The 57,671-nt window shown below is 67.1% G+C and carries 55 protein-coding genes (2 of these 55 cut by a window edge); 26 read left to right on the top strand and 29 right to left on the bottom strand.

The window, feature by feature from the left end; translation table 11 throughout:
• The 4 genes from B9C99_RS17340 to B9C99_RS17325 all read right to left on the bottom strand — a co-directional run.
• A protein-coding gene (locus B9C99_RS17340) for a serine hydrolase domain-containing protein (protein WP_085470147.1) crosses the window boundary here: on the bottom strand, positions 1-869 show its 5' portion. 391 nt of this gene lie to the left of the window's left edge; the window shows 869 of its 1,260 coding nt (coding positions 1-869); it begins with the start codon at positions 867-869; its stop codon lies off the left edge, out of view.
• 86 nt (positions 870-955) lie between these two features.
• Positions 956-1,507 (bottom strand): DUF6764 family protein, encoded by a 552-nt coding sequence (locus B9C99_RS17335; RefSeq protein WP_088898710.1) that lies wholly within the window; start codon positions 1,505-1,507, stop codon positions 956-958.
• 117 nt (positions 1,508-1,624) lie between these two features.
• A complete protein-coding gene (locus B9C99_RS17330) occupies positions 1,625-2,677 on the bottom strand; it encodes a DNA polymerase domain-containing protein (protein ID WP_088898703.1) in 1,053 nt (350 codons plus the stop codon).
• A 1-nt stretch (position 2,678) separates the two neighbouring features.
• Complete coding sequence (locus tag B9C99_RS17325) at positions 2,679-3,743, bottom strand: ATP-dependent DNA ligase (RefSeq protein WP_088898702.1); 1,065 nt, start codon at positions 3,741-3,743, stop codon at positions 2,679-2,681.
• A gap of 58 nt (positions 3,744-3,801) precedes the next feature.
• Between B9C99_RS17325 and B9C99_RS17320 the strand changes: the two genes are divergently transcribed.
• Together B9C99_RS17320 and B9C99_RS17315 are read left to right on the top strand one after the other, a co-directional pair.
• A complete protein-coding gene (locus B9C99_RS17320) occupies positions 3,802-4,386 on the top strand; it encodes a hypothetical protein (RefSeq protein WP_088898701.1) in 585 nt (194 codons plus the stop codon).
• Positions 4,387-4,490: 104 nt separating this feature from the next.
• Positions 4,491-5,270, top strand: a complete 780-nt coding sequence (locus B9C99_RS17315; RefSeq protein ID WP_024102137.1) for a 3'-5' exonuclease — start codon at positions 4,491-4,493, stop codon at positions 5,268-5,270.
• Positions 5,271-5,286: 16 nt separating this feature from the next.
• Here B9C99_RS17315 and B9C99_RS17310 read toward each other — a convergent pair whose 3' ends face one another.
• Positions 5,287-6,147, bottom strand: coding sequence for a response regulator transcription factor (locus tag B9C99_RS17310; protein ID WP_088898700.1), 861 nt, complete (start codon positions 6,145-6,147; stop codon positions 5,287-5,289).
• Positions 6,148-6,289: 142 nt separating this feature from the next.
• Here B9C99_RS17310 and B9C99_RS17305 point away from each other — a divergent pair, with 142 nt between their 5' ends.
• From B9C99_RS17305 to B9C99_RS17270, 9 genes are all read left to right on the top strand, one after another.
• Positions 6,290-7,924, top strand: coding sequence for an acyl--CoA ligase family protein (locus tag B9C99_RS17305; RefSeq protein WP_088898699.1), 1,635 nt, complete (start codon positions 6,290-6,292; stop codon positions 7,922-7,924).
• Positions 7,925-7,960: 36 nt separating this feature from the next.
• Positions 7,961-8,707, top strand: coding sequence for a TetR family transcriptional regulator (locus B9C99_RS17300; RefSeq protein WP_088898698.1), 747 nt, complete (start codon positions 7,961-7,963; stop codon positions 8,705-8,707).
• Positions 8,708-8,830: 123 nt separating this feature from the next.
• Positions 8,831-9,988: an acyl-CoA dehydrogenase gene (locus tag B9C99_RS17295; RefSeq protein ID WP_006553691.1), complete on the top strand. Its 1,158-nt coding sequence runs from the start codon at positions 8,831-8,833 to the stop codon at positions 9,986-9,988.
• Positions 9,989-10,047: 59 nt separating this feature from the next.
• Complete coding sequence (locus tag B9C99_RS17290; RefSeq protein ID WP_088898697.1) at positions 10,048-10,896, top strand: 3-hydroxybutyryl-CoA dehydrogenase; 849 nt, start codon at positions 10,048-10,050, stop codon at positions 10,894-10,896.
• Positions 10,897-11,164: 268 nt separating this feature from the next.
• Positions 11,165-11,464, top strand: a complete 300-nt coding sequence (locus B9C99_RS17285; protein ID WP_253250109.1) for a hypothetical protein — start codon at positions 11,165-11,167, stop codon at positions 11,462-11,464.
• Positions 11,461-12,450: a hypothetical protein gene (locus B9C99_RS17280; RefSeq protein WP_088898695.1), complete on the top strand. Its 990-nt coding sequence runs from the start codon at positions 11,461-11,463 to the stop codon at positions 12,448-12,450. Before B9C99_RS17285 ends, B9C99_RS17280 begins: the two co-directional genes overlap by 4 nt.
• A 3-nt stretch (positions 12,451-12,453) precedes the next feature.
• Positions 12,454-13,425, top strand: coding sequence for a hypothetical protein (locus B9C99_RS25620; RefSeq protein ID WP_138844669.1), 972 nt, complete (start codon positions 12,454-12,456; stop codon positions 13,423-13,425).
• The gene (locus B9C99_RS17275; protein ID WP_088898694.1) at positions 13,422-13,949 is read left to right on the top strand and encodes an LpqN/LpqT family lipoprotein; all 528 of its coding nucleotides are present in this window, start codon (positions 13,422-13,424) and stop codon (positions 13,947-13,949) included. Before B9C99_RS25620 ends, B9C99_RS17275 begins: the two co-directional genes overlap by 4 nt.
• The gene (locus tag B9C99_RS17270) at positions 13,946-14,875 is read left to right on the top strand and encodes a hypothetical protein (protein ID WP_253250108.1); all 930 of its coding nucleotides are present in this window, start codon (positions 13,946-13,948) and stop codon (positions 14,873-14,875) included. The genes B9C99_RS17275 and B9C99_RS17270 overlap by 4 nt, the downstream gene beginning before the upstream one ends.
• An 85-nt stretch (positions 14,876-14,960) precedes the next feature.
• On the opposite strand, the gene B9C99_RS17265 is transcribed toward B9C99_RS17270, so the two are convergent.
• From B9C99_RS17265 to B9C99_RS17250, 4 genes are all read right to left on the bottom strand, one after another.
• The gene (locus B9C99_RS17265; RefSeq protein WP_085470138.1) at positions 14,961-15,653 is read right to left on the bottom strand and encodes a GTP pyrophosphokinase family protein; all 693 of its coding nucleotides are present in this window, start codon (positions 15,651-15,653) and stop codon (positions 14,961-14,963) included.
• Positions 15,654-15,763: 110 nt separating this feature from the next.
• The gene (locus tag B9C99_RS17260; RefSeq protein ID WP_088898692.1) at positions 15,764-16,606 is read right to left on the bottom strand and encodes an enoyl-CoA hydratase-related protein; all 843 of its coding nucleotides are present in this window, start codon (positions 16,604-16,606) and stop codon (positions 15,764-15,766) included.
• A 79-nt stretch (positions 16,607-16,685) separates the two neighbouring features.
• Positions 16,686-17,969 (bottom strand): nitrate/nitrite transporter, encoded by a 1,284-nt coding sequence (locus B9C99_RS17255; protein WP_088898691.1) that lies wholly within the window; start codon positions 17,967-17,969, stop codon positions 16,686-16,688.
• Positions 17,970-18,009: 40 nt separating this feature from the next.
• Positions 18,010-19,014, bottom strand: a complete 1,005-nt coding sequence (locus B9C99_RS17250) for an aldo/keto reductase (protein WP_172414990.1) — start codon at positions 19,012-19,014, stop codon at positions 18,010-18,012.
• Positions 19,015-19,128: 114 nt separating this feature from the next.
• On the opposite strand from B9C99_RS17250, the gene B9C99_RS17245 reads away from it, so the two are divergent.
• Both B9C99_RS17245 and ilvD read left to right on the top strand, forming a co-directional pair.
• Positions 19,129-19,695, top strand: coding sequence for a TIGR03086 family metal-binding protein (locus B9C99_RS17245; protein WP_059382852.1), 567 nt, complete (start codon positions 19,129-19,131; stop codon positions 19,693-19,695).
• The gene (gene ilvD / locus B9C99_RS17240; protein ID WP_016692427.1) at positions 19,692-21,389 is read left to right on the top strand and encodes a dihydroxy-acid dehydratase; all 1,698 of its coding nucleotides are present in this window, start codon (positions 19,692-19,694) and stop codon (positions 21,387-21,389) included. The genes B9C99_RS17245 and ilvD overlap by 4 nt, the downstream gene beginning before the upstream one ends.
• Before the next feature lie 34 nt (positions 21,390-21,423).
• Here the strand turns inward: ilvD and B9C99_RS17235 are convergent, their stop codons facing one another.
• Positions 21,424-22,086 (bottom strand): serine protease, encoded by a 663-nt coding sequence (locus tag B9C99_RS17235; protein ID WP_172414987.1) that lies wholly within the window; start codon positions 22,084-22,086, stop codon positions 21,424-21,426.
• Between the two features lie 48 nt (positions 22,087-22,134).
• The gene (locus B9C99_RS17230; RefSeq protein ID WP_172414986.1) at positions 22,135-22,971 is read right to left on the bottom strand and encodes a DUF6319 family protein; all 837 of its coding nucleotides are present in this window, start codon (positions 22,969-22,971) and stop codon (positions 22,135-22,137) included.
• 140 nt (positions 22,972-23,111) lie between these two features.
• Here B9C99_RS17230 and B9C99_RS17225 point away from each other — a divergent pair, with 140 nt between their 5' ends.
• Positions 23,112-24,209 carry an adenylate/guanylate cyclase domain-containing protein gene (locus B9C99_RS17225; protein WP_026061565.1) on the top strand — a complete coding sequence of 366 codons (1,098 nt, stop codon included), beginning with the start codon at positions 23,112-23,114 and terminating at the stop codon, positions 24,207-24,209.
• 10 nt (positions 24,210-24,219) lie between these two features.
• On the opposite strand, the gene B9C99_RS17220 is transcribed toward B9C99_RS17225, so the two are convergent.
• Positions 24,220-24,813, bottom strand: coding sequence for a TetR/AcrR family transcriptional regulator (locus B9C99_RS17220; protein WP_051033062.1), 594 nt, complete (start codon positions 24,811-24,813; stop codon positions 24,220-24,222).
• Positions 24,814-25,005: 192 nt separating this feature from the next.
• Between B9C99_RS17220 and B9C99_RS17215 the strand changes: the two genes are divergently transcribed.
• Positions 25,006-26,523, top strand: a complete 1,518-nt coding sequence (locus B9C99_RS17215) for an MFS transporter (protein WP_253250107.1) — start codon at positions 25,006-25,008, stop codon at positions 26,521-26,523.
• A 117-nt stretch (positions 26,524-26,640) separates the two neighbouring features.
• Positions 26,641-27,573: a diiron oxygenase gene (locus tag B9C99_RS17210; RefSeq protein WP_088898687.1), complete on the top strand. Its 933-nt coding sequence runs from the start codon at positions 26,641-26,643 to the stop codon at positions 27,571-27,573.
• Between the two features lie 105 nt (positions 27,574-27,678).
• On the opposite strand, the gene B9C99_RS17205 is transcribed toward B9C99_RS17210, so the two are convergent.
• Positions 27,679-28,428 (bottom strand): IclR family transcriptional regulator, encoded by a 750-nt coding sequence (locus tag B9C99_RS17205; RefSeq protein WP_253250106.1) that lies wholly within the window; start codon positions 28,426-28,428, stop codon positions 27,679-27,681.
• A 468-nt stretch (positions 28,429-28,896) separates the two neighbouring features.
• Here B9C99_RS17205 and B9C99_RS17200 point away from each other — a divergent pair, with 468 nt between their 5' ends.
• Entirely contained in the window at positions 28,897-30,210 is a 1,314-nt protein-coding gene (locus B9C99_RS17200) for a bifunctional o-acetylhomoserine/o-acetylserine sulfhydrylase (RefSeq protein ID WP_059382847.1), read from the top strand.
• A gap of 75 nt (positions 30,211-30,285) precedes the next feature.
• Here the strand turns inward: B9C99_RS17200 and B9C99_RS17195 are convergent, their stop codons facing one another.
• From B9C99_RS17195 to B9C99_RS17175, 5 genes are all read right to left on the bottom strand, one after another.
• Positions 30,286-30,651, bottom strand: coding sequence for a hypothetical protein (locus tag B9C99_RS17195; RefSeq protein WP_088898686.1), 366 nt, complete (start codon positions 30,649-30,651; stop codon positions 30,286-30,288).
• The gene (locus tag B9C99_RS17190; protein ID WP_088898685.1) at positions 30,648-31,352 is read right to left on the bottom strand and encodes an ABC transporter ATP-binding protein; all 705 of its coding nucleotides are present in this window, start codon (positions 31,350-31,352) and stop codon (positions 30,648-30,650) included. Before B9C99_RS17190 ends, B9C99_RS17195 begins: the two co-directional genes overlap by 4 nt.
• On the bottom strand, positions 31,349-32,092 hold the full coding sequence (locus B9C99_RS17185) for an ABC transporter ATP-binding protein (RefSeq protein ID WP_088898684.1): 744 nt from the start codon (positions 32,090-32,092) through the stop codon (positions 31,349-31,351). Before B9C99_RS17185 ends, B9C99_RS17190 begins: the two co-directional genes overlap by 4 nt.
• Complete coding sequence (locus B9C99_RS17180) at positions 32,085-34,355, bottom strand: ABC transporter permease (protein ID WP_085470126.1); 2,271 nt, start codon at positions 34,353-34,355, stop codon at positions 32,085-32,087. The genes B9C99_RS17185 and B9C99_RS17180 overlap by 8 nt, the downstream gene beginning before the upstream one ends.
• 65 nt (positions 34,356-34,420) lie before the next feature.
• Positions 34,421-35,818: an ABC transporter substrate-binding protein gene (locus B9C99_RS17175; protein ID WP_172414989.1), complete on the bottom strand. Its 1,398-nt coding sequence runs from the start codon at positions 35,816-35,818 to the stop codon at positions 34,421-34,423.
• A gap of 275 nt (positions 35,819-36,093) precedes the next feature.
• On the opposite strand from B9C99_RS17175, the gene B9C99_RS17170 reads away from it, so the two are divergent.
• A complete protein-coding gene (locus B9C99_RS17170) occupies positions 36,094-37,758 on the top strand; it encodes a class I adenylate-forming enzyme family protein (RefSeq protein WP_088898708.1) in 1,665 nt (554 codons plus the stop codon).
• 16 nt (positions 37,759-37,774) lie between these two features.
• On the opposite strand, the gene B9C99_RS17165 is transcribed toward B9C99_RS17170, so the two are convergent.
• Complete coding sequence (locus tag B9C99_RS17165) at positions 37,775-38,653, bottom strand: amidohydrolase family protein (protein WP_088898683.1); 879 nt, start codon at positions 38,651-38,653, stop codon at positions 37,775-37,777.
• 173 nt (positions 38,654-38,826) lie between these two features.
• On the opposite strand from B9C99_RS17165, the gene B9C99_RS17160 reads away from it, so the two are divergent.
• The 4 genes from B9C99_RS17160 to B9C99_RS17145 all read left to right on the top strand — a co-directional run bounded on the left by B9C99_RS17160 (position 38,827) and on the right by B9C99_RS17145 (position 42,764).
• The gene (locus tag B9C99_RS17160; protein ID WP_024102165.1) at positions 38,827-39,831 is read left to right on the top strand and encodes a siderophore ABC transporter substrate-binding protein; all 1,005 of its coding nucleotides are present in this window, start codon (positions 38,827-38,829) and stop codon (positions 39,829-39,831) included.
• 107 nt (positions 39,832-39,938) lie between these two features.
• Positions 39,939-40,919: an ABC transporter permease gene (locus tag B9C99_RS17155; RefSeq protein ID WP_085470122.1), complete on the top strand. Its 981-nt coding sequence runs from the start codon at positions 39,939-39,941 to the stop codon at positions 40,917-40,919.
• Positions 40,912-42,012: an iron chelate uptake ABC transporter family permease subunit gene (locus tag B9C99_RS17150; protein ID WP_085470121.1), complete on the top strand. Its 1,101-nt coding sequence runs from the start codon at positions 40,912-40,914 to the stop codon at positions 42,010-42,012. The genes B9C99_RS17155 and B9C99_RS17150 overlap by 8 nt, the downstream gene beginning before the upstream one ends.
• A complete protein-coding gene (locus B9C99_RS17145; RefSeq protein ID WP_024102168.1) occupies positions 42,009-42,764 on the top strand; it encodes an ABC transporter ATP-binding protein in 756 nt (251 codons plus the stop codon). Before B9C99_RS17150 ends, B9C99_RS17145 begins: the two co-directional genes overlap by 4 nt.
• 1 nt (position 42,765) lies before the next feature.
• On the opposite strand, the gene B9C99_RS17140 is transcribed toward B9C99_RS17145, so the two are convergent.
• Positions 42,766-43,284, bottom strand: a complete 519-nt coding sequence (locus B9C99_RS17140) for a ribonuclease H (protein WP_026061190.1) — start codon at positions 43,282-43,284, stop codon at positions 42,766-42,768.
• A 99-nt stretch (positions 43,285-43,383) separates the two neighbouring features.
• On the opposite strand from B9C99_RS17140, the gene B9C99_RS17135 reads away from it, so the two are divergent.
• From B9C99_RS17135 to B9C99_RS17125, 3 genes are all read left to right on the top strand, one after another.
• On the top strand, positions 43,384-44,316 hold the full coding sequence (locus B9C99_RS17135; RefSeq protein ID WP_226950092.1) for a DNA-3-methyladenine glycosylase: 933 nt from the start codon (positions 43,384-43,386) through the stop codon (positions 44,314-44,316).
• 43 nt (positions 44,317-44,359) lie between these two features.
• Positions 44,360-44,839, top strand: a complete 480-nt coding sequence (locus tag B9C99_RS17130; protein WP_060650103.1) for a MarR family transcriptional regulator — start codon at positions 44,360-44,362, stop codon at positions 44,837-44,839.
• Positions 44,840-44,950: 111 nt separating this feature from the next.
• A complete protein-coding gene (locus tag B9C99_RS17125) occupies positions 44,951-45,412 on the top strand; it encodes an acyl-CoA thioesterase (protein ID WP_216359308.1) in 462 nt (153 codons plus the stop codon).
• A 71-nt stretch (positions 45,413-45,483) separates the two neighbouring features.
• Here the strand turns inward: B9C99_RS17125 and B9C99_RS17120 are convergent, their stop codons facing one another.
• Positions 45,484-46,002, bottom strand: a complete 519-nt coding sequence (locus tag B9C99_RS17120; RefSeq protein ID WP_202399566.1) for a hypothetical protein — start codon at positions 46,000-46,002, stop codon at positions 45,484-45,486.
• Between the two features lie 198 nt (positions 46,003-46,200).
• Between B9C99_RS17120 and B9C99_RS17115 the strand changes: the two genes are divergently transcribed.
• The gene (locus B9C99_RS17115) at positions 46,201-47,040 is read left to right on the top strand and encodes an alpha/beta hydrolase (RefSeq protein ID WP_088898679.1); all 840 of its coding nucleotides are present in this window, start codon (positions 46,201-46,203) and stop codon (positions 47,038-47,040) included.
• Between the two features lie 26 nt (positions 47,041-47,066).
• Here B9C99_RS17115 and B9C99_RS17110 read toward each other — a convergent pair whose 3' ends face one another.
• The 8 genes from B9C99_RS17110 to cutA form a co-directional block, all read right to left on the bottom strand.
• Positions 47,067-48,218, bottom strand: a complete 1,152-nt coding sequence (locus tag B9C99_RS17110) for an acyl-CoA dehydrogenase family protein (protein WP_088898678.1) — start codon at positions 48,216-48,218, stop codon at positions 47,067-47,069.
• 40 nt (positions 48,219-48,258) lie between these two features.
• Entirely contained in the window at positions 48,259-49,776 is a 1,518-nt protein-coding gene (locus B9C99_RS17105; RefSeq protein WP_088898677.1) for an acyl-CoA synthetase, read from the bottom strand.
• A gap of 57 nt (positions 49,777-49,833) precedes the next feature.
• Positions 49,834-50,649 (bottom strand): enoyl-CoA hydratase, encoded by an 816-nt coding sequence (locus B9C99_RS17100; RefSeq protein WP_016692488.1) that lies wholly within the window; start codon positions 50,647-50,649, stop codon positions 49,834-49,836.
• Positions 50,650-50,675: 26 nt separating this feature from the next.
• Positions 50,676-51,524, bottom strand: a complete 849-nt coding sequence (locus B9C99_RS17095) for an SDR family oxidoreductase (RefSeq protein ID WP_088898676.1) — start codon at positions 51,522-51,524, stop codon at positions 50,676-50,678.
• The gene (locus tag B9C99_RS17090) at positions 51,524-53,476 is read right to left on the bottom strand and encodes a hydantoinase B/oxoprolinase family protein (RefSeq protein WP_016692490.1); all 1,953 of its coding nucleotides are present in this window, start codon (positions 53,474-53,476) and stop codon (positions 51,524-51,526) included. The genes B9C99_RS17095 and B9C99_RS17090 overlap by 1 nt, the downstream gene beginning before the upstream one ends.
• Positions 53,473-55,575, bottom strand: a complete 2,103-nt coding sequence (locus B9C99_RS17085; RefSeq protein ID WP_088898675.1) for a hydantoinase/oxoprolinase family protein — start codon at positions 55,573-55,575, stop codon at positions 53,473-53,475. Before B9C99_RS17085 ends, B9C99_RS17090 begins: the two co-directional genes overlap by 4 nt.
• A gap of 195 nt (positions 55,576-55,770) precedes the next feature.
• A complete protein-coding gene (locus B9C99_RS17080) occupies positions 55,771-56,430 on the bottom strand; it encodes a carbon monoxide dehydrogenase subunit G (protein ID WP_088898674.1) in 660 nt (219 codons plus the stop codon).
• Positions 56,427-57,671 carry the 3' end of an aerobic carbon-monoxide dehydrogenase large subunit gene (gene cutA / locus B9C99_RS17075; protein ID WP_088898673.1) on the bottom strand. The gene runs 1,284 nt beyond the window's last position, so the window shows 1,245 of its 2,529 coding nt (coding positions 1,285-2,529); its start codon lies off the right edge, out of view; it ends in the stop codon at positions 56,427-56,429. The genes B9C99_RS17080 and cutA overlap by 4 nt, the downstream gene beginning before the upstream one ends.

Genomic DNA, 57,671 nt, shown 5'->3' with positions numbered 1-57,671 from the left:
ATCACCGAGTCGTGCACGGCCGGGTCGCCGACGAGCCGGTCGAAGCCGTCGGGCATCGCGGCCTCGGCGAGACCGCGGGTCGGTTCGAGTCGCGCCAGCACCGCGGCGCTCGCACCCCAGTGCAGTCCGACCGGGGCGAGTCGCGGGAACAGCTTCGCGATGCGGCCCCGCTCGTCGTGCGGCACGCGGTACCAGAAATCGGGATCGCCGAGCGGCCGGGCGATCTCCCGCTCCACGACCTCCACGAAGGGCAGACCGGTCACCCGCTGCACGAGTTCGGCGACGAGCCATCCGTAGGTGACGGCGTGATAGCCCGATCCGCGCCGACGCCGACGATCCGGCGCCGCCTGCTCGAGAGCCGCGACGGTCGCCTCGTAGTCGAGGATCCCGCGCGTCCCGGGAACCAGGCCGCGCACCCGGTGCAGGCCGGATCGGTGGGTCATGACGTCCGCGACGGTGATGCCGTCCTTGCCGTTCGCGGCGAATTCCGGCCAGTACTGCGCGACGGGCGCGAAGTAGTCGATCGCTCCGCGCTCGGCCAGACGGTGCACGACGGTCGACGCCACGCCCTTGCCGGTCGAGAACGACAACGCCATGGTGTCGCGGCTCCACCGCTTGTCGGGGGCCGACCAGCCGGACCAGATGTCGAGGACCTTCTCGCCGTGGAGATAGGCGGTGAGTGCGCCGCCGCCGTCCCGGGGGCGCTTGTACAGCGAGAAGAAGGCGTCGGCCAAGCGCAGGAATCGAGGATCGACGACCATCTCGGTGGGCGCCGCCGGACCCGGCCGGGCGTCGATCTGCCCGGGGACGTGCACCGGCGCGAACGACGCTGTCGCTCCGGCAGGTTCGAAGACTGCTCCGGTCGTCATGTGCGACAGGCTACGACGACACGGAACGTAAAGGAAGGGTTTACGTACAGCCTGTTTGTCGACGCTCCCACCGAGACGCGCCGAATCTACGGCAGGGGCGACGGCAGTGTTTGCGCGCCAGGAGTGAAGTACCGGAAGTCGCCCAGCACGACGCACCCGCGTGCGGCCTCGAGTTCGAACGCGGCCGCCGCGGTGCCCTCGCACAACACCGGATCGTCGGCGTCGCCCACATATGCCTGCGACTGCGGACCTGCGGCGACGACCGCCGTGCCGGGACTTTCGAGTACACCGAGCGCCAGGGCCTGCGCCCCCACACCGATCGCGAACAACCGTCCCGACGTGCTCTCCCCGGCGCCGACACCGCCGTCGAATCCGGCGGCCACCACCTGTGCGGCGCTGCGGGCATCTGCGAATCCCACGCCCCGCTCACCGTAACTCCACGCCTCGGCGGTGCCGTCGGTGGACGCGCCGCACGCTTCGTCGCCGTCGATCTGCACGATCTCGGCCGGGGCGCCCGGCGGTGCCGTGCACGTCGTGGCCGCGGACGCGGTCTGAGGAAGCAGGAAACCGACCCCGATGGCGGCAGCGAATGCTGCCCCGACGCCGAGAACCCGACCGGACGTCCACGAGCGAATCACGACATCGACCTTTCCGAACCTCACGCGACTGTTTTCTCGGACAGTTTATGGACTCCCGCTTCGGGAGGTCTCATAGTCGAGGTCACGACAGGGACGCGATTCCCCGAACGTTCCGGTTCACGTGTCCTTCGCCCGGTCGGTGTCGCGGGACGGTTGGACGCGTTTCGGCTCCCCCGGCATCTTCGGGTGATTCGGCGGATACGGCAGGTCGCCGAGACCGTTCGCCGCGTCCCGCTCCGCCATCTCGAGCAGGACGTCCAGCGAGTGCGCGTGCGCGTCGAGATCCGCCATCGGATCGCCGCGCTTCGCCAGCAGATCCGGCACCGTGGCGATCGTGAAGTCGTCGGGTTCGGCGTCGACCAGTTCGTCCCAGGTCAGCGGAGTCGAGACGGTCGCGATCGGGGTGCGACGGACCGAGTAGGCCGAGGCGATCGTCTTGTCGCGCGCGTTCTGGTTGTAGTCGAGGAAGAGCCGCTCTCCCCGCTCCTCCTTCCACCACGCCGTCGTCGCCCGCTCGTCGCTGCGCCGCTCGATCTCACGCATGAGCGCGATCCCGGCGCGACGGACTCCGACGAAATCCCATTCGGGCACGATCCGCAGATAGATGTGGAGCCCCCGCCCACCGGACGTCTTGGGGTATCCGGTGAGCCCCAGTTCGTCGAGGAGCGGGCGCACGACCTCCAGCGCCACGGCCCGCGCGTCGCCGAAGTCGGTTCCCGGTTGCGGGTCGAGGTCGATGCGCAGTTCGTCGGGGCGGTCGGTGTCGCCGCAGCGCACCGGCCACGGATGGAAGGTCACGCACCCGAGATTCGCCGCCCACACCACGTCGGCAGCCGAACACACACGCAGCGCATCGGCGGTGCGCCCCGACGGGAAGGTGATCTCGCAGGTCGCCACGTGGTCGGGTCGCTTGACCGGTGCCCGCTTCTGATAGATCTCCTCCCCCTCGATGCCGTCGGGGAAGCGCTGCAGATGCGTCGGCCGGTCGCGCAGGGCCGTCAGGATCGGGGCGTCGAACTCGGTGGCGACCCTGCGGTAGTACTCCACGAGGTGCCGCTTCGTGCCGCCCTCGGCGCCGAGCTGCGGGAAGTAGATCTTGTCGGGGTTCGACAACCGCACGGGCGTGCCGTCGACGTCCAGCTCCTCCGCGGGCGAACGCTTCGTGGCCATGTCAGTCCTCCGTCCGGTCGAGCACATCCGACAGGTCGTAACGCACCGGCACCTCCAGCTGGTCGAACGTGCAACTCTCGGGGTCGCGGTCGGGGCGCCACCGCAGGAACTTGGCTGCGTGCCGGAACCGCATCCCCGCTCCCGACACGCCTTCCATCTGGTCGTACGCGACCTCCACGACACGTTCGGGCCGCAACGGCACCCAGCTGCGGTCCACCGCCGAACGCCACCGCGTCGGTTCGCCCTGCTCGACGACGTCGTCCCCGAGTCGCAGCGGCTGCAGTTCGGCGAGCAGTTCCTCGCGCCGCTCCCGCGTGAACGCCGAGGCTCCGCCGACCATGGCGAGTTCACCGTCGTGGTAGAGCCCGAGCAGCAGCGACCCGATGCCCTCGACGCTCTTGTGCATGCGATAGCCCATGAGGACGCAGTCGGCGGTGCGGGCGTGCTTGAGTTTGAGCATCTCCCGCTTGTCGGGCACATAGAGCCCGTCGAGTCGCTTGGCGATCACGCCGTCGAGGCCGGCGCCTTCGAACTCCTCGAACCAGCGGCGGGCGGTATCGGTGTCGGTCGTGGCCACCGTGACATGGCAGCTCTTACCCCCGCCGATCTCGGATCGCAACCGCGCGCGCCGCTCCGCGAACGGGGTCTCCATGAGATTCTCGTCGCCGAGAGCGAGCAGATCGAAACCGACGAACACGGCCGGTGTCTGCTCCGCGAGCATCGTCACCCGGCTGGCGGCCGGGTGGATCCGCTCGGACAGCGCCTGCCAGTCGAGTCGGGTGCTGCCGTCGTGTTCGCGAGGGACGACGATCTCCCCGTCGACCACACACCTGCGGGGCAACTCCGCGCGCGCGGCGTCGGCGAGTTCCGGGAAGTAACGCACGAGGTCCTTGCCTCCGCGCGAGCCGAGAACCACCTCGTCGCCGTCGCGGAAGACGATCGCCCGGAAGCCGTCCCACTTGGGTTCGTAGGACCACTCGTCGGGACCGTCTTCGGGTTGGGAGGGGACGGTGGAGGAGACCTTGGCGAGCATCGGGGCGAGCGGCGGCACCACAGGCAGGTCCATGCGGCACATCGTTCCACCCCGTACGGGTACCGGCAGCACTTCCGTAGGCTCTTCGACCATGAACATTCTCCGAGGGGCGGCCGGTGCCGCGGTGGCGTTGGCGGCAGCAGGGGTGCTCGGAGGATGCGCGACCCAGGTCGAAGGGCAGGCCGTGCCCGCCGCGAACGCCCTGGACACGTCCACGGCGCCGTCCTTCTCCCTACCCACCACGACCCCGTCGGCGTCGTCGTCGACCGAATTGAGCGTCGACGTCGCAGCCGGCGAATGCGTCGCACTCGGCGGCACGGTCGACGACGCGACCATCGACTACGCGGTGTGCGGCAGCCCGAGCTCGAATTACAAGGTCGTCGACGTCGTCGATGCCAGTGCCATGTGCCCCGGCGACATCGACCAGACCTACTATGAGTCGTTCGGCGGCGTCGAGGTCGGCGCGTTGTGCCTCGACATCGACTGGGTGGTGGGCGACTGCATCGACCTCGGTGGCGAGGACCCGCAGCGCATCGACTGCGGTGAGCCCGCCGTCCAGGGCGAGGAGGTCACCGAGATCCTGCTCGACACCTCCGACGTGAACGAATGCTCGACGTCCGAGGGTGGCTTCGTGTACCGGGAACGCAACTTCGTGGTCTGCACCGACACCATCTGACGGTTCTCCTCGGTGCGGACTCCCGTCGCCGCGACGGAGCATGTCGGTGCCTCCCGCAACAATGCGTTCGACAGATCATCATCCGACGGACGCGAGGACAGAACATGACGCACTGGCCGGACAGACCGATCTGCGCGTTCGATCTCGAAACCACCGACCGGGATCCCCGCAACGCCCGCATCGTCACGGCCTGCGTCGCGACCTTCGACGGCGACCGCATCGACACACGCTCGTGGCTGCTCGATCCGGGTATCGCGATACCCGAGGAGACCACCGCGATCCACGGCATCACCACCGCCCACGCCCGTGCCGAAGGACTCGACTATCTCGAGGGATACAAGCAGATCCGGCAGGCCGTGAGCGACGCATGGGCGCGCGGCCACATCGTCGTCGCATTCAACGCCAGCTACGACCTGACGGTTCTCGACGCCGAAGGACGACGGCTCGGTCTGACGGGGCTGGACATCGGCACGGTCGTCGACCCGTACGTCATCGACCGGGAGATGGACCGCAGCCGGCCCGGCAGGCGCACACTGCAGGCGGTGTGCGAGGCGTACGGGGTGTCGCTGCCGAACCCGCACGAGGCCGAGGCCGACGCGCTCGCCGCCGGCCACCTGACCCGCGCGCTCGTGGCAAGATTCCCCGAACTCGCCGAACTCGACATCATGGCCGATCAGGCCGCCTGGCACGCCGAACGGCAACGCAGCTTCGCCGAATACCTGCGCGGGCTCGGGCGCGAGGTCGTCGACGTCGACGACAGCTGGCCCGTCCGGCTCCCCACGCCGGTGGGCACCGACGTCCTCGAGCGTCCCGCGACCGAGACCAGGTTCCGACGCGCGCTGCGCGCGATCCGCGAGTTCTTCCGGCGACTGCGCCGCCGCTGATCAGGAGAGCAGTCGATCATGGCAGCAGTCCCTGCCGCCGCGCCTCGACGACCGCCTCGTGCCGACTGCGCACATCGAGTTTGTCCATGGCGTTGCGCAGATAGGTTTTCACCGTCTCCACGCTCAGCGACAACCTGTCGGCGATCTCCGCGTTGCGGCAGCCCAGCGCCACATGACTCAGCACGTCGTGCTCGCGCGCGGTCAGATGTGTCCGCGGGTGCGATGCGCCGTCGCGCGCCCGGGTCAAGGTCTCCTCGACCGTCCGTACCTGTTCCCTGATCGACGGATCATCGGTCCGGGCCGCGATCGCCCGCAACGCGACGAGACTTTCCGTCAGCGCTTCGGAGACGGAGGCAGGCACGGTGGCGCCGTGCGCGGCCCGCGTGTTCCCGATCAGCGACACGCGGCGATCGACCTCGTCGCGGATCTCGATCTCCCGCGCGAGTTCCGCGGCCGACCGCACGACCTTCTCCGCCACCACGTCGCCGATGGTCCGGTTGACCCTCAGCCCGCCGTAGATCGCCGCCCGCGTGCGTCCGCGCACCACGACCGGCACGGCGAGCAACGACTCGATTCCCTCACCGGCGACCTGCCGGTCGTAGTGGTGGGTGATGTGCGGGGAGGTGAAGTAGTCGGCGACCGCGCCGGGTCGTTGTTCGACGACCACTCGCCCGCCGAGTCCGCGTTCGGCGGCGATCACCAGATTGCGCAGGACACGACCGCGCGTGCCGACGAATCCGGACAGGACCACGTCCGAGCCCTGCACCGCGCCACCGAAGAGCACCGGTAGTTCCGTCGTCGCCTTGAGGTCGCGCAGGGTGGCGCGGAGGGTGTCGAGATCGTCGGGACGCAGCACACCCGGCACGGCGACATCCATCGATTGCTCCTGCTCTTCTCTCCGAACACCCACTTTCGAGGGTAGAGGGGGCAGTTCCACGATTCGTAACCTGCACATCGCCCGGTGTTGCGACGATCACAGAAGACGCCGGAATCCGAGTAGGCCACCCCCGGAGGTACCCGTGTCCATCGCTCCCGCCCGTCCCGGCTCGACCGGAGCCGCGAACTACAGCCAGATGAGCCCGCTGCGCTTCCTGGAACGGTCCGCGGCGGTGTTCCCGGATCGCACCGCGATCATCCACGGCGACCGCACGTACACCTACGCGGAGTTCGCCGACGAGGCGCAGCGGCTCGCGCGCGTGCTGCGCAGCCGTATCGAGCCGGGCGACAAGATCGCGTACCTGACCCCGAACGTGCCCGAGATGCTCATCGCGCATTTCGCGGTTCCGCTCGCGGGCGGTGTGCTGGTCGCGCTGAACTCGCGGCTGGCCGGGCCGGAACTCGAGTACATCCTCGACCACTCCGAGACGAAGCTGTTGTTCGTCGACTCCGAACTGCTCGGATCGGTCGCGAACGTCCGCGACAACGTTCCGGGCGTCGCCGAGATCATCGAGGTCCCCGATTCCACCGTGCCCGCGCCCGACGTCCCCGCCGGGGTGGCCACCGCCCGGTACGACGAGTTCCTCGCGCAGGCCGACTCGCTCGATGCGACGCCGCTGCCGTGGAGCGTCGACGACGAACTCGGTGTCATCACCCTCAACTACACCTCGGGCACGACGGGCAAGCCCAAGGGCGTGATGTACACCCATCGGGGCGCGTACCTGAACTCGCTGGGCGAGACCTTCCACAACAGCTTCGACGGGCAGAGCAAGTACCTGTGGACGCTGCCGATGTTCCACTGCAACGGCTGGTGCACGCCGTGGGCGGTGACTGCCGCGGCGGGCACCCACATCTGCCTGCGGGCGGTGCGGGCCGACGCGATCTGGGATGCCATCGACAACCTCGGCGTCACCAATCTGTGCGGTGCGCCCGCGGTGTGCTCGACCATCGCGAACGCCGAACAGGCCCATCCCCTCGACCGTCCGTTGCGGATCACCACGGCCGGCGCGCCGCCGTCGCCGACGGTGATCGCCCAGCTCGAGCAGATCGGCATCACGGTCGTGCACGTCTACGGACTCACCGAGGTGTACGGCCCGTACACGATCTGCGAGTACCAGGACAGCTGGGACGACAAGCCCGCCGACGAACGTGCCGCGCTGCTCTCCCGTCAGGGCGTGGGCATGCTGCAGGCGGAGACCGCACGGGTGGTCGACGAGGACATGAACGACGTGCCCGCCGACGGCGAGACCATGGGTGAGATCGTGCTGCGCGGCAACAACGTCATGCTCGGCTACTACAAGGACCCGGACGCGACCGAGGAGGCGTTCCGCGGCGGCTGGTTCCACACCGGCGACCTCGGCGTCATGTACCCGGACGGATACATCCAGCTCAAGGACCGTGCGAAGGACATCATCATCTCCGGCGGCGAGAACATCTCGACCGTGGAGGTCGAGCAGGCGATCGTCAGCCATCCGGCGGTGCTCGACGTCGCGGTCGTCGGCGTTCCGGACGAGAAGTGGGGTGAGCGTCCCAAGGCGTTCGTGATCCTGAAGAAGGACGAATCGGTCACGGCGGAGGAGATCATCGACTACACCCGCACGCTGCTCGCCGGATACAAGGTGCCACGCGACATCGTCTTCCCGCTGGAGCTGCCCCGCACCTCCACGGGCAAGATCCTGAAGTTCGAGCTGCGATCGGCCGAAGCCGCCGAGGGGTGAGCCGACCCCTCACGACTGCATTGGATACTCGACGCCATGACATCCGGTACCGGTAACAGCACCCGTCGCCTCGATTCGACGGGACCCGATCCCGCCCAGTTCCGGGTGCATGTCGTCACGCAGGCGATCCGCCTGTTCTCGGAGTTCGGCTACGAGTCGACCACCGTCGAGCAGATCGCCGCGGCCGCCGGGGTGTCGCGGCGGACCTTCTTCCGGCAGTTCCGGTCGAAGGAGGACGTGATCTTCGCCGATCACGAATCCCTGCTCGAACAGGTCGCCGAGTACCTCTCGCAGGATTTCGACGATCCGTGGGCGGCGGCCTGCGAGGGGGCCAAGCTCGTCTTCGGGCACTTCCGGGACCGGCGCGAGCTGGCGGTGTGGCGGTATCGGGTGGTGCAGCGGGTGCCGGCACTGCGGGAGCGCGAACTCGTCACCACCTACCGCTACGAGCGGTTGTTCACCGACTTCCTGCGCGCCGCCGTCCCGACGGAGAAGCCGGTGCGCACCGTCAGCTTCGCGGCGGCGATGACCGCCACGCACAACTTCGTGTTGCGCGCGATGATCCGCGGCGACGAGACCGCCACCGCCGAACGCCTCGAGCAGGAGCTGCTCGAGCTCCGCCGCACGTACGGGGTGGTTCCGGTGCCCGAAGGCGCGACGAACGGGAAGGTCGCGCCGACCCCGCCGGCGGTCGCGGTGGTGACCTATCCGGCCCACCTGACACCGGCCGAGATCGCCGAGCAGGTTCGGCTCCAGCTCGAAGGTGCACGTCAGCACCGTTGACCTGGCACTGAGTGCCGTGGTTACAATCGACTCATTCCGTCACGTCGCGAACCCTCGCCTCGCTATCCTCGAGGGAGCTACGTTCGCAAATCTGGCACCGCGTGCCGTTAGGAGTCCGCCGTCATGGCCCTCAATCCCGACTTCGACCTGTTCAAGCTCTCCGAGGAGCACGACGCTCTGCGCGAGGCCATCCGCGCGCTCGCCGAGAAGGAGATCGCGCCCTACGCCAAGGACGTCGACGAGAACTCCCGCTTCCCGCAGGAGGCCCTCGACGCCCTCAACAAGTCGGGCTTCAACGCCATCCACGTGCCCGAGCAGTTCGAAGGCCAGGGCGCCGACTCGATCGCCGCCTGCATCGTCATCGAAGAGGTCGCCCGAGTATGTGGCTCCTCCTCGCTGATCCCCGCCGTCAACAAGCTCGGCACCATGGGCCTGATCCTCCGCGGCTCCGACGAGCTCAAGGCCAAGGTCCTCCCCGACATCGTCAACGGTGCGATGGCCTCCTACGCGCTGTCCGAGCGCGAGGCCGGCTCCGACGCCGCCTCCATGCGCACCCGCGCCAAGGCCGACGGCGACGACTGGATCCTCAACGGCTCCAAGTGCTGGATCACCAACGGTGGTAAGTCCACCTGGTACACCGTCATGGCCGTCACCGACCCCGAGAAGGGCGCCAACGGCATCTCCTCCTTCATGGTCCACAAGGACGACGAGGGCTTCGTCGTCGGACCGAAGGAGAAGAAGCTCGGCATCAAGGGCTCCCCCACCGCCGAGCTGTACTTCGAGAACTGCCGCATCCCCGGCGACCGCATCGTCGGCGAGCCGGGCACCGGCTTCAAGACCGCTCTCGCGACCCTCGACCACACCCGCCCCACCATCGGTGCGCAGGCCGTGGGCCTCGCCCAGGGCGCCCTCGACGCGGCGACCGCCTACGTCAAGGACCGCAAGCAGTTCGGCCGCCCGATCTCCGACAACCAGGGTGTGCAGTTCATGCTCGCCGACATGGCGATGAAGGTCGAGGCCGCACGCCTGATGGTCTACACCTCCGCTGCTCGCGCCGAGCGCGGCGAGCCCAACCTCGGCTTCATCTCGGCCGCCGCGAAGTGCTTCGCGTCGGACGTCGCCATGGAGGTCACCACCGACGCCGTGCAACTGTTCGGTGGCGCCGGCTACACCACCGACTTCCCGGTCGAGCGCATGATGCGCGACGCCAAGATCACGCAGATCTACGAGGGCACCAATCAGATCCAGCGCGTCGTCATGTCGCGCGCTCTGCTGCGCTGACACCGGTCGCGTAGGTTACCCCCGGAACATCACAGCGATCAGGAGTTACCGCAGTGGCAGTGGAAAAGGTAGGCGTGATCGGTGGCGGCACCATGGGTGCCGGTATCGCCGAGGTGTGCGCCAAGGCCGGTAGCGACGTCCTCGTCAAGGAGACCACCGAGGAGTTCGCCGCCGCGGCGCGCGAGCGTCTCGAGAAGTCGATCGGACGCGGCGTCAAGTCCGGCAAGATCACGCAGGAGGACGCCGACGCGGTCCTCGGACGGATCCGCGTCACCCTCGACCTGAACGAGTTCGCCGACCGCGACCTCGTCGTCGAGGCCGCACCCGAGATCGAGTCGCTCAAGGTGGAGATCTTCTCCGAGCTCGACAAGATCGTGAAGCCCGAAGGCATCCTCGCCACCAACACGTCGTCGATCCCCGTCATCAAGATGGCGCAGGCGACGCAGCGGCCCGGCAAGGTCGTGGGCGTGCACTTCTTCAACCCGGTGCCGGTGATGCCCCTCGTCGAGATCATCTCGGCGCTCACCACCGACGATGCCACCGCCGACACGGTGTTCGATTACGCGAAGAACACCCTCGGCAAGACGGCCGTGCGCGCGGGCGACCGTGCGGGCTTCATCGTCAACGCCCTGCTCATCCCGTACCTGTGCTCGGCAGTGCGCATGCTCGAGTCGGGCTACGCGACGAAGGAAGACATCGACGCCGCGATGAAGGGTGGCTGCGGCTACCCGATGGGTCCGCTGACCCTCATCGACACCGTCGGCCTCGACATCACCCTCAACGCCGCGCAGTCGCTGTACGACGAGTTCGCCGAGCCGCACTACGCTCCCCCGGCCCTGCTGCGTCGCATGGTCGACGCGGGTCGCCTGGGTCGCAAGACCGGCGAGGGCTTCTACAGCTACAAGTAGGCCTCACTCGGACGCCCCTGCCGTTCCTTCCCGGAGCGGCGGGGGCGTCTGCGTATCCGGAACGGCCGGGAGGTACGCAACAACAGTTCCGGGTTCGCAACACGGCCGGTAACTGCCGGCGTTGCGAACCTTCACCACGTGTTGCGTACCTCGTGTACGACCGATGCCCGGCTCGAAGGCGCCCCGACTGTCCGCTCCGGATCCGTGGGGGCGCCTTCTGCTATCGTCCCGACCCGGACGTATCGGGGGATTCTGTCGGGGGGCAGTCGTGACGTTGCACGTGGATCCTGAAGCGCTGCGCACATTCGCAGCCTTCGTGGCGGACACCGCCGACGCGATCGACGAATGGGACGTCGGCGAACCGTATGCCGTGTCGCAATCAGCGCTTCCCGGAACAGAATTCGCGGCCGTCTGTGCACGAGCCTTCACCGCCACCGATCAGGCGCTGAGCAATGTGTGCAGTCGCCTGCGCGAGGTCGTCGACATCACCGACGGTGCCAAGAACGACTACGTCGTCGCAGAGACGGACTTCGTGGCTGCGCTCTCTGCGATGGATCAGCACGAATGAGACCGGGAGTCGCGGCCGTCCGCTCCTGGAATCCCGACGCTCTGCGAATCACCGCCGACCACCTCGACGTGCTCGTCGACAAACTCGACGACCGCATGAAAGGTCTGCTCACCGAGCAGGATGTGCTCGCCGAGCGATGGTCCGGCGACGCCGCACGGGCCGCCGCCGCGCGGGTGGTCCGGGAACGCTCACTGGGCAGTGCCATCGCCGAAGCGCTACTGCAGGTCGCGGAGGCGTACCGTACCGGCGCGTGGCTCGTCGAAGGTGCCCGTCTGCACCTCGTATCGGTCGTGGGCGGCGCCGAACAGTCCGGGTTCACCGTGCACGACGACGGCACCGTCGACCCCACCGACCAGATCCGCATCCTCGCGGTGATGCTGCCGGCCGAAGCCGTCACCGAAGCCCGCGTCCGCCTCGAGCACGAAGCAGCGGAACTGACCCACGTCGTCACCGGCGCACTCGAACAGGCCTCGCGAGCCGCGACGGAAACTGCCGATCGCATCGCCGCCGCCGTTGCGGTACTCGAAGCAGCCCGGGATGCCGCGGTGCCGGGGAAGGTCGTGCAGACGGAGGACGGTGAGTTCTCCTGGTGGCCTGACTGGGCGGCGACGACTGCCGCTTCGACCATCGGAATCGTGGCCGACACCACCAAGGAAGGTCTGAAAGAAGCCGCCATCTCATCCGGTGACGATCTGGCCCGGAACATCAGCCGAGGAATGAACCCTGCCGCTATCGCTCTCGGTACGGTGCCCGCCATCGTCAACGACATCGAGTCGGGCATGGATCCCACCAAGGCGATCGTCACGGAATCCACAGCTTCGACCTTGGGAGGCGTAGCAGCTTGGGCAGGAGCAAAAGGGGGCGCCGCCCTCGGAACGATGATCGCTCCGGGTATAGGCACGGCAGTGGGACTCGCCGTAGGCGCACTGGCGGGTGGATTGACCACTTACATTTCGTCGAAGGGCTTCCAAGCGCTCTGGGACTGACACATGACGAAACCCTCCATCAGCGCAACCAGTGCGGAGACACATGAGATGAGTTCGAAAATCGAGCCCCCAAGCTTCGGGACGTACCCTCGCAACGACCAGCGCCCCTACTGGCCACAAGCTTTCCGACCGGTGATCTTTCTGATGGCGGTCGCACTCGCATTGTCGGCAATGGTCATGATTCCTCTCGCCCTCCGAGCCGGAAAAGCCCATCACGCACTGGAAGTCACAGGCTACGTAGGTGGCCTGTCGATGATGGCACTGTTGTCGGTTACGGCACTGCGTGAATCAGGTTTCCGCCACGTTCGACGGTCCTCGCGAATTCATCGGATACACGATCCACGACACGGGGACGGAATCATCGTTCCGATGCGCCGTGGTCTCACCGCTCCGGTGATGATCGTTCTGCTGGGGGGAGCTGTATACGGAGTTGCCGCCTCGACTCTCTGGTTCATTGCCGGAAATACATCGCTCCTTCCCGAGGGACGGGACACTCCTCGAAACGCGCTCCTGGTCGCAGTTCTCGCCGCCGTTGCGCTCCTCCTGTCATCGATACTGCTTGCCATCCGGATCGAGTTTGCGGTGAGGATCTTCCGGGAAGGAATCGAACGGCATACGCGTAGGAGAATATTCTTCAGCGACAAAGAGTTTCGGATCTTCCTTCCGTGGGTGGACATCACAAGTGTCGATGCCGAGATGAATGCCGACCTGGGTCGGCACCCCTCGATTGGTTTACGGACCGCACGTCCGATCCCTGAAGGCCAACGAACCCCTCACGACTCGGACGACAGGATTGCGGTGCTGGCGCATGCCTTGGCCGCGGAGCCCAACACTCTCGTACGATTACTACAGGGCATGAAAGAGAATCCAGAGAAGCGCCCCGAAGTTGAAAGGCCCGATTCCGAAGATCTTCTTCGTCCCCCACCGCTGCGTGAACGGTTCCGCGCAGCACGCCGCCGGAAGGCGTCTCGGTGAACGCTTCGATTCAGGCGACGCTCTCCGGCTACCTCGCAACACACGAAGTCGGACTGAGCCCCTGCGACCCGGACGATCTGCGGCACCCGCAACCGGAACTCCAGGCGCCGGAAGGCTGGATCACACTCCCCCGCGATGTCTTTCCGCACGCACATACGGTTCTCGTAGTTCCCGAGCACGCCGTGGATGATTGGGCACCCAACGCCGTTCTTCTCCATGGAGCACTGGCGAAGTGGCGGCCGACGGACGAACTGTTGGAGGTTGCGGGGCAGGAAGCTCGTGGACTGCCCGAGTGGAAGGAAACACTCCGCGACACATTCGACTTCCACGGACATCGATCCGTGATCGTCCGAGGTTGCTACCGAGTGGACGACGTCGAGTACACCGCCGTGACGCGATATCTCGTGATCGACCACGCGTACGACCGCTACCTGACGCAACTGACGGCAACCGCACGCTCCGACAGCGCCGAGTCCCTTATCGCTCATCTGCATGCGATCCATGAGGGACTGAGAATCCGGTGAGCGAGTTCATCGAAATTCCCTCTTTCGGGAAAGATTCAGCACCTGCTTGGCCACAACGTTTCCGTCCGGCTTCGTTCTGTGCCGGTGTGTTCTGCACTGGATTCGGCCTCGTCGCACTGTTCTGGACAGTGGACGACTGGCGAGCGGACGATCTCGGAGCGACTGCCCTGGCGCTTTCCCTGACCGTAATGATGACAATCGTTGCGGCGGGAATGTTCGAGCGGACCGGCTTCCACCGATTCGGTTTGCATCCGAGGATCCGGCAGTGCCGAGACGACGTTCACGGCCCCGGCATCGAGATTCCTTACGTGAGGATACTTCCCGTTCAGCTGTCCGTTGTGTTCTCCTGCATCACAATGTCGGGTGCTTTCATGATTCGTGCGTCGAACCGACCGGACGGAGCGATGCTTCTTGCGAGACACGAGCTCCCCTACTCCGGCTCGTTCATCGCATGGACGACATGTGCAACCGTGGCGGTGTGCGCTCTACCCTTCTTGATCCACCCCCGGGGATCCACCCGTCTCCATGCCGACGGTATTCGCCGCCGCACGACATGGCTCGTGCGGCGTGGCGTTTCGGACGTGTTCGTTCGATGGGACGAGATCCAGGAAGTGGCTTCCGATGTCTACACCGTCTCGGGCCGCGCGGCGTCTACGCACAATCCACTCATCCGTCTCGACGTACCCGGCTACGAACCGACTCCGCCTCGCATGGCGCACGACAAGCCGGATTCGTTCACCGTGCCGGCGTACGTTCTCGTGAGCGAACCCAACACGCTGCTCGGGCTCGTCGACCGTCTCCATCGGTGCCCCGACGATCGCCATCTCATCACGACACCCGAGGCCCCAGAACTTCTTCGTCCTCCCCCGGTGCGGGAACGCTTACGCATCGCGCGGAAGATTCCGCGTCAACAGTGGGAATTGTGATGGGTACGCAACACCGGTGGTGGGCCTGCAACGCCGACAGTGACCGACCACGTTGCGAACCTTCACCCCACGTTGCGTACCTCGGTCAGTTGCCGTTGTTCGGGCCGTGGACGCGGCGGTGCAGTGCTTCCATCCGCAGGTCCAGATCGCGTGCCGTCTCCGCGGCGAGGCGGAGTTCCTCGCGCAGTTCGTCCGGAACCTCGCGGTCGTGCTTGTAGTAGATCTTGTGCTCCAGGCTCGCCCAGAAGTCCATCGCGACGGTGCGGATCTGCAGTTCGACGTAGACGCGCTCGACCCGGTCGGACATGTACACCGGAATCTGAATGATGACGTGCACGCTGCTGTACCCGTTGGGTTTCGGGCGCGCGATGTAGTCCTCGATCTCGACGACCGTCACGTCGAGCTGGCTCGTGATCATGTCGATGATCCGGTAGACGTCCGACGTGAAGCTGCACGTGATGCGGATGCCGGCGATGTCGCGGACGGCCTCGCGGATGCCGTCGAGCGAGGCGGGCGCACCCTTCCGTTCCGCCTTGGCGAGGATCGACTCGGGGCTCTTCAACCGCGACTTCACGTGCTCGATCGGGTTGTACTCGCGGGCGTAGGTGAACTCCTCGCGCAGGATGTTGATCTTCGTCATCATCTCGTCGATGCCGAACTTGTACACCATGAGTGCGCGTCGCAGATCCTGCGCGAGATGCTCCACTGCGACCAGCGGTGCCTGCACGTCGTCCGGTGTCGGTAGTCCCGGTTCGGGTTCGCCCACCGTCGTCTTCACTCGATTCCTCCTCGATAACTTCCGGGATCGAGTCTGCCAGTTCGACGACAACGGGCGGTTCCCACCTCCTCGACCTGCAGTTATACCGAACTGCGGTTACACCGCCCGGCTCACTCGAACAGGTCGGGCAGACCGTCCGAGATCCGATCGGGGAACTTCGGGTCGCGCTTCTCGAGAAACGACTCCACGCCCTCGCGGACGTCGCCGGAGGTTCCCCGGACGTGGATGCCGATCGACTCGGCCCGATGCGCGACCTCCGGGTCGGGTGCACCGAGCATCCGCCACATCAACTGCCGGGTCAGAGCGACGGAGACGGGCGCGGTGCCGGCGACGAGTTCCTCCGCGATCTCGAGGGCACGTTCCAGCACCCTGTCGGCGGGCACGACCTCGCGGACGAGACCGCGTTCGTGTGCTTCCGCGACCGGCACCATGCGACCGCCGACGGTCCATTCGACGGCGGTCGAGATGCCGACGGCGCGGGGCAGGAACCAGGTGGAGCAGGCTTCCGGGACCAGGCCGCGGCGGGTGAAGACGAACCCGAACTTGGCGGTGTCGGCGGCGATGCGGATGTCCGCGGGGAGGGCCATTGTGACGCCGACGCCCGCGGCCGGGCCGTTGATGGCAGCGATGACCGGTTTGAGCGACCGGAAGATGCGCAGCGTGACGCGACCACCGAGGTCGGGCGGTGTTCCGCCGGTTTCGGGGTCCTCGTCGAGGACGAAGGTGTCGCCACCGGCCGCGAGGTCGGCGCCCGCGCAGAACCCGCGGCCCGTGCCGGTGAGCACGACCGCCCGTATGTCGTCGTCGGCGTCGGTCTCGTCGAAGAGGGAGATGAGCCGTTCGCCCATCTCGTCGGTGAACGCGTTGAGGCGATCGGGACGGTTCAGCCGGATGACCGCGACCGCGCCGTGGCGCTCGAGCAACACATCGTTTTCGGTACCGGTCTCTGTCACGTCGTCTCCTCGGTTCGCTGTCGGTCGTTCAGCGCCCGATGATAGAACTTCTAGCGATCGTTAAATAGCACTTCGGGTCTCAGCGGGACTCACGCTTGCCGCGACCGAGCCGGTCGACCACGACGGCCCGGAGCGAACGCGCTTCGATGCCGGCCTCGCGGCGGGCTCGACCGCGCGTCACCAGTACCCCGATCAGGGCGATCACCCAGATCGGGTACTGCGCGAACCACGCGACGCGGAAGGCGTCGAAGGTGTAGCCGCCGAGCCGGTCGAGCACGATGCCCATCGTCTGCACGACCAGCAGTGTCGCGAGGAAGCCACCGATGTTGACGATGCCGTTGGCCGTGCCGAGCGCGGTCCCGGGATTGAAGGTGCGGGCATAGTCGAAGCCGATCATCGACCCCGGCCCGCCCACCGAGATGACGACGACGAGCACCACGAGCAGCCACAGCGGTGCGGGTCCGGGCAGGGCGAGCACCGCCGACCACGTCACTGCGCTGGCGAGGATGATCATGAGCACGAGCCACGAACGTCTGGTCGGGAAGCGTCCCGACAACACGCCGAGGATCGGTCCGGCGGAGATGGCGGTGACCACCGAGACGGTCAGCATCGAGCCGGCCGCCGCGGGTGACAGGCCCTGCGCGGAGACCAGATACGGCACGCCCCACATGAGCGCGAAGGTCGTCACCGAGAACTGCGTGCCCATGTGGGTGAAGAAGCCGAGCTTGGTGCCGGGGCGCCGCCACACCGTGCCGAGTCCGCCGATCACCTCCCGCAGCCCCGACGCGGTGGCCTCGCGCGTCTCACCGGGCGGGGTGTCGCGCACGACCGCGAACACCAGCACGCACGCGAACAAGCCGAGCGCCGCAGCGCTGCCGTAGGCAGCCGTCCATCCCGTGCCGGTGAGCAGCAGGACGAACGGCACCGCCGACAGCACCTGGCCGAGCTGGCCGAAGATGCCCGTCAGCTGCGAGACGACGGGCACCCGGCGCGGCGCGAACCACACCGGCACGAGCCGCAGCACCGAGATGAACGTCAGGGCGTCACCGACACCGACCAGCACTCGGGCCAGGTACGCGACCGGCAGTGACTCGGTGACGGCGAGGATCGCCTGACCGACGGCGAGGATCACGGCGCCGGTCGCGATCATCCGTCGCGAACCGAACCTGTCGAGCAGCACACCGGCCGGGATCTGCATCCCCGCGTAGACGATGAGCTGCAGGACGACGAAGCCGGACAGCACCGACGGCGAGATCTCGAAGCGTTCGGTGGCGGCGAGTCCGGAGACACCGAACGCCGTCCGATGGAGGACGGCGACGATGTAGGCGAAGACTCCGACACCCCAGACCAGCCATGCCCTCATGTCACAAGGACGATACGCGCCGGTCTGTTAACGGTGCTAATTACTCACGTCCGAGCGACACCCACGTCGGGTCGGCCGCACGCGGACCGGCGACCTTGTCGGCGAGCCGATCCAGCCGCGCGACCTGCTCGTCGGTGAGCGTCACGTCGAGTGCACCGGCGTTCTCGGTCACGCGACTCGCGTAGCGGGTGCCGGGGATCGACACCGACGGCAACCCGAACTCGCGACCCTTCGCATCCAGCCATGCCAGGGCGATCTGCGCGATCGTCGCGTCCGTTTCCTTCGCGACTGCCCGCACTTCCTCGCGCACCGCGAGGTTGGTCGGCAGGGACTCGGCGTCGAAGCGCGGAAAGCGCTTGCGCAGGTCGTTCTCGGCAACCTGATCGGGCTCGAAGGCATCGGTGAGCAGTCCCCGGCTCACCGGCGAGTACGGCACGAAGCCGATGCCGAGTTCGGCGGCGGTGGGCACCACGTGCCGTTCGACGTCGCGCGAGACGATGCTCCACTCCGACTGGATCGCCGCGATCGGGTGGACGGCGTGCGCGCGACGCAGCTCGTCGCCGGTGGCCTCCGACAGTCCGATGTGCCGCACCTTGCCGGCCTGCACGAGTTCGGCGAGGGCACCGACCGTCTCCTCGACCGGCACCTTCGGATCGACACGGTGCAGGTAGTACAGGTCGACATGGTCGACGCCGAGACGCCCGAGCGACTCGTCGATGGCCTGCTTCGCGTACTCGGGACGGCCGTTGATGCGTCGGTTGGCGGTGCCCTTCCCGCCGACCGCGCCGACGAGACCGAACTTCGTCGCCAGCTGCACCTCGTCCCGCCGTTCGGCGAGCAGCTTGCCGACCACCTTCTCGCTCGTGCCGTCGCCGTAGACGTCGGCGGTGTCGATGAAGGCGATGCCCAGATCCACGGCGTGGTGCAGGGTCGCGAGCGCCTCGTCGAGATTCACTTCGCCGTAGGCGGGGGCGACGGACATCGCGCCGTAGCCCTGGGCGCTGACGACGAGACCGGGCGCGAGCTGGACGGTGGGGACAGGCATGTACTTCTCCTCGACGACGACACGGTGCGACTCCCGATCGTCCCGCATCCCGCGCATGATCGCAGGAGTCGAAATCGCCGTGATCCGAGCAGCCCGCGCCCTAGGCTGAGATCCATGGCGACCGACTGGCTCTCCCTGCAACGAACCGCACGTCGCGAGTTCGACGACCGTGTCGCGCAGATCCGCGACTGGCACGCTCCCACCCCGGACACCGAGTGGGACGTCACCGATCTGGTGTGGCACATGGTCGACGAACAGCGCTGGATCCAGCCTCTGCTCTCCGGCCGTTCCCTCGACGACGCGAAGGCCGCGCTCGAACCGATCGGGGACGACCTCGCCGCCGAATGGGCACGCTTCGCCGAGCAGGCGACCGCCGCGTGGGCGATGGCGTCACCGGCTCAGGAGGTCCACCTGTCCTACGGCACCGTCCCGTGCCTCGACTACATGAAGCAGCAGATCGCGGACATCACCGTGCACACCTGGGATCTCGCCCGGGCCATCGGAGCCGACGAGACCCTCGACGCCGAACTCGTCGACGCCGTGCTCGCCGACGTCGAACCGCAGAAGGACATGCTCGCCTCGAGCGGTCTGTTCGCCGATCCCGTCCCGGTTCCCGACGACGCGTCCCCACAGGACCGACTCATCGCCCTCACAGGCCGCGACCCCAGGAAGACGTCATGACGGACCGACCCGATATCAAGCCCCGCAGCCGCGACGTCACCGACGGCATGGAGAAGGCCGCCTCGCGCGGCATGCTCCGCGCAGTGGGCATGGGCGACGACGACTGGGGCAAGCCGCAGATCGGCGTGGCATCGTCGTGGAACGAGATCACGCCCTGCAACCTCCCGCTCGAACGACTCGCGCGCTCGGTGAAGGAGGGCGTGCACGCCGCAGGCGGCTACCCGCTCGAGTTCGGCACCATCTCCGTGTCCGACGGGATCTCGATGGGACACGAAGGCATGCACTTCTCCCTGGTGTCGCGGGAGGTCATCGCCGACAGCGTCGAGACGGTGATGCAGGCCGAGCGACTCGACGGGTCGGTGCTGCTCGCGGGATGCGACAAGTCCCTGCCGGGGATGCTCATGGCCGCGGCCCGCCTCGATCTCGCCGCCGTCTTCCTGTATGCCGGGTCGATCCTGCCGGGCATCGCGAAACTGTCCGACGGCACCGAACGCGACGTGACGATCATCGACGCCTTCGAGGCGGTCGGGGCGTGCGCGCGCGGCCTGATGTCCGAGACCGACCTCGACGCGATCGAACGCGCCATCTGCCCCGGCGAGGGTGCCTGCGGCGGCATGTACACCGCCAACACGATGGCCGCCTCGGCCGAAGCGCTCGGCATGTCGCTGCCGGGGAGCGCGTCACCACCCGCGACGGATCGTCGCCGCGACGGTTTCGCGCGGCGCAGCGGGCAGGCGGTGGTCGAGATGCTGAAGCGCGGCATCACCGCGTCCGACATCCTCACCAAGGAAGCATTCGAGAACGCCATCTCGGTGGTCATGGCCTTCGGTGGGTCCACGAACGCCGTGCTCCACCTGCTCGCGATCGCGCACGAGGCGCAGGTGGATCTGAGCCTCGACGACTTCGTCCGGGTGGGCGCGCGGGTGCCGCACCTCGCCGACGTCAAACCGTTCGGCCGGCACGTGATGAAGGACGTCGACCACATCGGCGGCGTCCCGGTCATCATGAAGGCACTGCTCGACGCGGGTCTGCTGCACGGCGACTGCCTCACCGTCACGGGGAAGACCGTCGCGGAGAACCTCTCCGGCATCGCTCCCCCGGACCCCGACGGCAAGGTGCTGCGCGCCCTGAGCGATCCCATCCATCCCACCGGCGGCATCACGATCCTCCGCGGCAGCCTCGCTCCCGGTGGAGCGGTCGTGAAGTCCGCGGGCTTCGACGAGTCGGTCTTCGAGGGAACGGCGCGGGTCTTCGAACGCGAACGGGCCGCGATGGATGCGCTCGAGGACGGCACCATCACCGCCGGCGACGTGGTGGTCATCCGCTACGAGGGCCCCAAAGGCGGTCCGGGCATGCGCGAGATGCTCGCGATCACGGGCGCAATCAAGGGCGCCGGTCTCGGCAAGGACGTCCTGCTGCTCACCGACGGACGGTTCTCCGGTGGCACCACCGGGTTGTGTGTCGGGCACGTCGCCCCGGAGGCCGTCGACGGCGGTCCCATCGCGTTCGTCCGCGACGGCGACCGCATCCGTCTCGACGTCTCGAACGGCCTGCTCGACGTGCTGGTCGACGAGAAGGACATGGAAACGCGGCGGCAGGGCTGGGAGCCACTGCCGCCGCGCTACACCCGAGGTGTACTGGCGAAGTACACGAAGCTGGTCGGTTCCGCATCGAACGGTGCGGTGTGCGGATGAAGGTCGGGTGAACCCTCGCGCTCCGGGGGTGCTGCTAGATCGGACGGAAACCTGCGCCCGGCCCGCCCCGACCGTTGATGTCGGCCATGATCACGTCGATGTTCGTTCCGACCTCGGGACCGACGCACGGCGCGAGCAGGTAGGCGTTGACCATCGCGACGAGCGTCGTGCCCACCACGAGCGGTGCGCCCGAGTCGCCTTCGATGACGCACACCTGGGTCCACGTCTCCTGCGAGCCGAACACGTCGCCCCAGACGATGCCGCAGGTGTTGCCCGTCGTGCGACCTTCCTTGCAGGCGATGTTCGGGAAGCCCGCGGGGGCGCCGAGGCCCGTGATCGTCACGTCGCCGACGCGGTTGACGGGAACCACCTTGCCCCGGTCGAACTCGATGACGGCGTAGTCGAGCCGCTCGTTGGTCGACACGATGCGACCCACCGAACCGGCAGCGAGGTCGTATTCGGCCTTCACCGTCATGCCCGGAGAGCCGCAGTGCGCGGCGGTGAGACCCACCAGGCGACCGGCGGCGTCGTTGCCGATCGTGGTGAGTGTGCAGTCGAAGATGTCCTGCCCGTTGTCTCCGAGCGTGATTCCCGAACCGCCGCCGAGGGTGACCGGAGGCGCCGCGACGGCCACCCCGGAACCTGCTCCGACCAGCGCGACAGCGCTCGCGATTGCAACAACCAGTTTTCTGAACATGGGGGCCCTCCTGCGCTGCGCCGTCCGGCAGCCGTCGGGCTGAGCGTACTAGAGGTTTCCGCCGGATTTCCGGGTTGCGCCCAAGCTTTCCAGAGCTTGACGGGCCTCCTCGAGTTCGCGGCTGAGCTGCGCGACCCGGTCCTCGGCCGCGCGACGCGCCTCCTCGATCACCGACTGGACGGCCTCGGTGGCCGTGGGATCACCGAGTTCCTTCACCGCGCGTTCGACGGCGTCGGGGGCGACCGGCGCTGGCTTGCCGACCTTGCGGGTGCCGTGCGCGACCCCTACCGTCCACTCGTTCTCCGGGTCGATCGTGACGGTGATCGTGATCGACGGCGCCTTCTTCGCCTTGCGGGCCGGGGCCTTCGGCTTCGCCGGTGCCGGCGGCCGGGAGGCGGGAGCGTCGGACGAAGCGGAGGTCGTCTGGGTCACGGGCTTCTTCTCCTGGGCGCGGGGAACCGCAGCGGCCGCTGGGCTCTCGGACTTCGGGGTAGCAGGCTTCGGGGTAGCAGGCTTGGATGCGGTAGCCCGCGGGGTCGCGGGTTGCACAGGTGCAGCCTTCGCAGGTGCAGCCTTCGCCGGAGCGGGCTTCGCACTACCGGACGTGCGCGCGGCCTTCGCCGGTGCGCGCTTGGTTCCGGCCGGCTCCCGGGTGGCGCGCAGTTCGTCGGTCTCGAACGGCAACTCGTCGTCGACGCCCTTCGGCCGCACCATCACGGTGCTGCCGCTGATCGACACCACCCGCGCCGACGTCCCCGGGTCGATGCCGAGACTCGGGATGCCCTCGACGAGGTAGACGGTCGCGCGGCGCCCCTCGGCGAGAGCAGCACCGAGCTCTCCGAGTTGTTCCTCCGTCAGGTGGTCCGCGCGTCTGCGGGGCGACATGCGACGTCCTTTCTCGGTTCGCCGACGGGTCGGCAGGGCTTCGATGACGGTCACTGTCGCACATCCGTACGACACGCCTGCACACCTGTTCGACATGGCCTGCCGCGCACACGGGCCCCGCGCACGGTAAGGATGGATGCGTGACCCCGTCCGATCCGGCACCCGCATCAGGAACCGACGTGCTGTCCGTGATCCAGTCACAGCTGGAGAACGCGCTGCTCGGTGGTCCTCTTCGCTACACCCTGAACGAGGTGGCGGAGTTGTGCGGGCTCGCACCTGCGCGCGTGCGACGGCTGTGGCAGGCGCTCGGTCTGACCGTCGATCCCGATCCCGACGTCGTGATGTTCACCGACGGCGACGTCGAGGCCCTGCGCGCGACGGCCGCCATCATCGCGAGCGGCGCGGTCGACGAACGCCTCGAGGTGCCCGCGGCCCGGTCGATCGGGCAGTCGATGTCACGGCTGACCGAGTGGCAGCTGAATCTGCTCAACACCCACGTCTTCACGCAACTGGCCTCCGCCTACGAGGAAGCGGAGACTCCCCCGCAGGAAGAGGAGATCCGCGCGCTGGTCGACCACATCGTCGATCGCACGACCGAGCTCGCGGTGAGCCTGCAGAGCCACATGTGGCGTCGGCACCTGGTGGCCACGACCGCCCGGGCCGCCGCGCGCCCGCAGGATTCCGGGGAGCTGCACGAGCTGGTCGTCGGCTTCGCCGACATGGTCGGCTACACCCGGCTGACCCGGCAGATCGACGCGGCCGCGCTGAGCGAGCTGCTCGACTACTTCGAATCGGAGGTCTCCGACGTCATTGCCCGGCACAACGGCTGGGTGATCAAGACCGTCGGCGACGAGGTGATGTTCGCGGCCGAACGTCCGGTCGACGCCGCGCGCATCGCCCTCGAACTGCAGGATTCGTTCGGGTCCCAGAAGGACTATCCGGACCTGCGGATCGGACTGGCGTGGGGTCAGGCGTTGCCGCGCTTCGGCGACCTGTTCGGTTCGGTCGTCAACATCGCGGCCCGCCTCACCGGCGCGGCACGACCGGGCACGATCCTCGTCGACGAGAACCTCGCCGACGCGCTCGCCGACTGCGAGGAGTTCCACTTCCAGACCGTGCGGACCCTGCGGCTGCGGGACTTCCAGCATTCGCGGCTGTACGTCCTGCGTCGTCCGCGCGAGGAGAAGAAGGCGGCCGTGGGCGCGGATGGTCTCGGCGACGAGGACATGGGTCTGTGACCGGCCTGTCCTAACGATCCGTCCGGCGGGCTCTGCGCGCCGCGATGAAGTCGTCGACGATGTGCTCGCACGCGCGTCGGTCGATGGGCGCGAGCGTCGCGAGGCGGTTGAAGACGATCGGTCCGAGCAACTGGACCAGCACCAGGTCGTAGTCGAAGTCGCCGAGTTCGCGGCGGGCCTCCGAGGTGGCGAGCACACGGTCGAACGACGACCGGTAGCGGTCGACGAGGATCTCGCGCAGCGACTGCAGTTCGGGCCGCTCGCTGCGCCCCGGTTCCTTCGGGAGTTCGCCGAGGCCCGGCCCGAGTCCCATCCAGCACATCGCCGTCAACGGGATGGGCGCCTCCTCGATGATGCGTGCCTGTGCGGCGAGCAATTCGACGAGGCGGCTGCGGAGATCGCCGTCTTCCGGGACCGGGGGCGCCGGTGGAAGGAGCCGCGCGAAGGCCGCGGCGACCAGCTCGGTTCCATTCGCGAAGTGCCGGTAGAGGGTGGCCCGCGCGACGCCGGCAGAGGCGGTGACCGCATCGATCGTCACGGCGTCGGCACCGCCGGTCGCGAGGAGGGTGGTGGCGGCGTCGAGCAGTCGGGCGCGCGAACGCACGCGGCGCGGATCCTCGTCGCGCGGTGAGGCGGGCCGGGTCTCGACGTCGCGGCGGGGTTCTGCTTCGGGTTCGACGCTCACGCTTCCAGTTGTAGTCGCTGAGAGCGAAGCATGTGTGAGACCGGTGGTTCAGTTACGATACCGACAGTCTCGTTTCTGGTCCCGGCATTCCCCTCCCTCCGGAAGGCTCCCGTGTCAGACAGCACCGCGACCACCACCGCACCCCCTCGCATGACGCGAGCCCAGATCCGGCTGCTCGCCGTCGCGTGCTCGGCCGTCGCCGTGGTCATCGCGGCGATGGCCTCGCTCAACACGGCCCTGCCCGACATCGCGGTCGACACCGGCGCGACGCAGTCCCAGCTGACGTGGATCGTCGACGGCTACACCCTCGCACTGGCGGCACTGCTCCTCCCGGCCGGCGCGCTGGGCGATCGGCTCGGTCGCCGCGGCGTCATGATCGTCGGCCTGATCGTCTTCGCCGCCGGTTCGCTGTTGCCACTGGTCGCCGATGCACCGTTGTGGATCATCGGGGCGCGCGCAGTTGCAGGTGTCGGCGCGGCGTTGGTCATACCGTCGACGTTGTCGCTGATCACCGCAGGTTTCGCCGAGGCTCATCGGGCACGTGTCATCGGCATCTGGGCCGGTGTGGCCGGATCGGGTGCCGTGCTCGGCATGATTCTGTCGGGACTGGTGCTCGAGTACGCGTCGTGGCGGGTGATCTTCGGGGGTTCCGCCGCCATCGCGATTCTGCTGGCCGTCCTCTCGTTCACCATCGCGTCGTCGCGCTCGACGCAGCCGTTGCCGTTCGACTTCGGGGGCGGCATCCTCGTCGTCCTCGCCGTGGGCCTGTTCGTCCTCGGGGTGATGGAGGGTCCGCATCGTGGATGGGCGGACGCGCTGACGCTCGGATCGATGATCGCGGGCCTCGCGGCGGCAGTCGGATTCGTCCTTGTCGAACTCCGGTCGAAGGCGCCGCTCCTGGACGTGCGGTTGTTCCGCCAGCGGGCGTTCGGTGTGGGCGCGGCCGGGTTGTCGTTCCAGTATCTCGCGGGTTTCGGTCTGTTCTTCCTCATCGTGCAGTACCTGCAGCTCGTGCTGGGCTACTCGCCGCTGCGGGCCTCCCTGGCACTGACACCGATCTTCCTCGTCGTCATGGGCCTGTCGCTCGCCGTGCCCGCACTGCTGACGCGGGTGGGCATCCGAATCCTGCTCAGCGCCGGCTTGGCGCTGATCGGCGTCGCCCTGATCCTCATGGGCCTGCTCGACGCCGACTCCACCTACGTCGAGGTGGCGTTCGCGCTGAGCATCGCGGGTGTCGGCGTCGGTATCTGTACGGCTCCCGCGACCCACGCGATCGTCACCAACACTCCCGAGGACCAGTTGGGCGTGGCGTCGGCGGTCAACGACGCGACCCGCGAGATCGGTGCGGCGATCGGTGTCGCGATCACGGGCAGCGTCCTGGCCGCAGCCTACGGGCACGGCATCGATCCGGTGGCGCCGATGATCCCCGAACCGGCCCGGTCCGCCGTACAGGATTCGCTCGCCGCCGCGATACAGGTCGCCGAGCAGGCGGGTCCGCAGGGCGAGCAACTCGCCGAACTCGCACAGAACGCCTTCCTCGACGGATTGCAGCAGGCATCGTGGGCGGTCGCCGCGATCCTGCTGGTCGGCGCGGTGATCTCTGCCTTCTGGGCACCCCGGCGCTCGTAGCCCTCCCCTCCTTTTCTTTCTCGATGCCCGCGACGCAGGTCGCGGGCATTGTGCTGTGCGCGTGATCACGCTAACCTGGATAACAGTTACCAGTCGTCACACTAAAAAGGTGGAGACATGACCGCATCGCTCACCCGCGAGACCAGCAAGGGCTTCATCCCCGGCGTCGCACTGTCCGATCGCGAAGAAACCGCCGGACGACTGCTCGCCTCGTCCGCACGCAAGTCGTACGACCCGGTCGTCGAGGTGGACTGGGAGGCCCCCGTCCCCGACGACAAGTTCGGCATGACCCCCGAATGGAGCACGCTCTACGGCACCGCGCTGTGGGACGAGCTGACCGACGAACAGCGCATCGAGCTGACCAAACACGAGGCCGCGAGCGTCTCGAGTGTCGGCCTGTGGTTCGAGATCCTGCTCATGCAGATGCTCCTGCGCGACGTCTACGACCGCGACAAGCATTCGCGCCACGTGCAGTTCGCCCTCACCGAGGTCGCCGACGAGTGCCGCCACTCGGTGATGTTCGCGCGTGCCGGCGAACGGTTGAACATGCCCGGCTACGGTCCGGCCCGCTACATCCACCAGCTCGGCCGCCTGTGGGGCCGGTTCTTCAAGGGCGCCAACGCCTATGCGGCAGTGATGGCGGCCGAGGAGATCCTCGACATGATGCAGCGTGACTTCATGCGCGACGAGCGGGTCCAGCCCGTCACCCGCGCGGTGTCGAAGATCCACGTCCTCGAGGAGGCCCGGCACATCCGCTTCGCGCGCGAGGAGGTCGCACGCCGACTCTCCGGCGCGAGCCGTGCACGCCTGGCGATCGAGCGCTTCAACACCGCGCTCGTGGTGTTCTTCGTCGTCAAGAGCATGATCCACCCCGACGTCTACGCCAATGCGGGCCTCGACCGCGAGCGCGCCCTGCGAGAGGCGAAGGGCAACAAGCACTATCACGATCGCGTGCGCAAGTCCGGCGCGAAGCTGATGACCTTCCTAGACAACGTCGGCCTCATCGGCGGACCGTCGAAGATCCTCTACAAGAAGGTCCACCTGCTCTGACACGGCCTACGGCCTCATAACGAACTGTGCGCAGTTCTCGTCGATCTCCTCGAGAGATTCGAACGAGAACTGCGCACAGCCGTTCGTGGCGAAAGCCGAAGGGCGTCAGCCCACCTTCTCGGTGGCCTGCAGACTGTCGTCGCGCTCCTGCTCCGGGAACAGCGTGCGCGTGATCTTACGAGCGGTGTCGGCGACGATCGGCGCCACCCACTCCAGACGGGTCGAACGGGCGTCCGCCGCCAGCGACAGGGCGGCAACCGGGCCGTCGACGCCGCGGAGCGCGACACCGACGCATCCGATGCCGCGCGCAGCCTCCTCACGTTCGAACGCGACGCCCCGACGCTTGCGGATGCGGTTGAGCTCCTGGTGCAGTGCGACGTGATCGCGGATGGTGCGCTCGGTGCACGGCACGAGCTGCTTGCCGTACAGCGCGTCGATGCGTTCGGGCTCGAGCCACGCGAGGATGGACTTGCCGGCCGCGGTGGCGTAGGCGGGGAACCTCCCGCCGACCCGCGACGGCACGCTCGACGCGAGCTGCCCACCGACCTTGTCGAGGTAGAGCACCTCGTTGCCCTCGAGGACCGTCAGGTGGACGACGGCGCCGGTCTGCATCGCCAGGTCGTGGAGATGCGGCGCGGCGGCCTCACGGATACGGCGGTGGCCCGTGTCGCTGCCACCGAGGCCGAGAGCACGCGGGCCGAGGCAGTAACCGAAGGATGCGTGCTCGATCCAGTCGCGACGCACGAGGTGGTCGAGGATGCGGTGCACGGTCGAGCGAGGCAGTCCGGAACGGCAGGTGACCTCTTCGAGAGTGAGGGCGCCGCGGCTGTCGAATGCCTCCAGGATGAGGGTCATCCGATCGACCATCGATGGCGGAAGTTCCCGCTTGGACGAGGTTCCGACGGGCTCGAGCGCGGAGTCGACGGCGGTCAACTGCACCTCCAAAAGTCCTGGCCACGACCCTGCGCGCCTCATGAAACTGGAATCTGTTCCAGAACGTTAGCAGTAACAGCGGTCACACCGGAAGGGGTACACACAGACTGTAGGTACTCCGGAGTCAGTTTCCCGACGAGAGTGAATTCCTATGAGTCTGGTCGGAATCGTGCGGACAGGTTATTGTCGGGACCGTGAGCAAGACGTACGAGCGCGCGAGCCGGTCGCCGCACCGTCGTGCCCAACTTTCGTGTATCCGCGGGTGCCGGGCCCGCTGACCGCCGCACCCGTTCCTGCCCCCTCGACATCGTCGTACGGTGATGTCGTGTGCCGGGGCCCGAAGGTCAGCACGTCGACGATCAGAACACATCCCGAATCCGGAGCAGAGCCATGAGCGACACCACCCCTGAAACAACCGATCCCAGCGCGAACTGGAGCTTCGAGACCAAGCAGATCCACGTGGGCCAGCCCGCCGGCGGTGACACGAAGGCCCGGGCCCTGCCCATCTACCAGACCACCAGCTACACCTTCGACAACACCGATCACGCCGCGGCGCTGTTCGGTCTCGCCGAGCCGGGCAACATCTACACCCGCATCATGAACCCGACCCAGGACGCGGTCGAGCAGCGCATCGCCGCCCTCGAAGGTGGCGTCGCCGCCCTCCTGCTCGCGTCCGGCCAGGCCGCCGAGACCTTCTCGATCCTCAACCTGGCACAGGCCGGCGACCACATCGTGTCGAGCCCGTATCTCTACGGCGGCACCTACAACCTGTTCCACTACACCCTGCCCAAGCTCGGCATCGAGGTCACCTTCGTCGAGGATCCCGACAACCTCGACCAGTGGCGCGAGGCCATCCGCGACAACACCCGCGCGTTCTTCGGTGAGACGATCGCCAACCCGAAGAACCACATCCTCGACCTGCCCGGCATCTCGGGTGTCGCCCACGAGAACGGGCTGCCGCTGATCGTCGACAACACGGTCGCCACCCCCTACCTGCTCCGCCCGCTCGAGCACGGCGCCGACATCGTCGTGCACTCGGCCACCAAGTACCTCGGCGGCCACGGCACGGCCATCGCCGGTGTCATCGTCGACGGCGGCACGTTCGACTGGACGCAGGGCCGCCACGCCGGTTTCACCACCCCGGACCCGAGCTACCACGGTGTCGTCTTCGCCGACCTCGGCGCGCCGGCCTACGCGCTCAAGGCGCGCGTACAGCTGCTGCGCGACATGGGCGCGGCGGTCTCCCCGTTCAACGCCTTCCTCATCTCGCAGGGCCTCGAGACGCTGAGCCTGCGCATCGAGCGGCACGTGGAGAACGCACAGAAGGTCGCCGAGTTCCTCGAGGGACGCCCGGAGGTCACCTCCGTCGCCTACGCCGGCCTGAAGTCCTCGCCGTGGTACGACCGCGCCCAGCAGCTCACCCCGCGTGGTGCCGGCGCGATCGTGGTGTTCGAGCTCTCCGGGGGCATCGACGCCGGCAAGCGGTTCGTCAACGCGTTGACCCTGCACAGTCACGTCGCGAACATCGGCGACGTCCGCTCGCTGGTCATCCACCCCGCGTCGACGACCCACTCGCAGCTCACCGGCGAGGAGCAGATCGCTGCGGGTGTCACTCCGGGTCTCGTGCGACTCGCCGTGGGCATCGAGAACATCGACGACATCCTCGCCGACATCACCACCGGACTCGAGGCTGCGGGTAGCTGACCCCGAAGGATTCGAAAGACGCGACGGCCCACCCCCTTTCGGGATGGGCCGTCGCCGCGTTCGGCGTATGTGCGATCAGTCGTTGCGTGCGAGCGCCTGTGCGATCCGCTCGGCCTGCGTGCTGCTCTCGAGCAACTGCCTGACCAGCCACAGACGCAGGACACGGGTGACCGCGGCGGCGAGATAGACCGCCACACCGACCAGGGTGACGGCCACGAAGCCGAGGGCGAGCAACTGATAGGACAGGAGATCGCGGGTGTCGGAGAGAGTGAGCGACGCAATGTAGACGACGAAGACCGCGACGGCGCCGATCACCATCAGGGCCAGACCGACGAGTCGGGCTCTCCCCCCCGAATCCGAACGGGGAGCGTCGAGACCCAGCGCTGCGACATCCTTCTTGAACTGTTCACGTCGCTCGTCGACGAGTACGGTCATGGTCATCCTCCTAGATAGGTGGTGGAAAGTTCTTCTTCGATCTCCGCCGGATCGCCTGTGCGCACCACCCGGCCCTGCAACATCAGCGCGGCGCTGGTGGCGATCGGGAGTACCGCTCGCGCGAACTGTTCGGCTACGAGGATCGACACACCCTCGGCGGCGAGCTCGCCGACGATCTCGTAGATCTGGGAGACGATGCGCGGTGCCAGGCCCATCGACAGTTCGTCGAGCAGGAGCACCGTGGGATGGGTACCGAGTGCCCGCGACAGCGCAAGCATCTGCTGTTCGCCGCCGGACATCGAACCGGCCAGCTGCGACCGGCGCTCACCGAGAACCGGGAATCGCGTGTACGCCACCTCTTCGAGGTCTGCGAGCGAAACACCGGTGCCGGTTCCGATCCACAGGTTCTCGCGCACGGTGAGGTTGGGGAAGATGCCGCGCCCCTCGGGAATCGAGCACACCCCCAGACGCGCGAGTTCCGCTGCGGACACACCGTTGACGACCCGGCCGGCCAACCGGAACTCACCCGACGAGATCGGGTGGATCCCCGAGCACACGCGCAGGGTCGTCGTCTTACCTCCGCCGTTCGGCCCGAGCAGGGCGACCACCGCGCCCGGTTCGAGTACGAGGTCCACGCTGCGCAGCACCTCGATCGCGCCGTATCCGGCCCGGACACCCGACAGTTCGAGCAACGGTTCGACGCTCATACCGCTTCCTCCTCGGTGCCGATGTAGGCGTTGATCACTGCCGGATCGTTCTTGATCTCGTCCGGAACACCGCTTGCCAGCACCGCACCGTAGTCGAGCACGTGGATCCGCGAGCAGATCTTCATCACGAGCGGAATGTCGTGTTCGACGAGGCAGATCGCGAGGCCGTCCTTCGCCAGGTCGCCGAGCAGCGCGGCGAAGGCCTCGGTTTCCTGCTCGGTCTGCCCGGACGCGGGCTCGTCGAGCAGCAGCACGCGCGGAGAGGTCATCAACGCGCGGGCGACCTCCACGACGCGGGCACGTCCGGTGGGTACGTCGGAGACGTCGGTGCTCGCGATGTCGGCCAGTCCGGTCAGTTCGAGGAGCCTGTCGACCTCCTCGTCCACGTAGATCTTGTTGTGCTCGTTGGCGTTGTGGATGTCTCCCGCCACTCGGAGGTTGTCGCGCACGGACAGCGACACGAACAATTCGAGACGCTGGAACGTGCGGGCCATGCCCCTGCGGGCCCGTTTGTAGGGCGGCAGTGAGGTGATGTCACGACCGTCGAGGAAGACCGTGCCGGCCGTCGGCCGTTGCAGGCCGGTGATCGTGTTGAACAGCGTCGTCTTCCCGGCCCCGTTGGGTCCGATCAGGCCCGTCACCGTTCCCGGTTCGATTCCGATGCTCACGTCCTTGACCGCGACGTGACCGCCGAATCGGACTGTGATACCGCGCGTTTCCAGAATGGGTGCCTCAACCATGAGGAATCAGTTCCTTCTCCGATCCGGTGGCACGTGCGGCCAGAAGTTCGTCGATGCCGAGCTCGCGATCGATCTCGTCCCGCGCCTGCTCGGTGTAGGGCTCGTCGATTCCGACCCGCTCGGGAACCAGCGGCGCGCGACGTTGCGCTTCCTCCGCGCCGAGCACCGCCTCGGGCATCAGCCACTGCCCCATCACCGGCAGCATGAACACCGTGGCGATGGTGATCGACGCGAACCACCAGTTGTCGAGCACGCCGACGAGCGCGAGCAGGTACGACGCGAGGACCACCGCAGCTCCGCCGACCAGCACGGGCTTCGCGTTCTTCAGGTGACGGTAGCCTTCCACCATCTGGTGGACGCTGCCGCTCGGGTTCGCCGCGACGCCGATACCGATGAGAGCGGGACTCACTGCGGCGACGTGACCGAGGAAGGTCCACAAACCGGCCAGTTCCGGTTGTCCCGCGGAGAGATTGGAGAACGAGACCATAATGACGGCGAAACCGACACCCGACAGCAGACCGCCGAACAGCGCACCGGAGACGTAACCGATACCGGCCACGACGGTGAGCATCAGCAGCGACAGACTCACCATGATCGAGAAGCTCTCGTTCGACACCGAGCCCATCGCACTCGACATGAACAGTCCGCCCAGGCCGGCGATGCCCGCCGACAGGGTGAAGACGCCGAGTTTGAGGCGCACCAGGCTCTGGCCGAGCATTGCCGCCGCGGCGGGGCTGTCCTTCATCGCGGCGAGCCGGCGCCCGTAGCCGCTGTTGCGCAGGGCGATGATGCCTACGCCGAGAACGGCGAAGATCACCGTCACCGTCATGAGGAAGGTCGTCTCGTTCCGCAGGTCGAGAGGGCCGACCTTCAATGGCGGGATCGCGATGTTGCCATCGGTGAACAGCGAGAACCTGATGCCGAACAGCTCGTGCTGGGTCGTGTCGCGCAGCACCATGTTCGACAGGAACACACCGAACGCCATCGTGGCCAGGGCGAGATAGAGGCCGCGCAACCGCAGGGCCGGCAGCGCGATGAGCCCGCCGATCACGGCCGTGACGGCGACGCCGAGCGCCACGCCCCACAGGTTCAGGTGGGCGGCCAGTCCGCTCCCGGAGATACCGAAGTGGAACGCCACGATCGTCGCGATGGCACCGAAGGATACCGGCGCGAGGTTCATCTCGCCCGCGTATCCGGTCAGCAGGGTCAGCGACAACGCGATGATCGCGAAGGTCATGCCGATCGTGAGGGTCGTGACCGCCGACGTCACCATGAGCAGGCGGATGGCATAGACGATGACGACGAGCGCGACCGCCCAGGCGATCGCCTTGCGCACCGACGGCACGTGGTAGCGCTCCCGGGTCCGGGTGACGGCACCGCGCAACCGATCCTGCGGCAGTACGACGAGAACCACGAACAGCGCGATCATCGGCAGGGACACTCGCAGATTCGACGTCCATGTCCACGCGGTCGGGAAGTAGGCGAGCACGTATGTGGCTGCCAGGCCGAGGAACAGCGCACCGGCGAAGGTACGCGGAATGCTGCGCAGCCGGCCGAACATCGCCGCCGCGAACGCGTCGATGACGAGCAAGGTCAGCATGTTCGCTTCGAGGGTGCCACCGTTGATCGGTGTCACGAGAACACCCGCCAGGACCGCGAGAGTCGAGCCCATCATCCAGGACAGTGCGGCGAGCCGGTCGGGGTCGTGCCCGTTCAGGCGCAGCAGATCGGGATCGTCGACCACACCTCGCATCGCCACTCCGACGCGGGTGCGCACGAACATGATTCGTAGTCCGACGGCGATGAGTACCGCGGCGGCGAGGCAGATCAGTTCGTGGTAGCGGATGGTGACACCGAAGAGCTCGATCCTCGCCTGGTCGCCGAAGAACATCGTCATGGTGCGTGCAGTCTCGGGATGCCAGAACCAGTGCGACACCGAGACCATGCCGAGCAGGATCGACACCGTGACGACGATCTTGGTGACCTCGGCGGTGTCACGCATCCCGCGCATGATCACGACGTAGAGCAGCAGGCCCATCATCGGACCGAGGACGCCCAGCACGAGAAGCAGCGCGATGGGCGTGGGCAGGCCCCAGCCGTAACGCAGTTGCCAGTAGGCGAACGCACCGAGCATCGCCTGCGCGCCGTGCGCGAAGTTGAAGATGCCGGACGTGTTGTAGGTGAGAACGAGGCCCGATGCAGCGATCGCGTAAACCGATCCGAGCACCAACCCCACGATCGTGAAGGTCAGAAAGGTGTCCATACGAGTACCTCTGGTCGGGGTGCCGGCGAGCGCGTGTCACGCCTCGCCGGCACCGGGCGCTCGGATCAGACGGTCGGTCTGATGACGTTGGGGTTCAGATATTTCGTCGCGATGCGGTCGGGTCCGAGTTCGGTGCCCCACGTACTCGGATCGGTCGCGACGCGATAGCGGTCGTCGCACTCGAAGGTGCCCGCCTCCGCGGGGAACGCCTGGGTGTATTCGGCGCCTTCGAGTTTCACGACGAGCCCGCAGGTCGCGGGCATGTTGTTCCCGGGGTCGGTGACCGCGTGCAGACCACCGCCGTCCCACTCGTGGATCCGGGACAATTCGTCGATGACGCACTGCCGGGACAGGTCCGATCCGCAGGCGTCCGCAGCGGTAGCCCACAACAGGAACGAAGAAGTGGCCTGCATGCCGAGCAGCGCGGTCTTGCCGTCCTGCTCGGTGACGAGCTCGACGTACTTCTTCACGGCCGGCACAGCATCGGCGTTCTCGATCATCTGGAAGGTCATGCCGGCGTGGAGGTTGTCGAGCAGACCGTTCTCACCGTTCCATGCCTGAGCGGCATTGCCGTACCAGGTGGCCTCACCGAGCAGGATCGGGTCGATGCCGGCCTGGTCGAGCGCCTTCACGAAGTTGAATTCGGCCGGCACCGGAGAACGGGAGGTCCACAGGCCCTTGACGCCGCACTGCTTGAACTTCTCGGCGAAGGGCGCGTAACTCGACTCGCCCTCGTAGTTGAGCGTGACACCGCAGTTCTTCAGCGTGAAACCGGCTGCCTCGGCGACGGACCGGATCTTGGTGCTGGCCGAGATGATCGTGGGCATCGTGCTGTCGATGACGTCGAACTCGCCGAGCAGGTCCGGGTACATCTCGGCGATCTGGAACCACTGCGAACCGTTCGCATAGTCGACCGGGAACGGGACGCCCTGGTAGGTCATCGGGCCGTTGGCCGCGTCGGGGGACACGGTGAAGGCGGGGACAGCGGCGAGGTTGCACGCGACCCGGGTCTGCTCCGAGGTCTGGTCCATGGCGAAGCCGTGACCGACCATCATGAACTCGCTCGCACATGCATTCTGCATGACGGCGTTGGCCTGCGTCATCGCAGCGTCGTAGTGGGTACCGACGATCGTGCGGCCGTTGATGCCACCCTGGGCGTTGCACCAATCGATCATGGCGGAGACGGCGTCACCGATCTCCTTGTTGAGTCCGGGGCTCTTCGAATAGCCCCGGTCGTCGCCGTAACCGATCCGGATCTCGGAATCGGACACTCCTTGGTCGGTACTTCCTGCCGCTTCGCCCGGCCCGCATGGAGACGAAAGGGTTCCGAACGACTCCTCGACCGACAGGGACGCTCCAGTTCCGGCGGCTGCCGCCGGAGCGAGGGCGCCCGCCGACGAGTCGGCGCCGCGATCCGACGCACAAGCGGACGTCGCCACTACGATGGCGAACAGACCCGCCATCGATTTCGAGGCAGCACTGAGTTTCACGACGATGGACTCCTTGGTCTCGGTCCGGGCCGAAGCGCGATCCGGGGGGCGCCGGACGGTGGGCCGGGTGTCGCGAAGGTAGCCACCCGGCCGAGTGAGACCTGCGCCACTCCCACTCACCGGGACCGATTTGTGACAGTCGACACAGGGTTTAGGGTGTGATGCTCCACGTCACCAGCAACAGTTCTCCGATCCTTCCGTGTACGCGCTGCGCGACGACGAACGTGCGGGCCGAGAAAGGCGAATCCTTGACAGCACAAGCCGATCTGCAGCAGATGCTTCAGCAGGTCGTTTCCCAGCTCACCGGCCCCGGTGGCTGCTTCGAAATCGTCGAAGAGGACGTGCGCGGAAACCGGATGCAGGTCATGCGCAACCGCGACCGGCGCATCGGCGACCTCGTCGCCGCGTCCCGGAAATGGGGCGACCGCGACTACCTCGTGACGGCCGATCGCCGCCTGTCGTTCACCGAGCACGCCGACGCTGTAGCTGCCCTGGCGACCGCCCTGCGCGACGAGCACGGCGTGGAGAAGGGCGACCGGGTCGCGATCCTTGCGGCCAACTCACCCGAATGGATCATCACCTTCTGGGCCGCCCAATGCCTGGGCGCAATCGCCGTGGGGCTGAACTCCTGGTGGACGCCGTCCGAAATCGCCTACGGCGTGAACATGGTGCGACCCAAGGTGATCGTCGCCGACGCCAAGCGCGCCGATCTGCTGGCCGGAGCAGAGGTCTCCGGCTTCGAACTGCTCACCACCGAACACGACGTGCCTCGGATCGTGGCCGCCGCGTCCGGCACCGAACTGCCGTCGGCCGACGTGGAGGAGGACGATCCCGCGGTCATCCTGTTCACGAGCGGCACCAGTGGACGTCCCAAGGGGGCGTTGCACTCCCACCGCAACGTGCTCGCCGTCGTCGACTACCACCGGTACTCCGATGCTCTGGTGGCCGCGATGCAGCGGCGCTCCTACGACGACTCGGTGCCCAACGACAACCGGTACCTCCTGACCTCGCCGTTGTTCCACATCGCAAGCCTGCACAACCTGGCGGTGCCACGCCTCGCGACGGGAAGCGCCGCCGTTCTGACGGAAGGCGGGTTCGACGTCGACAAGGTCTTCGCGCTCATCGAGCGTGAGAGGGTCACCAACTGGGGCGCGGTGCCGACGATGGCGTCGCGCATGCTCGAGCACGAGAACACCGACAAGTACGACCTCAGCTCGCTCACCGCGTTCGCGCTGGCCTCGGCACCGTCCTCCCTTGAGTTCAAGAAGCGTCTGCAGGCGAAGTTCCCCTTTGCGCAGCAGGCCCTGGTGGACAGCTACGGACTGACCGAGTGCAGCACTGCGATCGCCATGGCGACGGCCCCGGAGATCGAGGCGTTCCCGGGCACGCTCGGCTCCCCCATCATCACGGTGAGCATGGAGATCCGCGACCCGTTCGGTGAGCGGGTTCCCGACGGCACCGAGGGCGAGATCTGCGTCCGCAGTCCCTATGTGATGCTCGGGTACTGGGAGGACCCGGCTGCGACGGACGCGGCTGTCACCTCGGACGGATGGCTACGTACCGGCGACTACGGAACGCTCGAGAACGGCCGCCTGCGGCTCACGGGCCGGCGATCCGATCTCATCCTGCGCGGCGGCGAGAACGTCTATCCCACGGAGATCGAACAGCGCCTCGACGAGCACCCCGACGTCGTCGAGAGCGCCGTGATCGGCGTGGACCACGAGGATCTGGGGCAGGAGGTCGCGGCCGTCGTCGTGCTGCGACCCGGCAGCGCGATCACCGAGGACGAGTTGCGAGCCTTCTGCGCCGAGCGACTGGCCTACTACAAGGTGCCCACAGTTTGGCGGATCACGCGGGATCTACTCCCCCGCAACGCGACCGGCAAGATCATCCGACGCTCGATCACCGTCTGATCGGCGAGCACACCGGTCACCCGTCCAGCCCGAACAGCGACGTGGCATTCTCGCGGCACACCGCGCGGATCCACTCGCTGTCGGGCGCGACGCGTTCGAGCACCTCGAGCTGATGGAGGTAGCTGTACGGGATGTTCGGAAAATCCGTGCCGAGCAAGATCTTCCGTCGTAATGCGTCCAGACGCGGAAGCTGATCTTCCGGGAAGGGTGTGTCCTCCTCGACGAAATCGGTGAACGCCATAGTCGTGTCGAGATACACCCGCTCGTATTGCTCGGCGAGGTCGAGGAACTCGCGGTACTCGGGCAGACCCATGTGCGCGACGATCACCGTCAGCTGCGGGTACCGGCGCATGAGCTCCTGCATCGGGGCGGGACCGGTGTACGTGCCGGGCGCCGGGCCCGACCCGCAGTGCACGACGATCGGCACGCCCGAGTCCTCGAGCAGGCCCCACACGTCGTCGAGGAGCGGGTCGAGCGGCGAGTAGTCGCCGACCTGGATGTGGGATTTGAACACACGCGCGCCCGCCTCGATCGCCGACGCGACGTACTTCTTCGCCTCGGCCTCCGGATAGAAGGTGGCGGTGTGGAGGCAGTCGGGGGTCCGGGCCGCGAAGTCGGCGGCCCACGAGTTGAGCCACGCCGCCATCTCCGGCTTGTGCGGGTACAGCATGGCGGTGAACCTGTGCACCCCGAAGTCGCGGAGACGCGCGACGCGTTCCTCCTCGTCGTGCCGGTAGGTGATCGGCCAGGGCCGTCCGACGAGCGGACCTGCGGAGTCGAAATACGCCCAGACCTTGTCCATGACCTGGCGGGGCATGAAGTGGGTGTGAACATCGATGAGGTCGTCGACGCCGTGACGGCGCCGGAACTGCGCTACCTGTTCGATTTCGTTCACGGTGCGACCGTACCGAAGTGACGCCGACCGAGGGGACCCGGCAGAAAAATACCAGGTCACAGGTGACATCCGACCCAGCACCGGACATTCCCCGAGGTTAGGTTAAGCTAACCATCGCATAGGGTGTCCTAAATGCCTTATCCATTCCCTGTGATCGAACCCAAGGAACATCGATGAACGCATCCCGCCTGTACCGAGGTGCCGTACTCGGCACCCTGGCTGCCCTCGCCCTGACGGCATGCTCGAGCGACCCGGCCACCGAGTCGTCCGACACCGCCGCCGCCACCGTCACGGTCGAGGACAACTTCGGTACGCAGACCGTCACCGTGCCGCCCAAGTCCGTGGTCGCCACCGACAACGGCACGTTCGAGACGCTCGATACGTGGGGCGTTCCCCTCGCCGCAGGCGCGGTCTCGCTGATGCCGAAGACGATCTCCTACACCGAGGACGACAGCATCGTCGATCTGGGATCGCATCGTGAACCCAATCTCGAAGCCGTCGTCGCGGTCGAGCCGGATCTGATCATCAACGGCGGGCGCTACGCGCAGTTCAGGGAGCAGTTCGAGGAGCTCGCACCGGACGCCACCATCGTCGAGGTCGCGCCGCGCGACGGCGAGGACTTCGCCGAGGAACTCAAGCGCGGCACCACTGTCCTCGGTGAGATCTTCGCCAAGGAAGCGGAGGCACAGGAACTCAACGACGCGTTGGACGCGTCGATTGCCCGCGTCCAGGCCGCATACTCTCCGGATCAGTCGGTGATGGGTCTGATCGTCTCCGGCGGCGAGATCGGTTACGTCGCCCCGAGCACCGGGCGCACCATCGGCCCCATGTTCGACATCTTCGGCCTCACCCCGGCTCTCGAGGTTCCCGAAGGCACCGACAACCACCAGGGTGATGACATCTCCGTCGAAGCTATCGCCGCATCCAACCCGGGCCTGATCATCGTCATGGACCGTGACGCGGGTACCTCGACCGGTGGCGGCCCCGACTACGTGCCGGCGACCACGGTCATCAACGACTCGCAGGCACTGCAGAACGTGAAGGCAGTCCAGGAGGGCAACATCATCTACCTGCCCGCCGACACCTACACCAACGAGAGCATCCAGACCTACACGGAGTTCTTCAACTCCCTGGCGGACCTGCTCGAGAAGAACGCGCAGACCGCAGAGAACAAGTGACCTCCGCGCAGAGCGCAACGAAGTACTGAATTCACAGCGTCGACCGCCGTGGACTCGGCCGCGAGCCGGGTCCACGGCCGACGTGCTTCCGGAGCAGAGATGCCGAAATGACGACCCAAGCCCTACCGTCCCGAACGCGGGAAAGACTTTTCGACCGGAAACTGCTGCTGGGTTTCCTCGGCGTCGGCGCCCTGCTGATCGCCTCACTGTTCACCGGGGTGTTCGACATCTTCGGCGGTGACTTCGGCTGGGAGATGTTCAACATCACCCGCGTCCCTCGCACGATCGCCCTGGTGCTGGCCGGGGCTGCGATGGCGATGTCCGGACTCGTCATGCAGTTGCTCACCCAGAACCGCTTCGTCGAACCGACGACCACCGGCACGACGGAGTGGGCAGGATTGGGGTTGCTGATCATGATGATCGTCGTCCCGACCGCAGGTCTTCTGCCCAGAATGATCGGCGCCGTCGTGGCGGCCTTCATCGGAACGATGATCTTCTTCCTGTTCCTCCGGCGAGTGCAACTGTCCTCGTCGCTGATCGTGCCCATCGTCGGCATCATGCTGGGCGCCGTCGTCGGCTCCATCACCACCTACATCGCTCTCGCCACCGACAAACTCCAGAGCCTGGGCATCTGGTTCGCGGGGAGTTTCACGTCGATCATCAAGGGCCAGTACGAGGTTCTCTGGATCGTCGCGGTCGTCGCGGTCCTGGTGTTCATCGCCGCCGACCGATTCACCGTCGCCGGTCTCGGTGAGGACGTCGCGACCAACGTCGGCCTGAACTACAACCGCATCATCCTGCTGGGAACCGGCCTCATCGCGATTGCCACCGGAGTGGTCACCGTCGTGGTCGGTTCGCTTCCCTTCCTCGGGCTCATCGTCCCCAACATCGTGTCGATGTTCCGCGGCGACGATCTGCGCAGCAATCTCCCCTGGGTCTGCCTGCTCGGTATCGCCATCGTGACCGTCTGCGACCTGATCGGCCGGACGATCATCATGCCGTTCGAGATCCCGGTATCACTCATCCTCGGCGTCATCGGCTCCGTCGTCTTCATCGCCATGCTTCTGCGGAGTCGCCGCAATGTCTGACATCACCGAGTCGATCTCCCCGGCAGAATCGATCCCCACGGCATCGATCCCCACAGCTCCGCCGACCGCCGCGACGGCAACAAGGGCCGAGCGCACAGGCTCCGGCGCATTCGCGACCGCGCGACAGCTACGCCGCTACTGGATTCTCGTGGGGACTCTCACGCTCCTCTCGGTCGTCATCGCCGTGGGCATCGTGACCTGGGACAATCCGATGCCCTTCGGGACCGCAGGCTTCTGGCGGATCACGCAGATGCGCGCGACCAACCTGGTCGTGATCGCGATCGTCGTCGTCTGCCAGGCCGTTGCGACGGTCTCGTTCCAATCTGCGACGAACAACCGCATCATCACCCCGTCGATCATGGGATTCGAGGCCCTCTACGTCGCGATCCAGACCGCCGCCGTCTTCTTCCTGGGCGCGGTCGGAGTCACGGCGCTCACGGGGGTGCCGCAGTTCGCACTCATGGTCGTATTGATGGTCGGCTTCTCGCTGATGCTCTACGGATGGCTGCTCTCCGGCAAGTACGGGAACATGCAGGTGATGCTCCTCGTCGGCATCGTCCTGGGTGGCGGTCTCGGATCCGTGGCGACCTTCATGCAGCGCATGCTCACCCCCAGCGAGTTCGACATCCTCACCGCCAAGCTGTTCGGGTCGGTCTCCAATGCGGATGCCTCCTACCTACCGCTGGCGATCCCGCTCTGTATCGGGGCGGCAGGAACACTGTGGTGGCGTTCCCGCAGACTCAACATCATTGCGCTGGGCAAGGACGTCACCACGAATCTCGGCCTGGACCACCGCCGAGAGATCATGCTCGTACTGTTTCTCGTGTCGGTCCTCATGGCCACCACCACCGCGCTCGTCGGCCCGCTGACGTTCCTCGGCTTCCTCGTCGCGACGTTGGCCTACCAGTTCGCGACCACACACGATCACCGCTTCGTGTTCCCGGTGGCGATCCTGACCGGGTTCGTCATCCTCGGGGGCGCCTACTTCGTTCTGAAGAACATCTTCTACGCAGAGGGTGCCGTGTCCATCATCATCGAGGCCGTCGGCGGCACGGCCTTCCTCTACGTGATCCTTCGGAAGGGCAGGCTGTGATCGAGATCAAGGGTCTCCGTAAGGAATACAGCAAGACGGTCACGATCGGTGAGATCGATCTGACCATTCCCGCAGGCGGCATCACGGCCCTGGTCGGACCGAACGGTGCGGGCAAGTCGACGATGCTGACCATCGTGGGCCGCTTGCTCGGGGCCGACGCCGGCACCATCGAGATCGCCGGCTACGACGTGTCGAGCACTGCCTCGAAGGACCTCGCGAAGATCGTCTCGATCCTCCGCCAGGAGAACCACTTCGTCACCCGCCTGACGGTGCGGCAACTCGTCGGGTTCGGCCGATACCCGCACTCGAAGGGCCGACTCACCCGCAAGGACGAGGAGGCCATCAGCAACGCCATCGAGTTCTTCGACCTCACCGACCTCGAACACCGCTACCTGGACCAACTGTCCGGAGGACAACGCCAGCGAGCCTATGTGGCCATGGTGCTGTGCCAGGACACCGACTACATCCTCCTGGACGAACCGCTGAACAACCTGGACATGAAGCATTCGGTCCAGATGATGAAGCATCTTCACAAGGTGGCCGTCGAATTGGGGCGCACGGTCGTCATCGTGCTGCACGACATCAATTTCGCAGGCCACTACGCGGACCGGATCTGCGCGATGAAGGACGGCAAGGTCGTCGAGTTCGGAACCCCGGAAGAGATCTTGGTGGACGAGACCTTGACGCGCGTCTTCGATACTCCGGTGACGTGCGTCGAAGGACCCAACGGCCGCCTCGCCGTCTACTACTGACTCAGAACAAGGTCAGTTCGGCGTCGTCGGCGCGCTTCGGCGGCTTGTGCGCGACCACGGGCGTGCTGGGCACCTCGATTGGTCCGGGCTTCGCCGCGATCTCGCGGGCGGCCTGGCCGGCGAGCGTGTCGGCCATCTCGTTGAAGTGGTTGCCGACGTGCCCGCGCACCCAGCGGAACCGCACCGGACCGGTGCGGTCGGTGAGCTCGCGGTCGATGGCGCGCACAAGTTCGAGGTTCTTCACCGGCGCGCCGGTGGCCGTCTTCCAGCCCTTGCGCTTCCATCCGGGCAGCCATTCGGAGGCGCACTTGATCGCGTACTGCGAATCGGATTCGATGATCATCGGCTCGGCGCCGGGATGCGCCCGCAGCGCCTCGAGCACCGCCCGGAGCTCGGCGATCTGGTTCGTGCCCGAACGCTCACCGCCCGACGCGCTGGGCCCCTCGTGATTGACCCACGCCCACCCGATGGCGCCACCGGGATTGCGAAGGCAGGATCCGTCGGTGCTCACGATGATCATGCGCCCGACCATAGCCGCACCCTCCGACACCACGAAAGTCGGCTCCAGCGCCCGGAGTACGGTAGGACGGTGACCGTGTCCGACGAGCGAGGCCGTCGCATCGCGAGCGTGGCGGACGAAGCACCTCTCGACACCCGCGTGCGCGTGCCGTGGCCCGTCGATGTTGTGCGCACCCTGCGCCCGCTGCAGCGCGGGCCGTGGGATCCGTGTCATCGCGTCGTCGCAGGCGCCGTCTGGCGCACCTCCCGCATGGACACCGGTGCCGTGACGTATCGGCTCACCCAGGACGGCCCGCACGGTGCGCGGTGCCTGGCGTGGGGCCCGGGCGCATCCGAGCTGGGCGATCAGCTTCCGGCGCTGCTCGGCGCCGACGACGACCCGTCCGGCTTCGTACCCGAGCATCCCCTGCTCGTCGAGGCGCACCGACGCATGCCCGCCCTGCGCATCACCCGCACGGGCCGGGTGCTCGAATCCCTGGTGCCGGCCGTCCTGGAACAGCGGGTGCACGGGGTGGCGGCGTTCGCGTCCTGGCGTCGTCTCGTCACGTGGTTCGGCGATCCGGCGCCCGGCCCGGCCCCGGAGGGCATGCGCGTGCCGCCCTCCGCGGAGACCTGGCGGACCGTACCGTCCTGGGAGTTCCACCGGGCGAACGTCGACCCCGGCCGCGCACGCACCGTGGTGCGGTGCGCGCAGGTCGCCGACTCGCTCGAACGTCTCGTCCACGAACCGTCCGCCGACGCCCGGCGGAAGCTGCGGGTCGTTCCGGGAGTGGGCGTGTGGACGGCCGCGGAGGTCGCCCAGCGCGCGTTCGGCGACACCGATGCGCTCTCCGTCGGCGACTACCACCTCGCGAAGGTCGTCGGATGGGCACTGCTCGGCCGTCCCCTCGACGACCCCGGCATGATCGAATATCTCGAACCGCTACGCCCGCAACGTTATCGGGCCGTTCGATTGATCGTGGAGTCCGGTGGGTACGCGCGGGTTCCGAAGCGCGGGCCTCGCACCCCGATCACCGACCATCGTCGGCGGTGACGGGGTCTCGATCCGGCGCGCCCGTCCTCGTAGACTCGGTCACATGTCCGCCACCCACGACGCGGCCGGCCCCGATCGGCTCGGACACCTCCCGAGCTATCTGATGACCCAGGCGGCGCGACACGTGCATCGCGTCGTGTTCGATCGCCTCGACTCCGCCGATGCCCGCGGTCACCACTACCGGATCCTGGCCGCCCTCGAGGAATACGGTCCGTCCAGTCAGATCGACCTCGCCCGTCGCTGCGGCCTCGATCGCAGCGACGTCGCCGCCGCCGTCGACGCACTCGTCGACCGTCGTTTCGTCGTACGCGCCGCCGACCCCACCGATCGGCGACGCAACATCATCACCCTCCCCCAGCGCGGGCGCCGACGACTGTTCGATCTCGACCGGATGCTCACCGCGGCGCAGGACGAGGCGTTCGCTCCCCTCGACGCAGCCGAACGCGCACAGCTCACCGCGATGCTGACCAGGATTGTCGAGTATCACACCAGGCCTGCGCCGATTTCCGCGCAGCAGTCGTAGGCTTGTAGAGGTGCATCCGACGGAGATCCCGCCGCGAGCACGATCTACGAAAGGACCTTCGGCGTGCAGGCCAAACCTTGCCGAGAATCACGAGTCGTCAAGACCAGCAGGGTGTTTCCCAACGACGTCAACGACCACAACACGTTGTTCGGCGGGAAGCTGATGAGCGACATCGACATGACCGCGTCGATCTCGGCGACACGTCACAGTCGCGCGTCGGTTGTGACGGCGTCGACCGACTCCGTGGCCTTCCTCGAACCCGTTCGCCCGTCCGATTCGGTGTGCCTCGAATCGTTCGTGACCTGGACCGGACGCAGCTCGATGGAGGTCTTCGTCAAGGTCACCGCCGAGGATCTGCGCAGCGGTGAGCGACGCATCGCCGCGACCGCCTTCCTCACCTTCGTCGCGGTCGACGACGGCGGCCGCCCCATGCAGGTGCCACCGGTGCTGCCCGAGTCCGACGAGGAACGCAAGCTCAACGAGTCCGGTGACGAGCGAGCGGAACACCGCCGCATGCACCGCGCGCAGAGTCAGGAGATGGCGAAGTTCCTCACCACCAGCCGCCCGTGGTGAGGTAGGGCCGCACGCACCCGCCGTCGAGTCGCGATCAACCGTCAGTGCTCGAAAAGTGCTCTGTCAGGACATCATTCGGGTTGACTGCTGCCGAAGGACGGCGATTGTTGTACGGGTACGGCGGGTGTCTCAGCGGGAACTGTGACGACCGTGGCTCCCTGCTCGACCGCGAAGGACGTGAGCGGGAACAGCGCGAGGATTTCTTCGATACCGGGATAGTCCGAGGCCCACATCGCGGTGGAATCAGCGTTCCCGCACGACGCCAACGCGACATAGGAGCCGGCAGGTACGTCCGCAATGACCTGCGTGCTGGTTCCCGGCGCTACCGGCCCCTGCTCGTAGAGGGACTGTCCGGCTCCGACGACTTCCCAGACCGGGGGCAGTATCCCGTCCGGTGCGTTGCCGAGAGAAGTCGAGCAGATCAACTCCTCGCCGGTGTTGTTGACGATGGTGTTGGTCACGCTCGTGCCGTCGACGGAGAACGAGTACCGAACGTCCTCGGCCTCCGCTGCTCCTGCTACTCCTGGGATCACTACAGCCGCAGGGACAACAAAGGTGGTGATCACTGCAGCACGGGCGCGATGTCGCATCGGTGGTCCTTACTGTCGTCAGATAACGGAATTCATGTGATCTTGACGTACCCCCGGTTTCTGCGGGCGGATTTCACTGAAAGCGATCCCGGCTGAAGAAGTTCTATTCGACGAATATGTCTGCCGGATGCGCGAAATCCCGGCGAGCGGCGCGGAGCTGTGGAAACATCTCGACCACTCGACGCGAAGGGGGATCGCGTGTTCGACATCGGGCTTTCGGCAGGGACGATCGAGTACGAGGACACCGGCGGTACCGGACCGGTTCTCGTGTTCATCCACGGCCTTCTGATGGACGGAACCGGGTGGCGGCACGTCGTCGAACAACTCCGCGGCACCTACCGCTGCATCGTGCCGACCTGGCCTCTCGGCTCGCACCGCATACCGATGCGTCCGGAGGCAGACCTCACCCTCGTCGGAATGGGCCATCTCATCGGGGAGTTCCTCGATGCCCTCGACCTGCGTGACGTCACGCTGATCCAGAACGATTGGGGCGGTGCCCAGGCCTTCCTCGCCGTGTCGAATCCCGAACGGGTCTCGCGACTCGTGCTCGCCGCGTGCGAGGCATTCGACAATTACCCACCCGGCCCGGTCAAACCGCTCCTGCCGCTGGTCAGGATTCCGGGCGGGGTACGCGTGCTCATGGCCGTGCTCGGCACGAAACTCGGACGGCGAGGCCCCGGAACCTGGGGCTGGATGAGCAAACGTCCGGTACCCGGACCCGTCATGGACGCCTGGTTCCGTCCGGCCACCGTCGACCGGAACATCCGGCGTGATCTGGCCAAGTACGCACCCTCTGCGCCGCCCAAGCAACAACTGCTCGAGATCGCTGCGAAAGCGGCGCAGTTCTCCGGGCCGGTGCTCGTCGTGTGGGCCACCGAGGATCGCATGATGCCCCGCGATCATGGGCGACGCCTCGCCGAAGCCTTCCTCGACGCGCGACTGGTCGAAATCGACGACAGCTACACCTTGCTGGCCGAAGACCAGCCCGAGAAACTCACCGCGGCAATCGAAGAGTTTCTGACCGCCACTGCCGGCTGAGACATCCCACATCCGGAAACGAGCGGTTACAGCGCCCGCGCGATGATCTGCTTCATGACCTCGTTCGCGCCGGCGTAGATCCGCTGGACGCGGGCGTCCTCGTACATCCGCGCGATGAGGTATTCACGCATGTAGCCGTAGCCGCCGTGCAGCTGCACGCATCGGTCGATGACCTCGCACTGTTTGTCGGTCAGCCAGTACTTGACCATCGCAGCGTCGGACGGGTCGAGTTGGCCCTTCAGGTGCTGCTCGATGCAGTGGTCGAGGAAGATGCGGCAGGTGCGGGCGATGGTCTGGCACTCGGCGAGTTCGAAAGCCGTGTTCTGGAACTCGAACAGGCTGTGCCCGAAGGCCTGTCGCGCCTTGGTGTAGCGAACGGTCTCCTCGACGGCCCGGTCCATCGCGCCGGCGGCCTGCGCACCGATGATCAGTCGTTCCTGCACGAGCTGCGCCATGAGCTGACCGAAGCCGAGACCTTCGGTCTCGCCGAGCAGGTTCGTCACGGGCACACGCACGTCGACGAACGACAGTTCGGATGTGTCGGCGGCATGCTGACCGACCTTGTCGAGGACGCGTCCCACCGAGAAGCCCGGGGTGTCGCGGAGATCCACGATGAGCAGCGACACGCCCTTGGCGCCGGCCTTCGGGTCGGTCTTGACGGCGAGGACGATGACGTCGGCCGAGGAACCGTTGGTGATGAAGGTCTTCGAGCCGTTGACGACGTAGTGGTCGCCGTCGCGCACCGCGGTGGTCTTGATCGCTTTGAGATCCGAGCCCGCGCCGGGTTCGGTCATGCCGATGGCGCCGAGGATCTCGCCGGTGGCCATGCCCGGCAGCCACGTCTTCTTCTGCTCCTCGTTGCCGTACTCGAGGATGTAGTGCGCGACGATGCCGCTGTGCACGGAGTTGCCGAACGCGAGATCGCCGGAATAGCCCTGCGCGTCGAACACCGCGAGGTCGTGCGCGAAGGTGCCACCGCCCCCGCCGTACTCCTCGGGGATCGAGCAGCACAGCAGACCGAGCTTGCCGGCCTCGAGCCACACCTCACGATCGATACGACGCTGCGAATCCCACTTCTCGGCCTTGCCCATGACCTCGCGATCGAAGAACTCGCGCGCGAGATCGTAGACGGCAGAGACCTCGTCGTCGTACCAGGAGGCGACGTGCTTCTTCGGCATCGGGTTCGGATTCCTTTTCGCAGTGTTCGGTTCGGAGTGATCAGGATCCGCGCAGTTCGCGCTTGAGGAGCTTGCCGCTCTGGTTACGCGGCAGGACGTCGACGAAGCGAACGGCCTTGGGCACCTTGAACGGCGCGAGGCGCTGCTTGACGTGGTCGATCAAGGTGGGCTCGTCGAGTTCGTGACCGTCCTTGAGGACGACCACCGCGGTCACCGCTTCGATCCACTTCTCGTCCGGAGTGCCGATCACCGCGACCTCGGCGACGGCGGGGTGCGTGTAGATCGCGTCCTCGACCTCACGCGAGGCGACGAGGATGCCGCCGGTGTTGATGACGTCCTTGATGCGGTCGACGACGGTGATGAAGCCTTCGGCGTCGCGGGTGACGAGGTCGCCGGAGTGGAACCAGCCGTCGCGGAAGGCCTCCTCGGTCGCGGTGGGGTTCTCCCAGTAGCCGAGGCACAGTTGCGGTGAGCGGTACAGGATCTCGCCGGGTTCGCCGTCGGGAACGTCGTTGCCGTCGGCGTCGACGACGCGGGTCTCGACGAACAGTACCGCCCGGCCACACGAGGCGGGACGCGCGTCGTGCTCCTCGGGACGAAGGACGGTGGCGAGCGGACCGATCTCGGACTGCCCGAAGCAGTTGTAGAAGCCGAGCTCGGGGTAGCGTCCGCGGAGTCGCTCGAGGACGGTGACCGGCATGATCGACGCCCCGTACTGCGCTTTGCGCAGCGACGACAGGTCGCGCGTGTCGAGGTCGGGGTGGTTGGTCAGCGGCACCCACACGGTCGGGGCGAGGAACAGCGATCCGATGCGCTCCTCCTCCACCAGCCGGAGAATCTCGGCGACGTCGGGTGCCGGCAGCAGCCGCACGGTCGCGCCGACCGCGAAGTACGGGATGAGGAAGACGTGCATCGCGGCGGAGTGATAGAGCGGCATGCACACGAGCGGGTCGTCACCGGCCGACAGGTCGAGCGCCTCGATCGACGACATGTATTCGAAGGTGAGCGCCCGGTGGGTCATCATGGCGCCCTTGGGTTTCGACGTCGTGCCCGAGGTGTAGAGGAGCTGGACGAGGTCGGTGTCGGCCACCGCGACGTCGAGCGTCGGCACGTCGCCGGTCTGCGCAACCGCCACCAGGGAGTCGTCGGCGTCGCGGAGCGGGACGACGGTCTCGGCCGGTACGTCGGCCAGGACGGCGTCGAGATTGTCCCGCAGCGCCGGGTCGACGAGCACGGCCTTCGCCCCCGACTGGCCGAGCAGGTACGACAATTCCTCACCGCGCAGCGCGTAGTTGATCGGCACGTGCACCAACCCGGCGCGGGCAGCGGCGAGATATCCGATCGCGTAACCGTCGGAGTTGGTGCCGTAGGCGGCCACGCGGTCGCCCTGGGACAGGCCCAACGAGAGCAGATGCGCGGCGGCGCGGGTGACGGCGTCGTCGAGTTCCCGGTAGGTGAATTGCCGGTCGCCGAAGCGGAGCGCGACGCGGGCGGGGTAGCGCGCGGCGGTGCGGTGGAGGATGCCGTCGACGGTGCTCTGACGCGGATCGGGGGTCATGCAGCGAACTTTATAGGACGTCCAACCAACTAGTCCAGACTTAGCGATCGCTCGGGATCAGCGCCCTTTCCAGACCGGCGCGCGCTTCTCGAGGAAGGCCGTCATCCCTTCCTGCGCGTCGTCGATCATCGCGTTCGACGCCATCGTCTCGGCCATCGCGGCATAGGCGGTCTCCTGCGGCAGATCGATCTGCCGGTAGAACGCCTCCTTGCCGATCCGCATCGTCGCGGGGGACGACGTGGCGATCTTCAGGGCGAGCTCGGTGGTCGCGGTCTCGAGCGTCTCCGGTTCGACGACGTAGTTCACCAGGCCCCAGTCGGCGGCGGTCTGCGCGTCGATGGTGTCGCCGGTCAGCAGCATCTGCAGCGCCCTCTTGCGTCCGATCGCGCGGCTGACCGCGACCATCGGCGTGGAGCAGAACAACCCGATCCGCACACCCGGGGTGCCGAAGCGGGCGTCGCCGGCAGCGACGGCGAGATCGCACGACGCGACGAGTTGGCATCCCGCCGCGAGCGCCGTGCCCTGCACCGATGCGATCACCGGTTGAGGGATCGACTGCACGGTCCGCATCATCTCGTTGCACGTCTCGAAGATCGCGCGTTCCTCGTCGAGCGTGCGTCCGATCATCTGCCGCAGGTCGTGCCCGGCCGAGAACACCGGGCCCTCGGCGCGGACCACGATCACCTTCGAGTCGGCCGCAAGCGCCGTCAGACCGGCGATGACCTCGCGCATCGTCTCCACCGACAGCGGGTTGCGCTGCTTCGGGCGGTCGAGGGTGAGTACCCCGATACCGCTGGCCTCGTCGACAGCGATGAGTACGGGCGGGGGCAGGGTGTCGACGGCGTCGGGGCCGTCCGCAGAGCGATCCGTCACGTTCCCTTTCCTACACCACCCGCGAGTTACCGGCGCGGCATCGACGAGACGAGATCCGCGACGCGGGCAGGCTCCCGCCCGAGCAGCACCGCCGTGACGGCACTCCCGGCGACGAAGCCGTGATCGTCGTAGAAGCCGAACATCGCCGCCAGACGCTCCCGGGTATCCGCGGGCAGGTCGCGGCCGTGGCGCTCCATCCACACCGGGACGGACACCTGCTCGATCTCCACCGACCGCCCGGCGATCGCGCACAGCTCCCGCACACTCACCGCGTCCGGTCCCCCGAGCTCGTAGGTGGCGCCGTGGTGGACGTCCGCACCCTCGACGAGGACACGGGCCGCCACCGCCGCGACGTCCGACAGGGCGACGAACGAGAACGGCGCGTCGGGGTCGTAGGGGACGTCGAGTGCGTCGACCGACCCGTCGAGCACGGCCGCGAAGTTCTCCGTGTACGCGCAGGGCTGCAGCACGGTCCACCGCACCCCGGAGGCATGCAGGATGTCCTCGCAGCGCGCCTTGTCGAGGTGGTGCGGCATCGCCGGCGTGTACGGCCAGGCGACGGAGTGGTAGACGACGTGCTCCACCCCGGCCTCGGCCACCGCCTCGAGGAACCGCTCGAACAGCGCCGGCTCGGCCGGGTGCATGTTCGGGGCGATGAAGTAGACACCGCGGCAACCCGACAGAGCGTCGACGAGCCCGGCACCCGTCTCGAGGTCGACAGCACGATCCCCCGCCTGCCGAGCGGTGTGCACCACTCGGCGGACGGGGGTCGTGTCTGCTGTCTCCAGCGCCTCGACGACAGCCGTTCCGGTCTTCCCCGCGGCACCGATCACTGCGAGATCGGTGCCGCGGGAGAGATGGGCCGTCGTCGACATCAGTTGCCGATGAAGTCGTACTCGGCGAACTCGGCACCACCCGACAGGCGGGCGTAACCGGGACCGCGGTCGAAGAAGGGCTCTTCCTCGCCGCGCTCGGCGCGCATCTGCGCACGCAGCGCCTCGGTGGCCTCGACGTCGGCGACGGGCTCGTCGGCCGAGGTGTCCTTCAGGATCACGCCGTAGTCGTCGCGGGCACCCTCGACGGACACCTTGCGCCACAGCACGTCCCGGACCACCTCGTCGATCGGACGATCGAGCGGGTCGCCCCAGCCACCGCCGCCGGTGGTGCGGATACGCACCGTCTCGCCGGCCTTGATCGGCTCGGCGTCCGTGAGGGCGTCGAACTCGCGCTCGTTCGGGCCGCCGGGATCGAGGGTGACGGAGAACGGCTTGCCGGCCTTGCCGCCCTTGACACCCCAGCACGCGAGGATCGAACGGTCCGCGATGGACATGAAGTTCGCGTCCTTGAGCATGCGGATGTGCTTCTCGTAGCCGAGACCGCCGCGGTAGCGACCGGCTCCACCGGAATCGATTGCCAGACCCAGCTTCTCGACGATGAACGGGAAGCGGCTCTCGGTGAACTCGGTGGGCAGGTTCCGCGAGTCGGGCACCACGTGGATGGTGTCCTCGCCGTCGGCGTAGTGCCGGCCGCCGGAACCACCGCCGAGCACCTCACGCATGAGGTACGAGTGGCCGTCGAAGTCCTCGCCGTACACACCGGTGTAGCGGATGGTCTCCTGGTCGGCGGGCATGTTGCCGTCGACCGCCTTGGCGACCACACCGGAGAGCACACCGAGCAGACGCAGGATCACGAACGTGCGAGCGTTGGTGGGAGCGGGGAAGATCGGCGTGATGAGCGTGCCCGGCTCCGGGAACTTCATCTCGATCAGCGGCACGACACCTTCGTTGACGTCCAGTTCCGCCATGCGGTCCGGGGTGTCGGCCAGGTTGCGGAGGATCGGCGCCAGCCACTTGATGAGGAAGTTGCCGTCGGCGTAGTCACCGCAGTGGTTGATCGGCCCCTTCGCCTGCGGACCGGTTCCGTTGAAGTCCAGGATCAGACGCTCGCCGCCCTCGTCCTCCGGGGAGGTCTTGGTGAGGGTGATGCGCTGCACGTGGAGCATGGGCTCGTCCACACCGTCGTGCTCGGCGTAGTCCTCCCAGGTGTACGTGCCCACCGGGATCTTGCTGAGGATCTCGCGGCGGTACGTCTCGGTGGTGGCGTCGAGGATCGCGTCGAAGCAGGCCTCGACGGTCTCGACACCGTAGCGCTCGAACAGCTCCGACAGCCGGCGTGCACCCATGAGGCACGCCGAGCACTCGGCGTCGAGGTCGGCGGCGAGCGAGTCGGGCATGCGGGAGTTGCGGGTCATGATCCGCAGCGCCGCCTCGTTCGGAACGCCCTGGTCCCACAGCTTGATCGGCGGGACCATCAGTCCCTCCTCGTACACCGTGGTCGCACCCGAGGGCATGGAGCCGGGGCAGCAACCGCCGATGTCGTCGTGGTGGCCGAAGGCCTGCACGAACGCGACCACCGAGGGCTCGGTGTCGCCGGGGCGGGTCGCGAAGACCGGGACGGTGACGCACAGGTCGGGGAGGTGGCCGATGCCGCCTTCGGAGAGGTAGACGTCGTTGTGGAAGAAGACGTCGCCGGGCTTCATCGTCTCGAGCGGGAAGTCACGCGCCACCGGATGCACGAGCGCCGAGTACGACCGACCGGTGAGCTTGCGCAGGTTGCGGTCGTGGATGCCGGCGCGGAAGTCGTGGGCGTCGCGGATCATCGGCGAGCGTGAGGTCCGGGAGATGGAGGTCTCCACCTCCATCTCGACGCTGGCGAGGTAACCGGCGACGATCTCGACGAGCACCGGATCGGGAGCGGTGCCCGAAGCGTCGGTCAGCCGGAAGGGCTTGCGCGTCGTGGCCGCGGCGGGTTCGAGAGTCGCAGTCATCGGGTGGCTCCGTTCGAGTCGGATGTCTTGGTGAGGCGGATGTTGCCGAAAGAGTCGATGCGAGCGCGGAATCCGGGGTGGACCGGAATGGTCGAGCTGAATTCCTCGATCACGGCGGGACCTTCGAGTTCGTCGCCGGCGCCGAGGCGGGCGCGGTCGTACACGCGGGTGGTGACCCACTCGTCGAAGTACGCCTCGCGGGTGCCGGTGAGAGCGGCGTCCGCACCCGTGCCCGGTGCGATCTCGGCGAGTTCCGGTCGCTTGATGGGTCCGATGCCGCTGACGCGGAGGTTGACCCATTCCACGTGCTGGTGGGGATCGTTGCGGAAGTCGTAACCGTAGAGCTCGCGATGGGCCTGGTGGAAGCGTTCGGCCGCCTCGTCCATCAGTTCCTGGGTGATGGGGCCGTCGCCGACCGGCACACGCACCTCGAAGGCCTGACCGAAGTAGCGCAGGTCCGCCGAGCGGGCGTACTGCCGCTGGTCGGGTCCGAATCCCTCGTCCTCCAGGGCACGTTCGGCCTCGGCCGCGAGGGCGTCGAGTCCGGCCTGCAGCTCGTCGATCTCCAACCGGTCGTGGCGGCTGACGTGCGTCTGCACGTAGTCGTTGCGGACGTCGACGGTGAGCAGCCCGAAGGCCGAGACGTTGCCGGGCTCGAGCGGCACGAGGACGTCCTTGAGACCGAGGATGTCGACGAGGCGGCAGGCCAGCAGCGAACCGGAGCCACCGAAGGTCACCAGGGTGAAGTCGCGGACGTCGAGACCGCGCTTGACGGTGATCTGCCGCAGCGCGTTGGCCTGGTTCCAGGCCGACACCTCGAGGATGCCCGTGGCGCACGCCTCGAACTCGAGGCCGAGACGGTGCGCGAGCTCCTCGACGCCCTTGCGGGCGAGTTCGGTGTCGAGCGGGATCTCACCGCCGAGCAGGTGGGGAGGGATGCGGCCGAGCAGGACGTGGGCGTCGGTGATGGTCGGCTCGTTGCCGCCCTTGCCGTAGCACAGGGGTCCGGGATCGGCGCCGGCCGACTGCGGGCCGACGCGCAGGGTGCCCTCGGGGGTCATCCATGCGATGGAGCCGCCACCGGCACCGACGGTCACCACGTCGATCATCGGGATCTTGGACGGGTAGACACCCACGCGACCTTCCGTGGTGAGGGCCGGCTCGCCGCCGACGACCACGGTGACGTCCGTGGACGTGCCGCCACCGTCGCAGGTCAGCACCTGGTCGACACCGGCGACACCGGCGATCAGGGCCGCACCCAGGGCACCGGCCGCGGGGCCGGAGAGCACGGTGGTGATCGGCTGGTGCACGACCTCCTTGGCCGAGAGCACGCCGCCGTTCGACTTCATCACGTAGAACGGGATGTCGCGCTGCTCGCCCTCGGCGGAGGAGAACTCGCGCAGACGGTTCGCGATGTTGTTGACGTAGTTGCGGATGTTGGGCTTGACCGCGGCGTCGACGAGGGTCGTGATGGACCGCTCGTACTCGCGGTACTCGCGCAGCACCTCGCTCGAGATGCTCACCGTCGCCTCCGGGTACTCCTCCATGAGGATGTCGCGGACGCGGCGCTCGTGCTCGGGGTTGGCGTAGGAGTGCATCAGGCACACGCCGACGGTGAGGATCTCGCGGTCCTTGAAGAAGCGGGCGGCGGCGCGGACGTCGTCCTCGTTCAGGGGACGGATCTCGCTGCCGTCGTAAGAGAGACGGCCGCGAATGGTGCGGACGCGGTCGGCCGGCACGATGCGGTCGGGCTTGACCCAGAAGTAGGAGTTGCCGTAGCCGTCGGGGACCGACTGGCGGGCGATCTCGAGGACGTGTTCGTAGCCCTCGGTGGTGATGAATCCGAGGGTGCCGACCTTGCCCTCGAGGAGCTTGTTGGTCGCGACGGTGGTGCCGTGGCTGACGGCGTCGATCGCGTCGCCGGTCTCACCGAGCTGCGCGAGGACCTTCTCGATACCGGCGAGGAAACCGATGGCCGGATCCTGCGGTGTCGACGGAGTCTTCGTGGTGACGATGGCACCGGACTCGTCGTCCACCGCGACCACGTCCGTGAATGTTCCGCCGGTATCGATGCCGACCCGAATCTTCCTGGATCCCATGTTTCCTCCTGGGTTCGTCTCGCCGGTGTCCCACCTGACGTCTGATGACATTCCACCCCCTGAGCGGCGGTGTTTCTTTGTCACATCTCGCCGAACTCGTCGCCCGGAGTTCGGGGTTCGTGCACCTGCCCCTGCAGACGACGGCACCCCCGGGCCGTGATGGCCCGGGGGTGCCGTGAATATTCGACGAGAAGGTCAGCGTCGGGCGAGGATCGCCCCCAGGGCGACGCCCGCCAGCGCGATACCGGCGCCCACTCCTGCGGACAGCAGAACCGTTGCTGCCGAAGGCGTTCCGGCCGGTGCCGGTGCAGCTGCCGCGGGCAGCGCGGTGGTCCTCACACCCGCGACCTCGGCCACCTCGGCTCCGTTCACGGTCGCCACAGCTGCGGGTTCGGCCACACTCGGTGCCGACGGCAGACCGTTGGCGATCACGCCGTCGATGCCGTTGAAGAACACGCCGGCCATCTTCTTCGCGACACCGGTGATCATCCGCTGCCCGACGCCCCCGACCATGCCGCCGACGACCGCGTCCGCGTCGTAGGTGAGCACGGTACCGCCGTCACGTTCTTCGAGACGCACCGCCACGTCGGCCTTGACCGTTCCCGGAGCACCGGAGCCCGAGGCCGTCATGACGAACGATTCGGGACGATTCTGCTGCGACAGCACCACTTCCCCGTCGTAGGTGCCCTTGATGGAGGCCACCCCGGCGGTGATGGACAGCTTGTAGTGGTTGTCGCTGATCTGCTCGAGCGACTGCACGCCCGGGATCGTCGCCGCGAGAACACGGCCGTCCTGCAGGCTGTCGTACACCACGTCGGGGGGTGCCTGCAGTTGCGCGGTACCGGCGATTCTCATTCGTTCTCCTTGTTTCGGGACGCCGCGTGGGTCAGACGCAGCTCGAACAACTCCGAGGGGGAAATCGGCATGCTGGTGATCGGGATGCCCTCCGCGTCCTCGACGGCCGCGGCGATCACCGCCGAGGTGGGGATGACACCGGCCTCGCCGGCGCCCTTCATTCCGAGAGGATTGAGCGTGGACGGGGTGACGGTGTGGTCCATCTCGAGGGAGTCGGGCATCTCCGTCACGAAAGGCATGAGGAAGTCCATGTACGACGCGTTGAGCATCTGCCCGTGCTCGTCGTAGACGATCTTCTCGTAGAGCGCGCCGCCGATGCCCTGCGCGACCGCGCCTTGCACCTGGCCCTCGACGATGCGCGGGTTGATGACGTTGCCGCAGTCGTGCACCACCGCGTACCGGAGCACCCGGATCTCGGCGGTGACGGGATCGGTCTCGACGATCGCCGCGTGGATTCCCGATGCGAACGTCGACGTGGGCGGCGAATAGTAGCCGGTCGCCTCGAGGCCGGGCTGCTCACCCTCGAGGACGGGCGGCACCGACATGTCGGTCTCGGCGTTCGCGAATCCCGTTGCGCGGCGGGACGCATCGTCGAAGGCGTAGCGGAGCGGGTTCGACAGCACGGCCACGACACCGAGCGGGATCGAGGTGCCCTCGGCGCCGGGTTCGGTGCCCACCACGCACACGTGCCCCTCGCACAGTTCGAGATCGGCGACGTCGGCGTGGAGGTGGTCCGCGGCGATCTTCTTCGCCTTCTCCGCCACCATCTGCGCGGCGACATGGAAGGCGGAACCGGACATCACGGCACCGCGCGAGGCGAACGTGCCGACCGCGTAACCGAATCGACGGGTGTCGCCGGTGACGATCTCGACGTCGGAGACCGGCACACCGAGATCGTCCGCGACGATCTGTGCGAAGGAGGTCTGGTGCCCCTGGCCCTGAGTCGTCAGGCCTGTGGCGGCCTTGACCTTGCCCGAGGTCTCGATGAGCACGTGTGCGCCCTCGTACGGGCCCGGTCCCGTGCCCTCGACGTACGCTCCCACACCGATGCCGACGCGTCGGCCCTCGGCGCGGGCGCGTTCCTTGTACCCCGCGAACTCGTCCCAGCCGATGAGCTTCCTGAGCTTGTCCATCCCGGCCTGGTAGTCACCGCTGTCGTAGATGAGCGGGCGACCGTCCTGGAAGATCAGATGGAAGTCGTAGGGCATCTCCTCGGGGCGGATGAAGTTGGTCTCGCGGAC

Origin of the sequence: Rhodococcus sp. BUPNP1 (assembly GCF_002215235.1) — a bacterium.
Lineage (GTDB): Bacteria > Actinomycetota > Actinomycetes > Mycobacteriales > Mycobacteriaceae > Rhodococcus.
Note: the sequence above shows the minus strand (reverse complement) of the source record. Positions and strands in the feature narration are given on the sequence as shown.

Bases quoted from the DNA above. Each gene is read 5' to 3' on its own strand.
- B9C99_RS17195 (WP_088898686.1), bottom strand. From the start codon at position 30,651: ATGACCATGACCGTACTCGTCGACGAGCGACGTGAACAGTTCAAGAAG.
- B9C99_RS17280 (WP_088898695.1), top strand. From the start codon at position 11,461: ATGAGACCGGGAGTCGCGGCCGTCCGCTCCTGGAATCCCGACGCTCTG.
- B9C99_RS17085 (WP_088898675.1), bottom strand. From the start codon at position 55,575: ATGGGATCCAGGAAGATTCGGGTCGGCATCGATACCGGCGGAACATTC.
- B9C99_RS17230 (WP_172414986.1), bottom strand. From the start codon at position 22,971: ATGTCGCCCCGCAGACGCGCGGACCACCTGACGGAGGAACAACTCGGA.
- B9C99_RS17235 (WP_172414987.1), bottom strand. From the start codon at position 22,086: ATGTTCAGAAAACTGGTTGTTGCAATCGCGAGCGCTGTCGCGCTGGTC.
- B9C99_RS17155 (WP_085470122.1), top strand. From the start codon at position 39,939: ATGACGACCCAAGCCCTACCGTCCCGAACGCGGGAAAGACTTTTCGAC.
- B9C99_RS17325 (WP_088898702.1), bottom strand. From the start codon at position 3,743: ATGGACCTGCCTGTGGTGCCGCCGCTCGCCCCGATGCTCGCCAAGGTC.
- B9C99_RS17330 (WP_088898703.1), bottom strand. From the start codon at position 2,677: ATGGCCACGAAGCGTTCGCCCGCGGAGGAGCTGGACGTCGACGGCACG.
- B9C99_RS17295 (WP_006553691.1), top strand. From the start codon at position 8,831: ATGGCCCTCAATCCCGACTTCGACCTGTTCAAGCTCTCCGAGGAGCAC.
- B9C99_RS17090 (WP_016692490.1), bottom strand. From the start codon at position 53,476: ATGACTGCGACTCTCGAACCCGCCGCGGCCACGACGCGCAAGCCCTTC.
- B9C99_RS17185 (WP_088898684.1), bottom strand. From the start codon at position 32,092: ATGGTTGAGGCACCCATTCTGGAAACGCGCGGTATCACAGTCCGATTC.
- B9C99_RS17120 (WP_202399566.1), bottom strand. From the start codon at position 46,002: ATGCGACATCGCGCCCGTGCTGCAGTGATCACCACCTTTGTTGTCCCT.
- B9C99_RS17300 (WP_088898698.1), top strand. From the start codon at position 7,961: ATGACATCCGGTACCGGTAACAGCACCCGTCGCCTCGATTCGACGGGA.
- B9C99_RS17205 (WP_253250106.1), bottom strand. From the start codon at position 28,428: ATGACCCTCATCCTGGAGGCATTCGACAGCCGCGGCGCCCTCACTCTC.
- B9C99_RS17130 (WP_060650103.1), top strand. From the start codon at position 44,360: ATGTCCGCCACCCACGACGCGGCCGGCCCCGATCGGCTCGGACACCTC.
- B9C99_RS17315 (WP_024102137.1), top strand. From the start codon at position 4,491: ATGACGCACTGGCCGGACAGACCGATCTGCGCGTTCGATCTCGAAACC.
- B9C99_RS17150 (WP_085470121.1), top strand. From the start codon at position 40,912: ATGTCTGACATCACCGAGTCGATCTCCCCGGCAGAATCGATCCCCACG.
- B9C99_RS17105 (WP_088898677.1), bottom strand. From the start codon at position 49,776: ATGACCCCCGATCCGCGTCAGAGCACCGTCGACGGCATCCTCCACCGC.
- B9C99_RS17310 (WP_088898700.1), bottom strand. From the start codon at position 6,147: ATGGATGTCGCCGTGCCGGGTGTGCTGCGTCCCGACGATCTCGACACC.
- B9C99_RS17140 (WP_026061190.1), bottom strand. From the start codon at position 43,284: ATGATCATCGTGAGCACCGACGGATCCTGCCTTCGCAATCCCGGTGGC.
- B9C99_RS17190 (WP_088898685.1), bottom strand. From the start codon at position 31,352: ATGAGCGTCGAACCGTTGCTCGAACTGTCGGGTGTCCGGGCCGGATAC.
- B9C99_RS17200 (WP_059382847.1), top strand. From the start codon at position 28,897: ATGAGCGACACCACCCCTGAAACAACCGATCCCAGCGCGAACTGGAGC.
- B9C99_RS17180 (WP_085470126.1), bottom strand. From the start codon at position 34,355: ATGGACACCTTTCTGACCTTCACGATCGTGGGGTTGGTGCTCGGATCG.
- B9C99_RS25620 (WP_138844669.1), top strand. From the start codon at position 12,454: ATGACGAAACCCTCCATCAGCGCAACCAGTGCGGAGACACATGAGATG.
- B9C99_RS17210 (WP_088898687.1), top strand. From the start codon at position 26,641: ATGACCGCATCGCTCACCCGCGAGACCAGCAAGGGCTTCATCCCCGGC.
- B9C99_RS17250 (WP_172414990.1), bottom strand. From the start codon at position 19,014: ATGCCTGTCCCCACCGTCCAGCTCGCGCCCGGTCTCGTCGTCAGCGCC.
- B9C99_RS17320 (WP_088898701.1), top strand. From the start codon at position 3,802: ATGAACATTCTCCGAGGGGCGGCCGGTGCCGCGGTGGCGTTGGCGGCA.
- B9C99_RS17160 (WP_024102165.1), top strand. From the start codon at position 38,827: ATGAACGCATCCCGCCTGTACCGAGGTGCCGTACTCGGCACCCTGGCT.
- B9C99_RS17175 (WP_172414989.1), bottom strand. From the start codon at position 35,818: ATGGCGGGTCTGTTCGCCATCGTAGTGGCGACGTCCGCTTGTGCGTCG.
- B9C99_RS17110 (WP_088898678.1), bottom strand. From the start codon at position 48,218: ATGCCGAAGAAGCACGTCGCCTCCTGGTACGACGACGAGGTCTCTGCC.
- B9C99_RS17255 (WP_088898691.1), bottom strand. From the start codon at position 17,969: ATGAGGGCATGGCTGGTCTGGGGTGTCGGAGTCTTCGCCTACATCGTC.
- ilvD (WP_016692427.1), top strand. From the start codon at position 19,692: ATGACGGACCGACCCGATATCAAGCCCCGCAGCCGCGACGTCACCGAC.
- B9C99_RS17080 (WP_088898674.1), bottom strand. From the start codon at position 56,430: ATGAGAATCGCCGGTACCGCGCAACTGCAGGCACCCCCCGACGTGGTG.
- B9C99_RS17245 (WP_059382852.1), top strand. From the start codon at position 19,129: ATGGCGACCGACTGGCTCTCCCTGCAACGAACCGCACGTCGCGAGTTC.
- B9C99_RS17095 (WP_088898676.1), bottom strand. From the start codon at position 51,524: ATGTCGACGACGGCCCATCTCTCCCGCGGCACCGATCTCGCAGTGATC.